The organism is Enterobacter sp. QK-SA4 (assembly GCF_056856775.1).
In genome coordinates this window covers 4,382,651-4,439,103 of the sequence record NZ_JBXFXH010000007.1, presented here as the reverse complement: position 1 = coordinate 4,439,103, position 56,453 = coordinate 4,382,651, and the positions used below count along the sequence as shown (strand labels likewise).

General features: G+C 56.7%; 56 protein-coding genes (2 of these 56 running past the window's edge). 43 read left to right on the top strand and 13 right to left on the bottom strand.

All coding sequences use genetic code 11. The annotated features are described in order from the left end of the window. The 3 genes from rpoH to livJ form a co-directional block, all read left to right on the top strand. On the top strand, positions 1–766 hold the 3' portion of the coding sequence (gene rpoH, locus AC1VYI_RS23000) for an RNA polymerase sigma factor RpoH (protein ID WP_134866911.1). Its footprint begins 92 nt before the window's first position; only the last 766 of its 858 coding nucleotides appear in the window; its start codon lies off the left edge, out of view; it ends in the stop codon at positions 764–766. 136 nt (positions 767–902) lie between these two features. Next, on the top strand, positions 903–2,168 hold the full coding sequence (locus AC1VYI_RS22995; protein WP_045355223.1) for a 4-aminobutyrate--2-oxoglutarate transaminase: 1,266 nt from the start codon (positions 903–905) through the stop codon (positions 2,166–2,168). Between the two features lie 197 nt (positions 2,169–2,365). Continuing rightward, entirely contained in the window at positions 2,366–3,466 is a 1,101-nt protein-coding gene (gene livJ, locus AC1VYI_RS22990) for a branched chain amino acid ABC transporter substrate-binding protein LivJ (protein WP_021242735.1), read from the top strand. A gap of 90 nt (positions 3,467–3,556) precedes the next feature. Here the strand turns inward: livJ and panM are convergent, their stop codons facing one another. Further along, a complete protein-coding gene (gene panM, locus AC1VYI_RS22985; RefSeq protein WP_023310021.1) occupies positions 3,557–3,946 on the bottom strand; it encodes an aspartate 1-decarboxylase autocleavage activator PanM in 390 nt (129 codons plus the stop codon). 424 nt (positions 3,947–4,370) lie between these two features. On the opposite strand from panM, the gene livK reads away from it, so the two are divergent. The 10 genes from livK (at position 4,371) to ugpQ (ending at position 14,534) form a co-directional block, all read left to right on the top strand. Then, positions 4,371–5,480, top strand: a complete 1,110-nt coding sequence (livK, locus tag AC1VYI_RS22980) for a high-affinity branched-chain amino acid ABC transporter substrate-binding protein LivK (protein ID WP_063408489.1) — start codon at positions 4,371–4,373, stop codon at positions 5,478–5,480. A 46-nt stretch (positions 5,481–5,526) separates the two neighbouring features. Beyond that, a complete protein-coding gene (gene livH / locus AC1VYI_RS22975) occupies positions 5,527–6,453 on the top strand; it encodes a high-affinity branched-chain amino acid ABC transporter permease LivH (RefSeq protein WP_008500099.1) in 927 nt (308 codons plus the stop codon). Next, positions 6,450–7,727, top strand: a complete 1,278-nt coding sequence (locus AC1VYI_RS22970; RefSeq protein ID WP_134866910.1) for a high-affinity branched-chain amino acid ABC transporter permease LivM — start codon at positions 6,450–6,452, stop codon at positions 7,725–7,727. The genes livH and AC1VYI_RS22970 overlap by 4 nt, the downstream gene beginning before the upstream one ends. Further along, positions 7,724–8,491 carry a high-affinity branched-chain amino acid ABC transporter ATP-binding protein LivG gene (gene livG, locus AC1VYI_RS22965; protein WP_023310024.1) on the top strand — a complete coding sequence of 256 codons (768 nt, stop codon included), beginning with the start codon at positions 7,724–7,726 and terminating at the stop codon, positions 8,489–8,491. The genes AC1VYI_RS22970 and livG overlap by 4 nt, the downstream gene beginning before the upstream one ends. A 1-nt stretch (position 8,492) precedes the next feature. Then, positions 8,493–9,206, top strand: a complete 714-nt coding sequence (livF, locus tag AC1VYI_RS22960; protein WP_008500102.1) for a high-affinity branched-chain amino acid ABC transporter ATP-binding protein LivF — start codon at positions 8,493–8,495, stop codon at positions 9,204–9,206. A 347-nt stretch (positions 9,207–9,553) separates the two neighbouring features. Further along, the gene (gene ugpB, locus AC1VYI_RS22955; protein WP_226483398.1) at positions 9,554–10,870 is read left to right on the top strand and encodes a sn-glycerol-3-phosphate ABC transporter substrate-binding protein UgpB; all 1,317 of its coding nucleotides are present in this window, start codon (positions 9,554–9,556) and stop codon (positions 10,868–10,870) included. Between the two features lie 119 nt (positions 10,871–10,989). Continuing rightward, positions 10,990–11,877 (top strand): sn-glycerol-3-phosphate ABC transporter permease UgpA, encoded by an 888-nt coding sequence (gene ugpA / locus AC1VYI_RS22950; protein ID WP_134866909.1) that lies wholly within the window; start codon positions 10,990–10,992, stop codon positions 11,875–11,877. Then, positions 11,874–12,719, top strand: a complete 846-nt coding sequence (ugpE, locus tag AC1VYI_RS22945) for a sn-glycerol-3-phosphate ABC transporter permease UgpE (RefSeq protein ID WP_126304273.1) — start codon at positions 11,874–11,876, stop codon at positions 12,717–12,719. The genes ugpA and ugpE overlap by 4 nt, the downstream gene beginning before the upstream one ends. A gap of 1 nt (position 12,720) precedes the next feature. Further along, entirely contained in the window at positions 12,721–13,791 is a 1,071-nt protein-coding gene (locus tag AC1VYI_RS22940; RefSeq protein ID WP_045355230.1) for a sn-glycerol-3-phosphate import ATP-binding protein UgpC, read from the top strand. Continuing rightward, on the top strand, positions 13,788–14,534 hold the full coding sequence (ugpQ, locus tag AC1VYI_RS22935; RefSeq protein ID WP_021242741.1) for a glycerophosphodiester phosphodiesterase: 747 nt from the start codon (positions 13,788–13,790) through the stop codon (positions 14,532–14,534). Before AC1VYI_RS22940 ends, ugpQ begins: the two co-directional genes overlap by 4 nt. Here the strand turns inward: ugpQ and AC1VYI_RS22930 are convergent. Then, positions 14,518–14,895 carry a DUF2756 family protein gene (locus AC1VYI_RS22930; protein WP_045355233.1) on the bottom strand — a complete coding sequence of 126 codons (378 nt, stop codon included), beginning with the start codon at positions 14,893–14,895 and terminating at the stop codon, positions 14,518–14,520. The genes ugpQ and AC1VYI_RS22930 overlap by 17 nt on opposite strands. A 123-nt stretch (positions 14,896–15,018) precedes the next feature. Between AC1VYI_RS22930 and ggt the strand changes: the two genes are divergently transcribed. Beyond that, positions 15,019–16,764, top strand: coding sequence for a gamma-glutamyltransferase (gene ggt, locus AC1VYI_RS22925; RefSeq protein WP_023310031.1), 1,746 nt, complete (start codon positions 15,019–15,021; stop codon positions 16,762–16,764). A gap of 106 nt (positions 16,765–16,870) precedes the next feature. Here the strand turns inward: ggt and yhhY are convergent, their stop codons facing one another. Then, entirely contained in the window at positions 16,871–17,359 is a 489-nt protein-coding gene (gene yhhY / locus AC1VYI_RS22920; protein WP_134866908.1) for an N-acetyltransferase, read from the bottom strand. Positions 17,360–17,615: 256 nt separating this feature from the next. Here yhhY and AC1VYI_RS22915 point away from each other — a divergent pair, with 256 nt between their 5' ends. The 5 genes from AC1VYI_RS22915 (at position 17,616) to gntU (ending at position 22,567) form a co-directional block, all read left to right on the top strand. Continuing rightward, on the top strand, positions 17,616–18,653 hold the full coding sequence (locus AC1VYI_RS22915; RefSeq protein WP_134866907.1) for an oxidoreductase: 1,038 nt from the start codon (positions 17,616–17,618) through the stop codon (positions 18,651–18,653). Between the two features lie 123 nt (positions 18,654–18,776). Continuing rightward, the gene (locus tag AC1VYI_RS22910) at positions 18,777–19,472 is read left to right on the top strand and encodes a pirin family protein (protein WP_003861565.1); all 696 of its coding nucleotides are present in this window, start codon (positions 18,777–18,779) and stop codon (positions 19,470–19,472) included. A gap of 101 nt (positions 19,473–19,573) precedes the next feature. After that, positions 19,574–20,569 carry a gluconate operon transcriptional repressor GntR gene (gene gntR / locus AC1VYI_RS22905; RefSeq protein ID WP_134866906.1) on the top strand — a complete coding sequence of 332 codons (996 nt, stop codon included), beginning with the start codon at positions 19,574–19,576 and terminating at the stop codon, positions 20,567–20,569. A 126-nt stretch (positions 20,570–20,695) separates the two neighbouring features. Next, positions 20,696–21,223, top strand: a complete 528-nt coding sequence (gene gntK, locus AC1VYI_RS22900) for a gluconokinase (RefSeq protein ID WP_008503362.1) — start codon at positions 20,696–20,698, stop codon at positions 21,221–21,223. Positions 21,224–21,226: 3 nt separating this feature from the next. After that, positions 21,227–22,567, top strand: a complete 1,341-nt coding sequence (gene gntU, locus AC1VYI_RS22895; RefSeq protein ID WP_010436459.1) for a gluconate transporter — start codon at positions 21,227–21,229, stop codon at positions 22,565–22,567. A 117-nt stretch (positions 22,568–22,684) separates the two neighbouring features. Here gntU and plsB read toward each other — a convergent pair whose 3' ends face one another. Next, complete coding sequence (gene plsB / locus AC1VYI_RS22890; protein WP_023310037.1) at positions 22,685–25,105, bottom strand: glycerol-3-phosphate 1-O-acyltransferase PlsB; 2,421 nt, start codon at positions 25,103–25,105, stop codon at positions 22,685–22,687. A gap of 154 nt (positions 25,106–25,259) precedes the next feature. Here plsB and AC1VYI_RS22885 point away from each other — a divergent pair, with 154 nt between their 5' ends. The 4 genes from AC1VYI_RS22885 (at position 25,260) to AC1VYI_RS22870 (ending at position 28,076) form a co-directional block, all read left to right on the top strand. Next, entirely contained in the window at positions 25,260–25,628 is a 369-nt protein-coding gene (locus AC1VYI_RS22885) for a diacylglycerol kinase (RefSeq protein WP_023310038.1), read from the top strand. Positions 25,629–25,736: 108 nt separating this feature from the next. After that, positions 25,737–26,345: a transcriptional repressor LexA gene (gene lexA, locus AC1VYI_RS22880; protein ID WP_023310039.1), complete on the top strand. Its 609-nt coding sequence runs from the start codon at positions 25,737–25,739 to the stop codon at positions 26,343–26,345. A gap of 63 nt (positions 26,346–26,408) precedes the next feature. Next, the gene (gene dinF, locus AC1VYI_RS22875) at positions 26,409–27,746 is read left to right on the top strand and encodes an MATE family efflux transporter DinF (RefSeq protein ID WP_134866905.1); all 1,338 of its coding nucleotides are present in this window, start codon (positions 26,409–26,411) and stop codon (positions 27,744–27,746) included. A 120-nt stretch (positions 27,747–27,866) separates the two neighbouring features. Then, entirely contained in the window at positions 27,867–28,076 is a 210-nt protein-coding gene (locus tag AC1VYI_RS22870) for a CsbD family protein (protein ID WP_014830284.1), read from the top strand. A 69-nt stretch (positions 28,077–28,145) separates the two neighbouring features. Here the strand turns inward: AC1VYI_RS22870 and zur are convergent, their stop codons facing one another. Continuing rightward, complete coding sequence (gene zur, locus AC1VYI_RS22865) at positions 28,146–28,658, bottom strand: zinc uptake transcriptional repressor Zur (RefSeq protein ID WP_008503369.1); 513 nt, start codon at positions 28,656–28,658, stop codon at positions 28,146–28,148. 114 nt (positions 28,659–28,772) lie between these two features. Here zur and AC1VYI_RS22860 point away from each other — a divergent pair, with 114 nt between their 5' ends. The 4 genes from AC1VYI_RS22860 to pspG all read left to right on the top strand — a co-directional run bounded on the left by AC1VYI_RS22860 (position 28,773) and on the right by pspG (position 32,201). Next, a complete protein-coding gene (locus AC1VYI_RS22860; RefSeq protein ID WP_023310041.1) occupies positions 28,773–29,261 on the top strand; it encodes a cupin domain-containing protein in 489 nt (162 codons plus the stop codon). Between the two features lie 172 nt (positions 29,262–29,433). Further along, positions 29,434–30,744, top strand: coding sequence for a conjugal transfer protein TraF (locus AC1VYI_RS22855; RefSeq protein WP_134866904.1), 1,311 nt, complete (start codon positions 29,434–29,436; stop codon positions 30,742–30,744). Positions 30,745–30,826: 82 nt separating this feature from the next. Beyond that, on the top strand, positions 30,827–31,822 hold the full coding sequence (gene dusA, locus AC1VYI_RS22850; RefSeq protein ID WP_134866903.1) for a tRNA dihydrouridine(20/20a) synthase DusA: 996 nt from the start codon (positions 30,827–30,829) through the stop codon (positions 31,820–31,822). 136 nt (positions 31,823–31,958) lie between these two features. Continuing rightward, on the top strand, positions 31,959–32,201 hold the full coding sequence (gene pspG / locus AC1VYI_RS22845) for an envelope stress response protein PspG (protein ID WP_023310044.1): 243 nt from the start codon (positions 31,959–31,961) through the stop codon (positions 32,199–32,201). A 183-nt stretch (positions 32,202–32,384) separates the two neighbouring features. Here pspG and AC1VYI_RS22840 read toward each other — a convergent pair whose 3' ends face one another. After that, a complete protein-coding gene (locus AC1VYI_RS22840) occupies positions 32,385–33,368 on the bottom strand; it encodes a quinone oxidoreductase (RefSeq protein ID WP_134866902.1) in 984 nt (327 codons plus the stop codon). Between the two features lie 66 nt (positions 33,369–33,434). Here AC1VYI_RS22840 and dnaB point away from each other — a divergent pair, with 66 nt between their 5' ends. From dnaB to AC1VYI_RS22800, 8 genes are all read left to right on the top strand, one after another. Beyond that, positions 33,435–34,847, top strand: coding sequence for a replicative DNA helicase (dnaB, locus tag AC1VYI_RS22835; RefSeq protein WP_023310046.1), 1,413 nt, complete (start codon positions 33,435–33,437; stop codon positions 34,845–34,847). 16 nt (positions 34,848–34,863) lie between these two features. Beyond that, positions 34,864–35,943, top strand: a complete 1,080-nt coding sequence (gene alr / locus AC1VYI_RS22830) for an alanine racemase (RefSeq protein WP_023310047.1) — start codon at positions 34,864–34,866, stop codon at positions 35,941–35,943. Positions 35,944–35,965: 22 nt separating this feature from the next. Then, positions 35,966–36,523 (top strand): nicotinamide riboside transporter PnuC, encoded by a 558-nt coding sequence (pnuC, locus tag AC1VYI_RS22825; RefSeq protein WP_047743080.1) that lies wholly within the window; start codon positions 35,966–35,968, stop codon positions 36,521–36,523. Continuing rightward, positions 36,520–37,530 carry an AAA family ATPase gene (locus AC1VYI_RS22820; RefSeq protein ID WP_134866901.1) on the top strand — a complete coding sequence of 337 codons (1,011 nt, stop codon included), beginning with the start codon at positions 36,520–36,522 and terminating at the stop codon, positions 37,528–37,530. Before pnuC ends, AC1VYI_RS22820 begins: the two co-directional genes overlap by 4 nt. Positions 37,531–37,605: 75 nt before the next feature. After that, positions 37,606–38,799 carry an aromatic amino acid transaminase gene (gene tyrB / locus AC1VYI_RS22815; RefSeq protein WP_045355258.1) on the top strand — a complete coding sequence of 398 codons (1,194 nt, stop codon included), beginning with the start codon at positions 37,606–37,608 and terminating at the stop codon, positions 38,797–38,799. A 319-nt stretch (positions 38,800–39,118) separates the two neighbouring features. Continuing rightward, positions 39,119–39,832, top strand: coding sequence for an acid phosphatase AphA (gene aphA / locus AC1VYI_RS22810; RefSeq protein WP_045355260.1), 714 nt, complete (start codon positions 39,119–39,121; stop codon positions 39,830–39,832). Between the two features lie 113 nt (positions 39,833–39,945). Next, entirely contained in the window at positions 39,946–40,362 is a 417-nt protein-coding gene (locus AC1VYI_RS22805) for a secondary thiamine-phosphate synthase enzyme YjbQ (protein WP_023310052.1), read from the top strand. 2 nt (positions 40,363–40,364) lie between these two features. Continuing rightward, positions 40,365–40,718, top strand: a complete 354-nt coding sequence (locus tag AC1VYI_RS22800; protein ID WP_023310053.1) for an MmcQ/YjbR family DNA-binding protein — start codon at positions 40,365–40,367, stop codon at positions 40,716–40,718. A gap of 3 nt (positions 40,719–40,721) precedes the next feature. Here AC1VYI_RS22800 and uvrA read toward each other — a convergent pair whose 3' ends face one another. Further along, the gene (uvrA, locus tag AC1VYI_RS22795; RefSeq protein ID WP_045355262.1) at positions 40,722–43,544 is read right to left on the bottom strand and encodes an excinuclease ABC subunit UvrA; all 2,823 of its coding nucleotides are present in this window, start codon (positions 43,542–43,544) and stop codon (positions 40,722–40,724) included. Positions 43,545–43,794: 250 nt separating this feature from the next. Between uvrA and ssb1 the strand changes: the two genes are divergently transcribed. Then, positions 43,795–44,325 (top strand): single-stranded DNA-binding protein SSB1, encoded by a 531-nt coding sequence (gene ssb1 / locus AC1VYI_RS22790; protein ID WP_023310055.1) that lies wholly within the window; start codon positions 43,795–43,797, stop codon positions 44,323–44,325. 62 nt (positions 44,326–44,387) lie between these two features. Here the strand turns inward: ssb1 and AC1VYI_RS22785 are convergent, their stop codons facing one another. Further along, positions 44,388–44,669 carry a YjcB family protein gene (locus AC1VYI_RS22785; protein ID WP_008503385.1) on the bottom strand — a complete coding sequence of 94 codons (282 nt, stop codon included), beginning with the start codon at positions 44,667–44,669 and terminating at the stop codon, positions 44,388–44,390. 646 nt (positions 44,670–45,315) lie between these two features. On the opposite strand from AC1VYI_RS22785, the gene AC1VYI_RS22780 reads away from it, so the two are divergent. Further along, positions 45,316–46,881 carry an EAL domain-containing protein gene (locus AC1VYI_RS22780; RefSeq protein ID WP_032662576.1) on the top strand — a complete coding sequence of 522 codons (1,566 nt, stop codon included), beginning with the start codon at positions 45,316–45,318 and terminating at the stop codon, positions 46,879–46,881. A 6-nt stretch (positions 46,882–46,887) separates the two neighbouring features. Here AC1VYI_RS22780 and soxS read toward each other — a convergent pair whose 3' ends face one another. Continuing rightward, entirely contained in the window at positions 46,888–47,214 is a 327-nt protein-coding gene (gene soxS / locus AC1VYI_RS22775) for a superoxide response transcriptional regulator SoxS (protein ID WP_013095071.1), read from the bottom strand. A gap of 98 nt (positions 47,215–47,312) precedes the next feature. On the opposite strand from soxS, the gene soxR reads away from it, so the two are divergent. From soxR to AC1VYI_RS22755, 4 genes are all read left to right on the top strand, one after another. After that, entirely contained in the window at positions 47,313–47,771 is a 459-nt protein-coding gene (soxR, locus tag AC1VYI_RS22770) for a redox-sensitive transcriptional activator SoxR (protein ID WP_023310057.1), read from the top strand. Between the two features lie 293 nt (positions 47,772–48,064). After that, the gene (locus AC1VYI_RS22765) at positions 48,065–48,736 is read left to right on the top strand and encodes a glutathione S-transferase family protein (RefSeq protein ID WP_033144416.1); all 672 of its coding nucleotides are present in this window, start codon (positions 48,065–48,067) and stop codon (positions 48,734–48,736) included. A gap of 294 nt (positions 48,737–49,030) precedes the next feature. Further along, a complete protein-coding gene (gene ghxP / locus AC1VYI_RS22760) occupies positions 49,031–50,380 on the top strand; it encodes a guanine/hypoxanthine transporter GhxP (RefSeq protein WP_023310059.1) in 1,350 nt (449 codons plus the stop codon). A 150-nt stretch (positions 50,381–50,530) separates the two neighbouring features. After that, positions 50,531–52,177, top strand: a complete 1,647-nt coding sequence (locus AC1VYI_RS22755; protein ID WP_024906728.1) for a Na+/H+ antiporter — start codon at positions 50,531–50,533, stop codon at positions 52,175–52,177. 66 nt (positions 52,178–52,243) lie between these two features. On the opposite strand, the gene AC1VYI_RS22750 is transcribed toward AC1VYI_RS22755, so the two are convergent. Continuing rightward, positions 52,244–53,131, bottom strand: coding sequence for a LysR family transcriptional regulator (locus tag AC1VYI_RS22750; protein ID WP_088544616.1), 888 nt, complete (start codon positions 53,129–53,131; stop codon positions 52,244–52,246). A 102-nt stretch (positions 53,132–53,233) separates the two neighbouring features. Between AC1VYI_RS22750 and AC1VYI_RS22745 the strand changes: the two genes are divergently transcribed. Continuing rightward, entirely contained in the window at positions 53,234–53,644 is a 411-nt protein-coding gene (locus tag AC1VYI_RS22745; protein WP_021242769.1) for a CidA/LrgA family protein, read from the top strand. Continuing rightward, positions 53,637–54,326 (top strand): LrgB family protein, encoded by a 690-nt coding sequence (locus tag AC1VYI_RS22740; RefSeq protein WP_023310063.1) that lies wholly within the window; start codon positions 53,637–53,639, stop codon positions 54,324–54,326. Before AC1VYI_RS22745 ends, AC1VYI_RS22740 begins: the two co-directional genes overlap by 8 nt. A 33-nt stretch (positions 54,327–54,359) precedes the next feature. On the opposite strand, the gene actP is transcribed toward AC1VYI_RS22740, so the two are convergent. The 3 genes from actP to acs all read right to left on the bottom strand — a co-directional run. Continuing rightward, positions 54,360–56,009, bottom strand: coding sequence for a cation/acetate symporter ActP (actP, locus tag AC1VYI_RS22735; protein WP_047653091.1), 1,650 nt, complete (start codon positions 56,007–56,009; stop codon positions 54,360–54,362). Beyond that, a complete protein-coding gene (locus AC1VYI_RS22730; protein WP_023310065.1) occupies positions 56,006–56,320 on the bottom strand; it encodes a DUF485 domain-containing protein in 315 nt (104 codons plus the stop codon). Before AC1VYI_RS22730 ends, actP begins: the two co-directional genes overlap by 4 nt. Before the next feature lie 78 nt (positions 56,321–56,398). Beyond that, positions 56,399–56,453, bottom strand: partial view of an acetate--CoA ligase gene (gene acs / locus AC1VYI_RS22725; protein WP_134866900.1) — the end only. The gene runs 1,904 nt beyond the window's last position; 55 of the gene's 1,959 nt are visible here — the last part of the coding sequence; the start codon falls outside the window, past its right edge; it ends in the stop codon at positions 56,399–56,401.

Sequence of the window (56,453 nt, the reverse complement as noted above, 5' to 3'; positions counted from 1 at the left end):
CGAGGAAGAAAAGGAGCTTGCTGAAAAGCTGCATTACCAGGGCGATCTGGAAGCAGCGAAAAAGCTGATCCTGTCTCACCTGCGCTTTGTTGTTCACATTGCTCGTAACTATGCGGGCTATGGCCTGCCGCAGGCGGACTTGATTCAGGAAGGTAATATCGGCCTGATGAAGGCTGTGCGTCGCTTTAACCCGGAAGTGGGTGTGCGACTCGTCTCCTTCGCTGTGCACTGGATCAAAGCAGAAATTCATGAATACGTGCTGCGCAACTGGCGTATCGTGAAAGTCGCCACGACAAAAGCGCAACGCAAACTGTTCTTCAACCTGCGTAAAGCCAAGCAGCGTCTGGGCTGGTTCAACCAGGATGAAGTGGAAATGGTGGCGCGCGAGCTGGGCGTATCCAGCAAAGACGTGCGTGAGATGGAATCCCGTATGGCTGCGCAGGACATGACCTTTGATATGTCCTCCGACGACGACGCATCTGACAGCCTGCCGATGGCACCGGTTCTGTATCTGCAGGATAAAACCTCTAACTTTGCTGACGGCATCGAAGAGGATAACTGGGAAGATCAGGCCGCGAACAAGCTGACCCATGCGATGGAAGGCCTCGACGAGCGTAGCCAGGATATTATCCGCGCCCGCTGGCTGGACGAAGACAACAAGTCCACGCTGCAGGAGCTGGCCGACCGCTACGGCGTTTCTGCGGAACGTGTCCGTCAGCTTGAAAAGAACGCCATGAAAAAACTTCGCGCCGCTATCGAAGCGTAATTTCCGCGAAGTACACCGAGAACCCCTGGATGAAAGTCTGGGGGTTTTGTTTTTTTAGCGCCCGCTCTGGCGAATTCCCTCCCCCTGGCAAACACTTACTGATGCGCTAAGCAGGCGACTTTCTCAGGGGGACAGGGTGAAAAATAACGAACTGAACGACCGGCGTTTACAGGCGACGCCGCGCGGCATCGGCGTGATGTGTAACTTCTACGCCGATAAAGCTGAAAACGCCACGGTGTGGGACGTGGAAGGTAACGAGTACATCGACTTCGCCGCCGGGATCGCGGTGCTGAATACCGGCCATCGCCATCCAAAAGTCATTTCCGCTATTGAAAAACAGCTCCACGCGTTTACCCATACGGCGTACCAGATTGTGCCGTACGAAGGCTATGTGGCGCTTGCCGAGCGTATCAACCAGCGCGTGCCCGTTGACGGTCCGGCCAAAACCGCGTTCTTCTCCACGGGGGCGGAGGCGGTCGAAAACGCGGTCAAAATTGCCCGGGCTTACACTAGGCGTCCTGGCCTTATCACCTTTGGCGGCGCGTTCCACGGCCGCACCTTTATGACCATGGCGCTGACCGGCAAAGTTGCGCCGTATAAGATCGGCTTTGGCCCGTTCCCCGGTTCGGTGTATCACGCGCAGTATCCGAATGAACTGCACGGCGTCAGCACGGCGGAAGCGTTGAAAAGCCTGGAACGCATCTTTAAAGCGGATATCGCACCCGACCAGGTCGCGGCCATTATTCTCGAACCGGTTCAGGGAGAGGGCGGTTTCAACATTGCGCCAGCTGATTTTATGCAGGCGCTGCGCGCCCTGTGCGACACCCACGGTATTTTGCTGATTGCCGACGAGGTGCAAAGCGGCTTTGCCCGTACCGGCAAGCTGTTCTCGATGGAACACCACTGCGTGAAGCCCGATCTAATCACCATGGCGAAAAGCCTGGCGGGCGGGATGCCGCTTTCGGCGGTTTCTGGCCGTGCGGAAGTGATGGACGCACCCGCGCCTGGCGGGCTGGGCGGTACCTACGCCGGAAACCCGCTGGCGATTGCGGCGGCACATGCCGTGCTCGACGTGATTGATGAAGAGGATCTCTGCACGCGCTCGGCGCATCTTGGCCACCACCTGGTGGAAGTGCTGAATAAGGCGAAGGAACGCTGCCCGTATATCGCTGACATTCGCGCGCAGGGCTCGATGGTGGCGGTGGAGTTTAACGACCCGCAAACGGGTCAGCCTTCGCCGGAATTTACCCGCCAGGTGCAGGATCGCGCGTTGCAGGAAGGGCTGCTGCTGCTGAGCTGCGGCGTCTACGGCAACGTCATTCGTTTCCTGTATCCGCTGACTATTCCTGAAGCGCAATTCCGTAAAGCGCTGGACATTATCTCCGCGTCGCTGACACGTTAAAGCCATATGCCCGGCGAAAATCCCTGCCGGGCTTATCATATATTCATTTCAAATTAGCTATTCCAAAATCATAAAAATCGGGTATGTTTTAGCAGAGTATGCTGAAAAAGCGCGGACAGCACACCTATAACTGACATAAAGCGCTGCACAACAACATCACAACAATCGTAATAACCATAATAATGGGGAATCTCAGGATGAACATGAAGGGTAAAGCGTTACTGGCAGGATGTATCGCGTTGGCATTCAGCACCATGGCACAGGCAGACATCAAGGTGGCTGTGGTTGGCGCAATGTCCGGTCCGGTAGCACAGTACGGCGACCAGGAATTTACCGGCGCTGAACAGGCGGTTGCAGACATTAATGCTAAGGGCGGTATCAAAGGCGAAAAACTGCAGATCGTAAAATATGATGATGCCTGTGACCCGAAACAAGCGGTCGCGGTCGCGAACAAAGTGGTGAACGACGGGATCAAATACGTTATCGGTCACCTGTGCTCTTCCTCTACTCAGCCAGCGTCTGACATCTACGAAGACGAAGGTATTCTGATGATCACCCCGGCGGCGACCGCACCAGAGCTTACCGCGCGTGGCTACAAGCTGACCCTGCGCACCACCGGCCTGGACTCTGACCAGGGCCCAACCGCGGCGAAATACATCGTTGAAAAAGTGAAGCCGAAGCGCATTGCCATCGTTCATGACAAGCAGCAGTACGGTGAAGGTCTGGCGCGTTCAGTGCAGGATAACCTCAAGAAAGCGAATGCCGACGTGGTGTTCTTCGACGGGATCACTGCCGGTGAGAAAGACTTCTCCACCCTGGTAGCGCGTCTGAAGAAAGAGAATATTGATTTCGTTTACTACGGTGGCTACCACCCGGAAATGGGCCAGATCCTGCGCCAGGCGCGCGCTGCGGGCCTGAAAACCCAGTTTATGGGCCCGGAAGGCGTGGCGAACGTTTCCCTGTCTAACATTGCGGGTGAATCAGCCGAAGGCCTGCTGGTAACCAAACCGAAGAACTACGATCAGGTCCCTGCGAACAAACCTATCGTAGATGCCATCAAGGCGAAGAAACAGGATCCAAGCGGCGCGTTCGTATGGACCACCTACGCGGCGCTGCAGTCGCTGCAGGCGGGCCTGAACCAGTCGGCCGATCCGGCTGAGATTGCCACCTGGCTGAAAGCGAATACCGTCGAGACCGTCATGGGACCACTCTCCTGGGACACGAAGGGCGACCTGAAGGGCTTTGAGTTCGGCGTGTTTGACTGGCATGCTAACGGCACGGCGACAGACGCAAAATAAAAGCAAAAAGGCAACGTAAGTTGCCTTTTTTAATGTTTTCTCCCTCTCCCCGTGGGAGAGGGCCGGGGTGAGGGCATCAGGCAGCACAAATCAGCCCTGGCGCTTCTCCCAACCGCTCTCCTGCGCCGTAAACCCTAACGCCTGCATAAACGCCGCCATCACGCCGCGGTCTTCCACGCCCACGTCAGCCATCCACCATGAGGTCACGCTCGGGTTTTCGCGGATCACTTCTTCAATTAAATACTGTCCCACCCCGCGACGACGGGTGACGTCACGCACGCGCAGCGAGTCCAGCGCCCCTTCTGTACCGCTCAGGGTGACGCGAACCGCAGCCAGCAGGCGTTCGTTAAAACGCGCGGCATAAATGCGGTGGGTCTCATCAACGCGCAGCGACGAAGGGGAATATTCCGGCCAGATCTTGCCCAGGTCGATATGATCCTGGTCGCTAAAGGTCACCAGACGCACGATAGTCAGTTTCATTAGCCACTTGTCCAAATCAGATTGAGTAGGGGCAGTGTACTCAATTTATTCACTCAGCGGCTTCCTCTTTTTATTCTCATTAACCAGGTGATTAGTTTTTTGGCAACGCGATGGGCAGTTTGAAAACACATGGATCGAAAAATAAGCAGAATTTTAACCTGAACGGTAGTGATTTATTCGGCGCTTTGTACCGTTATTTTATGCTGCAAACTGCACTTTTATTTGTTTATCTCTGCCTGATTTCAGAATATTATCTTTGCTTAATCGCCTGAAAAATAGAGATTTTAGTCTGGTTTTTGACAAAAACCTGCGCTAAACCATTAAAGGCACTGGTAAAAATAGCGTTGTTCATTAAAAGTACAGAATGCTTTTTAACCATAATAAAACAAAATATAAACACGACATCACGAATGGGGATTCAGAGATGAAAAGGAACGCGAAGACGTTTATCGCGGGGATGGTCGCACTGTCGATCTCGCATGCCGCTATGGCAGACGACATTAAGGTTGCGGTAGTGGGGGCGATGTCCGGCCCTGTTGCCCAGTGGGGTGACATGGAGTTCAACGGCGCGCGCCAGGCCATCAAAGACATCAACGCCAAGGGCGGCATCAAAGGCGACAAGCTGGTGGGCGTGGAATATGACGACGCCTGCGATCCTAAACAGGCCGTCGCGGTCGCCAACAAAATCGTCAACGACGGTATCCAGTATGTGATCGGCCACCTGTGCTCATCCTCCACGCAGCCTGCGTCTGATATCTACGAAGACGAAGGCATACTGATGATCACCCCAGGCGCAACGAACCCGGAGCTGACCCAGCGCGGCTATCAGCACATCATGCGTACCGCCGGTCTGGACTCCTCGCAGGGCCCCACCGCTGCCAAATACATCCTCGAGACCGTTAAGCCACAGCGCATTGCCATTATTCATGACAAACAGCAGTACGGCGAAGGCCTGGCGCGCTCCGTGCAGGACGGCCTGAAAAAAGGCGGCGCGAACATCGTCTTCTTCGACGGCATTACCGCCGGTGAGAAAGACTTCTCCGCGCTGATTGCCCGTCTGCAAAAAGAGAATATCGACTTCGTTTACTACGGCGGCTATTACCCGGAGATGGGGCAGATGCTGCGTCAGGCGCGCGCCACCGGTTTGAAAACCCAGTTTATGGGGCCAGAGGGCGTGGGCAATGCCTCCCTGTCAAATATCGCGGGGGATTCTGCCGAAGGCATGCTGGTGACGATGCCAAAACGCTATGACCAGGATCCGGCCAACAAGGCTATCGTGGATGCGCTCAAGGCGCAGAAGAAAGATCCGAGTGGTCCGTACGTCTGGATCACCTACGCGGCCGTACAGTCTCTGGCCACCGCGCTGGATCGCTCCGGCAGCAAAGAACCGCTGGATCTGGTTAAAGATTTAAAAGCACACGGGGCGAACACCGTGATTGGGCCGCTGAACTGGGATGAGAAAGGCGATCTGAAGGGATTTGAGTTTGGTGTCTTTAAGTGGCACGCCGACGGTTCATCCTCGGCCGCCAAATAATCATCCCACCGCCCGGCATGACGGGCGGGTATAAAAAGGTTTGCATATGTCCGAGCAGTTTCTCTATTTCCTGCAGCAGATGTTTAACGGCGTTACGCTGGGAAGCACCTACGCGCTGATCGCCATCGGCTATACGATGGTTTACGGCATTATCGGCATGATCAACTTCGCCCACGGCGAGGTGTACATGATCGGTAGCTACGTCTCCTTTATGATTATCGCCGCCCTGATGATGATGGGCATCGACAGCAGCTGGCTGCTGGTCGCCGCCGGGTTTGTCGGCGCGATTGTGATTGCCAGCGCCTACGGCTGGAGCATTGAGCGCGTGGCCTACCGGCCGGTGCGCAGCTCCAAGCGCCTGATTGCGCTGATTTCCGCGATCGGGATGTCGATCTTCCTGCAAAACTACGTCAGCCTGACCGAAGGTTCGCGCGACGTGGCGCTGCCAAGCCTGTTTAACGGCCAGTGGATTGTGGGGGCCAGCGAAAACTTCGCGGCCTCTATCACCACCATGCAGCTGGTTATCTGGGTCGTGACCTTTATTGCGATGCTCGCCCTGACGCTGTTCATCCGCTACTCGCGTATGGGACGCGCCTGCCGCGCCTGCGCGGAAGACCTGAAGATGGCGAGTCTCCTCGGCATCAACACCGACCGCGTGATTGCCCTGACCTTCGTGATTGGCGCCGCGATGGCGGCGGTGGCGGGTGTCCTGCTCGGCCAGTTCTACGGCGTGATCAACCCGTACATCGGCTTCATGGCCGGGATGAAAGCCTTCACCGCGGCGGTTCTGGGCGGTATCGGCAGTATTCCGGGCGCGATGATCGGCGGCCTGATCCTGGGCGTGGCGGAAGCGCTCTCCTCGGCGTACCTGAGCACGGAATATAAAGACGTGGTGTCGTTTGCCCTACTGATTCTGGTTCTGCTGGTGATGCCTACCGGTATTCTGGGCCGTCCGGAGGTAGAGAAAGTATGAAACCGATGCATTTTGCAATGGCGCTGCTCTCTGCCGCCATGTTCTTCGTGCTGGCCAGCGTCTTTATGGGCGTCCAGCTTGAGCTGAATGGCACCAAACTGGTTGTCGATACCGCAGCTGACATTCGCTGGCAGTGGGTATTTATCGGTACGGCCGTGGTGTTCCTGTTCCAGCTGCTGCGTCCGCTGTTCCAGAAGACGCTGAAAAACGTCTCCGGTCCGAAATTCGTGCTGCCGGCAATCGACGGTTCTACGGTTAAGCAGAAGCTGTTCCTCGTGGCGCTGCTGGTAGCCGCCGTGGCGTGGCCGTTTGTGGTGTCTCGCGGCACCGTGGATATCGCCACTCTGACCATGATCTACGTGATTCTCGGCCTCGGTCTGAACGTGGTCGTGGGGCTCTCGGGCCTGCTGGTGCTGGGCTACGGCGGCTTCTACGCCATCGGCGCCTATACCTTCGCGCTGCTGAACCACTATTACGGTCTCGGCTTCTGGACCTGCCTGCCGCTGGCGGGGCTGGTCTCTGCCGCTGCTGGCTTCCTGCTTGGCTTCCCGGTGCTGCGCCTGCGCGGTGACTACCTGGCGATTGTGACCTTAGGCTTCGGCGAAATCGTCCGTATCCTGCTGCTCAACAACACCGAAGTGACCGGCGGCCCGAACGGTATCAGCCAGATCCCGAAACCGACCTTCTTCGGCCTGGAGTTCAGCCGTACCGCCCGCGAAGGCGGCTGGGATACCTTCAGCAACTTCTTCGGCGTGAAGTATGACCCGTCCGACCGCGTGATTTGGCTCTATCTGGTGGCGCTGCTGCTGGTGGTGATTACCCTGTTCGTGATCAACCGCCTGCTGCGCATGCCGCTGGGCCGCGCGTGGGAAGCGCTGCGTGAAGATGAGATCGCCTGCCGCTCTCTGGGCCTGAACCCGACCCGCATCAAGCTGACCGCGTTCACCATCAGCGCCGCGTTTGCTGGTTTCGCCGGAACGCTGTTTGCCGCGCGTCAGGGCTTCGTTAGCCCGGAATCGTTCACCTTTGCCGAATCCGCCTTTGTGCTGGCAATTGTGGTGCTCGGCGGGATGGGCTCGCAGTTTGCCGTTATCCTCGCGGCCATCCTGCTGGTGGTCTCACGCGAGCTGATGCGCGACTTTAACGAATACAGCATGCTGATGCTGGGTGGTTTGATGGTGCTGATGATGGTCTGGCGTCCGCAGGGTCTGCTGCCGATGACCCGTCCACAGCTGAAGCTGAAGAACGGGCAAGCGAAAGGAGAGCAGGCATGAGTCAGCCATTATTATCCGTTAACGGCCTGATGATGCGTTTTGGCGGCCTGCTGGCGGTCAACAACGTGAATCTGGATCTGCACAAGAAAGAGATTGTCTCCCTGATTGGTCCGAACGGCGCGGGGAAAACCACGGTCTTTAACTGCCTGACCGGCTTCTACAAGCCAACGGGCGGCACCATCATGCTGCGCGATCAGCACCTGGAAGGGCTGCCTGGCCAGCAGATCGCCCGCATGGGCGTGGTGCGTACCTTCCAGCACGTGCGTCTGTTCCGCGAGATGACGGTGATTGAGAACCTGCTGGTGGCACAGCATCAGCAGCTAAAAACCGGGCTGTTCTCCGGCCTGCTGAAAACCCCGGCCTTCCGCCGCGCGCAGGATGAAGCGCTTGATCGCGCCGCCACCTGGCTCGACCGCATTGGCCTGCTGCAGCATGCCAACCGTCAGGCGAGCAACCTGGCCTACGGTGACCAGCGTCGTCTGGAGATTGTGCGCTGCATGGTGACGCAGCCGGAAATCCTGATGCTCGACGAACCGGCGGCAGGGCTCAACCCGAAAGAGACCAAAGAGCTGGACGAGCTGATTGCCGAGCTGCGCGACAGTCACGACACCACCATCCTGCTGATTGAGCACGACATGAAGCTGGTGATGGGCATTTCGGACCGTATCTACGTGGTAAACCAGGGCACGCCGCTGGCAAACGGCACGCCGGAAGAGATCCGCAACAACCCGGACGTGATCCGCGCATACCTTGGTGAGGCATAAGATGGAAAAAGCGATGTTAACGTTCGACAAGGTCAACGCGCACTACGGCAAGATCCAGGCGCTGCACGACGTCAGCCTGCATATCAATCAGGGTGAAATCGTGACCCTGATTGGCGCCAACGGCGCGGGCAAAACTACGCTGCTCGGCACCCTGTGCGGCGACCCGCGCGCCACCAGCGGGCGGATTGTGTTCGATGGTAAAGACATTACCGACTGGCAGACTGCCAGAATCATGCGCGAGGCGGTGGCGATTGTTCCGGAAGGGCGCCGCGTATTCTCGCGTATGACGGTGGAAGAGAACCTGGCGATGGGCGGTTTCTTCGCTCACCGCGATGAATACCAGACCCGCATCAAGTGGGTATACGAACTCTTCCCGCGCCTGTGGGAGCGCCGCATCCAGCGTGCGGGCACCATGTCCGGCGGTGAGCAGCAGATGCTGGCGATTGGCCGCGCGCTGATGAGCCAACCGCGCCTGCTGCTGCTGGACGAACCGTCGCTCGGTCTGGCGCCGATCATCATCCAGCAGATTTTTGACACCATTGAGCAGCTGCGCAAAGAGGGGATGACTATCTTCCTCGTCGAGCAGAACGCCAACCAGGCGCTGAAGCTCGCCGACCGTGGCTACGTGCTGGAGAACGGCCGCGTGGTGCTGGAGGATACCGGCGACGCGCTGCTGGCGAACGAGGCGGTGCGGAGCGCGTATCTGGGCGGATAGGTAAAAACAAAAAGGCAACGCAAGTTGCCTTTTTTAATGTTTTCTCCCTCTCCCCGTGGGAGAGGGCTGGGGTGAGAGCACCAGACCGCACGAGGTAAAAGCAAAAAGGAAACGCAAGTTGCCTTTTTTAGTGTTTGCTCCCTCTCCCCGTGGGAGAGGGTCGGGGTGAGGGCTCCAGACCGCACCTAACCCCCCCATCCCCCTTCACACAACCATCATCCCCCTGACGCCTGACTGTCACTTATCTGTAAACAAACAGTTATTTTTCTGTAATTCGAGCATGTCATGTTACCTCGCGAGCATAAAACGCGTGATATCGCGCATCCGGCACAATAAGAGAGATGACAATGACATCGTTACGACACACAGCTTTGGGTCTGGCACTGGGTCTGGCTTTTGCGGCGAACGCAATGGCTGTGACCACCATTCCGTTCTGGCATTCCATGGAAGGGGAGTTGGGTAAAGAAGTTGACTCCCTGGCGCAGCGTTTCAACGACGCCCATCCGGATTACAAAATTGTGCCGGTGTACAAAGGCAACTACGAGCAGAGCCTGAGCGCGGGCATCGCCGCCTTCCGTACCGGCAACGCGCCGGCGCTGTTGCAGGTTTATGAAGTGGGTACCGCCACCATGATGGCCTCCAAAGCCATCAAGCCGGTCTATGAAGTGTTCAAAGAAGCGGGCATCAACTTCGATGAATCCCAGTTCGTGCCGACCGTAGCGGGTTACTACACCGATTCCAAAACCGGCCATCTGCTGTCTCAGCCGTTTAACAGCTCCACGCCGGTGCTGTACTACAACAAAGACGCCTTCAAAAAAGCCGGTTTAGACCCGGAGCAGCCGCCAAAAACCTGGCAGGACCTGGCGGAGTACACCGCGAAGCTGAAAGCGGCGGGGATGAAGTGCGGCTACGCCAGCGGCTGGCAGGGCTGGATCCAGATTGAAAACTTCAGCGCCTGGCACGGCCTGCCGGTGGCGACCAAAAACAACGGCTTCGACGGCACCGATGCGGTACTGGAGTTCAACAAGCCGGAGCAGGTGAAGCACATCGCGCTGCTTGCCGATCTGAACAAGAAGGGCGACTTCAGCTACTTCGGGCGTAAAGACGAATCCACCGAGAAGTTCTACAGCGGCGACTGCGCCATTACCACCGCCTCTTCCGGCTCGCTGGCGGATATCCGCCACTACGCCAAATTCAACTACGGCGTGGGCATGATGCCGTACGACGCTGACGTGAAGGGCGCGCCGCAGAACGCCATCATCGGCGGAGCGAGCCTGTGGGTGATGCAGGGTAAAGACAAGGGCACCTACAAAGGGGTGGCCGAGTTCCTCGACTTCCTGGCCAAGCCTGAAAACGCCGCCGAATGGCATCAGAAGACCGGCTACCTGCCGATCACCAAAGCCGCGTACGACCTGACCCGCGAGCAGGGCTTCTACAGCAAGAACCCAGGGGCGGACATCGCGACGCGTCAGATGCTGAACAAGCCGCCGTTGCCGTTCACCAAAGGCCTGCGTCTGGGCAACATGCCGCAGATCCGCACCATCGTGGATGAAGAGCTGGAAAGCGTGTGGACCGGGAAGAAAACGCCACAGCAGGCGCTGGATTCTGCGGTAGAGCGCGGGAATCAGCTGCTGCGCCGCTTTGAGCAGTCGACGAAATCGTAAAAAAATGCCCGGTGACGCGCAGCGTTCCGGGCCTACGGATTAATGCGGCCTGATGCCTCACCCCAACCCTCTCCCCCAGGGAGAGGGAGAAAACAGAAATCGCCAGGAACCAAATCTCAATGTCATCATCCCGTCCGGTGTTCCGTTCCCGCTGGCTTCCGTACCTGTTGGTCGCGCCGCAGCTGGTCATCACCGTTATCTTCTTTATCTGGCCTGCGGGCGAAGCGCTGTGGTACTCGGTACAAAGCGTCGATCCGTTCGGGCTTTCCAGCCAGTTTGTTGGCCTGGACAACTTTACCGCGCTGTTCCATGACAGCTACTACCTGGACTCCTTCTGGACGACGATGAAGTTCAGCGCGCTGGTGACCGTCAGCGGTCTGGTTGCCTCGCTGTTTTTCGCCGCGCTGGTGGACTATGTAGTGCGCGGCAGCCGTATTTATCAAACCCTGATGCTGCTGCCTTACGCCGTGGCTCCCGCCGTCGCCGCCGTGCTGTGGGTCTTCCTGTTTAACCCCGGGCGCGGGTTGATTACCCACTTCCTGGCCGAACTGGGCTACGACTGGAACCACGCCCAGAACAGCGGCCAGGCGATGTTTCTGGTGGTGTTCGCCTCGGTGTGGAAGCAGATCAGCTACAACTTCCTGTTCTTCTTTGCCGCGCTGCAGTCCATCCCGCGCTCGCTGGTGGAAGCCGCTGCCATCGACGGCGCAGGACCCATTCGTCGCTTCTTCAGGCTGTCGCTGCCGCTGATCGCCCCGGTGAGTTTCTTCCTGCTGGTGGTTAACCTCGTGTACGCCTTCTTCGACACCTTCCCGGTGATCGACGCGGCGACCGCAGGCGGTCCGGTACAGGCGACCACGACGCTGATTTACAAAATCTACCGCGAAGGCTTTGCGGGGCTGGATCTCTCCGCCTCTGCCGCGCAGTCGGTCGTACTGATGTTCCTCGTCATCATCCTCACGGTGGTGCAGTTCCGCTATGTCGAAAGTAAGGTGCGCTACCAATGATTGAGAACCGTCGCGGGCTGACGATTTTCAGCCATACCATGCTGATTTTAGGGATCATCGTTATCCTCTTCCCGCTGTACGTGGCGTTTGTCGCCGCCACGCTGGACACCAGAGCGGTGTTCGACACGCCGATGACGCTGATCCCCGGCGGGCATCTGTTCGAGAACATGAAGACCATCTGGACCCGGGGCGTGGGCGCCAACAGTGCGCCGTTCTGGCTGATGATGCTCAACAGCTTCATCATGGCGTTTGGCATTACGGTCGGCAAAATTACGGTGTCGATGCTTTCGGCCTTCGCCATCGTCTGGTTCCGCTTTCCGCTGCGTAACCTCTTCTTCTGGATGATCTTCATTACGCTGATGCTGCCGGTAGAGGTGCGTATCTTCCCGACGGTGGAGGTGATCGCCAACCTGAAGATGCTCGACAGCTACGCGGGCTTAACCCTGCCGCTGATGGCCTCGGCGACCGCCACCTTCCTGTTCCGCCAGTTCTTTATGACCCTGCCGGACGAGCTGATTGAAGCGGCACGCATCGACGGCGCGTCGCCGATGCGCTTCTTCCGCGACATCGTGCTGCCGCTGTCGAAAACCAACCTTGCGGCGCTGTTTGTGATCACCTTTATCTACGGCTGGAACCAGTACCTGTGGCCGCTGCTGATTATTCAGGACGTCAACCTCGGCACCGCCGTGGCGGGCATCAAAGGCATGATCGCCACCGGCGAAGGCACCACCCTCTGGAACCAGGTGATGGCGGCGATGCTGCTCACCCTTATCCCACCCGTAGTCATTGTTTTAGCCATGCAGCGCGCGTTTGTCCGCGGCCTGGTCGATAGCGAGAAATAAGATGGCAGGTTTAAAACTTCAGGCAGTAACCAAAAGCTGGGATGGTAAAACCCAGGTGATTCAGCCGCTGACGCTCGACGTGGCGGACGGAGAATTCATCGTGATGGTCGGCCCGTCCGGCTGCGGCAAATCCACCCTGCTGCGCATGGTGGCGGGGCTGGAGCGCGTAACCTCCGGGGATATCTGGATTGATCGTCAGCGCGTCACCGAAATGGAGCCAAAAGACAGGGGCATCGCGATGGTGTTCCAGAACTACGCCCTCTATCCGCACATGAGCGTGGAAGAGAACATGGCCTGGGGGCTGAAAATCCGCGGCATGGGCAAAGGCCTTATCGACGAGCGGGTGAAAGAGGCGGCGCGTATTCTCGAGCTGGACGGCCTGCTGAAGCGCCGCCCGCGCGAGCTCTCCGGCGGCCAGCGCCAGCGCGTGGCAATGGGGCGCGCCATCGTGCGCGATCCGGCGGTATTTCTGTTCGATGAGCCGCTGTCTAACCTCGACGCCAGGCTGCGCGTGCAGATGCGTCTTGAGCTGCAGCAGCTGCACCGTCGTCTGAAAACCACCTCTCTGTACGTCACCCACGATCAGGTTGAAGCCATGACCCTCGCCCAGCGCGTGATGGTGATGAACAAAGGCGTTGCCGAGCAGATTGGTACCCCGGTGGAGGTCTACGAGAAACCGGCCACCCGTTTCGTGGCGAGCTTTATCGGCAGCCCGGCGATGAATCTGCTGGAAGGGCGTATCAGCAATGCGGGCACGCACTTTGAGCTGGAAAGCGGGATGGCATTGCCGATCAACTGGTACTATCGTGGCCACGCCGGGCGTAAGATGACGCTTGGTATCCGCCCGGAACATATTGGTTTAACCTCTCAGGCGGAAGGCGGCGTGCCGCTGGTGATGGACACGCTGGAGATGTTGGGTGCAGATAACCTGGCGCACGGGCGCTGGGGCGAGCAAAAAATGGTGGTGCGGCTGGCACATCAGGAGCGCCCTAAAGCAGGCAGTACGCTGTGGCTGCACCTGCCGGAAAACCATCTGCACCTGTTTGACGGTGAAACAGGACAACGAGTATGAGCAACTGGCCTTATCCCCACGTCGTCGCCCACCGCGGCGGCGGTAAGCTGGCGCCGGAAAATACGCTGGCGGCGATTGACGTTGGCGCACGCTACGGTCACACGATGATCGAGTTCGACGCCAAGCTGTCGAAAGACGGCGAGATTTTCCTGCTGCATGACGATAACCTCGAACGCACCAGCAACGGATGGGGCGTGGCTGGCGAGCTGCCGTGGCGCGATCTGCTGAAGGTCGACGCCGGAAGCTGGTACAGCGGCGAATTCAAAGGCGAGCCGCTGCCGCTGCTGGCGGAAGTGGCCGATCGCTGTCGCCAGCACGGCATGATGGCCAATATCGAAATCAAACCGACCACCGGCACCGGGCCGCTGACGGGCAAAGTCATTGCCCTGGCCGCGCGCGAGCTGTGGGAAGGGATGACCGCGCCGCTGCTGTCATCATTTGAAATCGATGCGCTGGAGGCCGCACAGGCGGCCGTGCCGGAGCTGCCGCGCGGGCTGCTGCTTGACGAGTGGCGCGAGGACTGGCGCGAGCTGACGACACGCTTAGCGTGCGTTTCTATCCATCTCAACCACAAGCTGCTGGATGAGGCGCGGGTGAAGATGCTGAAGGACGCGGGTCTGCATATTCTGGTCTACACGGTTAACAAACCCCAGCGCGCAGCCGAACTGCTGCGCTGGGGCGTGGACAGCATCTGTACCGATGCAATCGACCTGATCGGCCCGGACTTTAGTTCTGCGGATTAAGCATACTGCCATTCGACTGCGGCGGCAGCATGTGCTGCTGTCCGCTGCCTGACGACGTCACCCCCCCTAACATTCCGCCGTTTTTGTTCGGCAGCGGCTGCTCGCGCACCTGACCCTGCTGTACGCGCTGGGTGTTGGCATTCATCTGATTTTGCAGGCTTTGCTGCTGCATCTGGGTCTGCGTTCTCAGTTGCTGATTGAGCATTCCTTTTTGCTGCTGCTGTTGGCTCATCATCTCCGTCTGCATACGCTGCTGGCTCGGGATAACATAGCCCTGCTGGTTCGGGTTGTTCATGGTGTTGAGTGGCTGTGCGAGCGCGGCAAACGGGATCAGCGCCGCAAGAATCATCAAGCGTTTCATTGTCATTTCCTCCTTTTGAGGTCTCTCTTAAGTTTACCCTGATTTCACCATGACGATGATTTTTTAGGAGTTGTGAACCAGGCTTAAGCGGGGAATATGGATCCCTTCACCTGGAGAACAATAATGATGAAACCAACGTTTTTGCGCTGGGTCGCCATTGCCGCGCTGATGGCAGGCGGTACATTTAGCGTGGCGGCCAACCCGCCCGCGGCGCCTCCGGTCTCTTACGGCGTGGAGGAAGATGTCTTTCATCCCGTGAGGGCAACCCACGGGATGGTGGCGTCAGTGGATGCACTGGCGACCCGCGTGGGCGTCGACATTCTCAGGCAGGGCGGTAACGCGGTGGATGCAGCGGTCGCCGTCGGCTATGCGCTGGCGGTGACGCATCCGCAGGCGGGGAACCTGGGCGGCGGCGGCTTTATGATGCTGCGCACCAAAGACGGCAAAACCACCGCTATCGATTTCCGCGAAATGGCCCCTTCTCAGGCGTCCCGCGATATGTTCCTCGACGATCAGGGTAACCCTGACAGCAAAAAATCCCTGACTTCGCACCTCGCCACCGGCACGCCGGGCACCGTTGCGGGATTCTCGCTGGCGCTGGAAAAATACGGCACGATGCCGCTGAACAAGGTGGTGCAGCCTGCCATCAAGCTGGCGCGCGACGGCTTTGTGGTAAACGATGCGCTGGCGGACGATCTCAAGACCTACGGCAGCGAAGTCATTCCGAATCACGAAAACAGCAAGGCCATCTTCTGGAAAGACGGTGAGCCGCTGAAGAAGGGCGACAGGCTGGTGCAGAAGAACCTCGCCAAAAGCCTGGAGCTGATTGCGGAGCACGGCCCGGACGCCTTCTACAAAGGGGCGATTGCCGACCAGATTGCCGAAGAGATGCAGAAGAACGGCGGGCTCATCACCAAAGCGGATCTGGCGGAATACAAGGCGGTGGAGCGCGAGCCGATTAGCGGCACCTATCGCGGATACGAGGTCTTCTCCATGCCGCCGCCGTCCTCCGGTGGGATCCACATCGTGCAGATCCTCAATATTCTCGAAAACTTCGATATGCACAAGTTCGGCTTCGGCAGCGCGGACGCCATGCAGGTGATGGCGGAAGCGGAAAAACGCGCCTACGCCGACCGGTCGGAATATCTCGGCGATCCGGATTTCGTGAAGGTGCCGTGGCAGGCGCTGACCAACAAGGCGTATGCCAAATCCATTGCCGATCAGATCGACATCAACAAGGCCAAACCGTCGAGCGAGATCCGCCCCGGCAAGCTGGCGCCGTACGAAAGCAACCAGACCACCCACTTCTCGGTGGTGGATAAAGACGGTAACGCGGTGGCGGTGACCTATACGCTCAATACCACCTTCGGCACCGGGATTGTGGCGGGCAACAGCGGCATTTTGCTGAACAACGAGATGGATGATTTCTCCGCCAAGCCGGGCGTGCCGAACGTCTACGGGCTGGTGGGCGGCGATGCAAACGCCGTCGGGCCGAAGAAGCGTCCGCTGTCGTCCATGTCGCCCACCATTGTCGTGAAAGACGGGAAAACCTGGCTGGTAACCGGCAGCCCTGGCGGCAGCCGTATTATCACCACCGTGCTGCAGATGGTGGTGAACAGCATCGACTTTGGGATGAACGTCGCCGAAGCGACCAACGCACCGCGTTTCCATCACCAGTGGCTGCCGGACGAGCTGCGCGTGGAGAAGGGCTTTAGCCCGGACACCATCAAGCTGCTTGAACAGCGCGGGCAGAAGGTGGCGGTGAAGGAGGCGATGGGCAGCACCCAGAGCATTATGGTCGGGCCGGACGGGGCGCTGTTTGGCGCGTCGGATCCACGGTCGGTGGATGATTTGTCGGCGGGGTATTAACGATTCCCCTCACCCTAACCCTCTCCCCGCAGGGGAGAGGGGATTGCACGGTGCGGTCTTTTCTCCCTCGCCCCTGTGGGGAGAGGGCCGGGGTGAGGGGAGTGTGTCACTTCATTCTCGCCATATAATACGCATCCACATACTCACCGTTGCGCAGGGCAAATTTCCTGCCGGTTCCTTCGATTTCAAAACCAAAATTTTTATAGAGCGCAACTGCCGCGGGGTTATCGGCAAAGACCGTCAGTTCGATTCGTTCGATGCGCAGCCAGTTGTCGCACAGATTAACCATTTCGCTCATGAGCCTGCGGCCTACGCCGCGTCCCTGCATATCCGCAGCCACGCTGATGCCGAATGTGGCAACGTGGCTGCGACGCGGGTTTTCCATCACGTCCAGCGCCATATGTCCAATAACGCGCTGTTCCAGACAGGCAACAAGATGGCGTCGGCCTGGTTTTGTCGCAACGCGTTCGTGCCACATTTCCATTGAGGGATGAGGGAGCTGTAGCGTGTCGTGATACACATCAGGATGCGACATGATGTCGCGCAAAGCTTCTGCATCGCTGGGTTCGATGTGGCGTATCACTATCTCACTCATTCCTTATTCCTCAGTCAGTTAAACGTCCCTTCCAACATCAATGACTTTAAAACTTGAGTCAACCGCTATTTTTTGCAAAAAGTATTGGACAAGTGCGAATGAGAATGATTATTATTGCTCTGCATTCAGGAAGACCGCTACGGGAACCTGAAAGCACGACATTGCTCACATTGCTTCCAGTATTACTTTAGCCAGCTTTTAGCTGGCTTTTTTTTTGTTATGGTTAGACTCAGTAACCTTCCAAAAGGACTGAGCCATGACACTACATTGCGCATTTATTGGATTTGGTAAAAGTACGACCCGCTACCACCTGCCGTATGTTCTCAACCGTAAAGACAGCTGGCACGTGACCCATATCTACCGCCGCCGCGCGAAGCCGGAAGAGCAATCCCCGCAGTATTCTCATGTCCATTTCACCAGCGATCTTGATGAAGTTCTTAACGACCCGCAGGTCAAACTGGTTGTCGTCTGCACCCACGCCGACAGCCATTTTGACTACGCGAAACGCGCGCTGGAAGCGGGCAAAAACGTGCTGGTAGAAAAACCGTTCACCCCGACCATCGCCGAAGCAAAAGAGCTGTTCGCGCTGGCGAAAAGTAAAGGCCTGACCGTTACGCCGTATCAGAACCGTCGCTTTGACAGCTGCTTCCTGACGGCAAAAAAGGCGATTGAAAGCGGCAAGCTGGGCGGCATTGTGGAAATCGAAAGCCACTTCGATTACTACCGTCCGGTGGCGGAGACCCAACCCGGCCTGCCGCAGGACGGCTCGTTCTATGGTCTGGGCGTGCATACGATGGACCAGATCATCTCCCTGTTTGGCCGACCGGACCACGTGGCGTATGACATCCGCAGCCTGCGTAATAAAGCCAACCCGGACGACACCTTTGAAGCGCAGCTGTTCTACGGCGACCTGAAAGCCATCGTCAAAACCAGTCATCTGGTGAAAATCGACTATCCGAAATTTATCGTTCACGGAACCCGAGGCTCGTTCATCAAGTACGGCATCGACCAGCAGGAGACCAGCCTGAAGGCTAACATCATGCCGGGTGAGCCGGGCTTTGCGGCGGATGATTCCGTGGGCATTCTGGAATACGTAAACGATGAGGGCGTGACGGTCAGGGAAGAGATGAAACCGGAAATTGGCGACTATGGCCGCGTCTACGATGCGCTGTATGAAACTCTCACAACCGGCGCGCCGAATTACGTCAAGGAATCTGACGTTCTGACCAACCTGGAAATCCTCGAGCGGGCCTTCGAGCAGGCTTCTCCTGCCACGGTAACCCTCGCGAAATAAGCAAAAACGGCTCCTCTGCGCTTATTCATAATTTTTGAACAGAGGAGTCAATTTTCACCCTCTATGATCCCAGGCGGTTTGCGTCCACACTTATTCCATCGAAACGAACTGAGGGTGAAAACAATGATCTACTTACGCAAAGCAAACGAACGTGGTCACGCGAATCATGGCTGGCTGGACTCATGGCATTCATTCTCGTTTGCCGACTACTACGACCCGAACTTCATGGGCTTCTCCGCACTGCGCGTGATTAACGACGACGTGATTGATGCAGGCCAGGGCTTCGGTACCCACCCGCACAAAGACATGGAAATCCTGACCTATGTGCTGGAAGGGGCGGTTGAGCACCAGGACAGCATGGGCAACAAAGAGCAGGTTCCGGCGGGCGAGTTCCAGATTATGAGCGCGGGTACCGGGGTGCGTCACTCCGAGTACAACCCGAGCAAAACGGAAAAACTGCACCTGTATCAAATCTGGATCATTCCAGAAGAGACCGGCATCACGCCGCGCTACGAGCAGCGCCGCTTCGACGCGAAACAGGGCAAACAGCTGGTGCTGTCCCCGGATGCGCGTGAAGGTTCTCTGAAGGTTCATCAGGATATGGAGCTGTACCGCTGGGCGCTGGCGAAAGACGAACAGTCTGTGCACCAGATTGCCGCCAACCGCCGCGTCTGGATCCAGGTGGTGAAAGGTGAAGTGTCCATCAACGGCACCAAAGCGACAACCGCCGATGGCCTGGCCGTCTGGGATGAGCAGGCGCTCTCCGTGCATGCCGACAGCGAAAGTGAAATTCTGCTGTTTGACCTGCCGCCGGTGTAATAAATCATAAATAAATGCCCATCCTTCCCTTTGACAGGGGAAGGATGGGCTTTGTCCGTGATAAACTGAGCAAATCTTTCACTTCAAGATTTCTCAGGACGATGAAAAAGAAACGCCCCGTACTTCAGGATGTCGCCGATCGCGTCGGTGTGACCAAAATGACGGTCAGCCGTTTTTTACGTAACCCGGAGCAGGTTTCCGTGGCGTTACGTGGCAAGATTGCCGCTGCCCTTGATGAACTGGGTTATATCCCCAACCGCGCGCCCGATATTCTCTCCAATGCGACCAGCCGTGCGGTGGGCGTTCTGCTTCCTTCCCTGACCAACCAGGTTTTCGCCGAAGTTTTGCGCGGCATTGAAAGCGTCACCGATGCTTTTGGCTATCAGACCATGCTCGCCCACTACGGGTACAAGCCGGAGCTGGAAGAAGAACGTCTTGAATCGATGCTTTCCTGGAACATCGACGGCCTGATTTTAACGGAACGTACCCACACTGCCCGCACGCTCAAAATGATCGAAGTGGCCGGTATCCCGGTGGTGGAGCTGATGGACAGCCAGTCGCCGTGCCTCGATATCGCCGTGGGGTTCGATAACTTCGAAGCGGCGCGCCAGATGACGGCGGCCATCATCGCCCGTGGGCATCGTCATATCGCCTATCTGGGTGCGCGTCTTGATGAACGTACTATCATCAAACAGAAGGGATACGAGCAGGCGATGCTCGACGCGAACTTAACCCCCTACAGCGTGATGGTGGAGCAGTCCTCTTCCTATACGTCGGGTATTGAACTGATTCGTCAGGCACGACGCGAGTATCCGCAACTGGACGGTATTTTCTGCACCAACGATGACCTTGCGGTCGGCGCGGCGTTTGAGTGTCAGCGTCTGGGGCTCAAGATCCCTGATGATATGGCAATTGCCGGTTTCCACGGCCACGACATCGGCCAGGTGATGGAGCCGCGTCTGGCGAGCGTCCTCACCCCGCGTGAACGTATGGGCCGCATTGGCGCAGAACGCCTGCTGGCGCGCATTCGTGGCGAGACGGTTACCCCAAAAATGTTAGATTTAGGTTTCACCTTGTCACCGGGTGGATCTATTTGAACTGACAAATTTGAAGTAGCTCACACTTATTCACTTCGCGCACGTTTGGATATTGCTTCTCTTTTGCCCCGGCAGGACAATGTTACCGATAACTGTTACCCGTAACAATTGACTGAGGGACACCCTTTGAGCACGACTAATCACGATCACCACGTCTACGTCCTGATGGGCGTTTCCGGTAGCGGGAAATCAGCCGTAGCCAGCGAAGTGGCGCATCAACTCCAGGCTGCGTTTCTTGATGGCGACTTCCTCCATCCGCGCAGCAACATCATGAAAATGGCCTCCGGCGAGCCGCTGAACGACGACGACCGCAAACCGTGGTTGCAGGCGCTGAATGACGCCGCGTTCGCTATGCAGCGTACCAACAAAGTCTCCCTGATTGTTTGCTCCGCGCTGAAAAAAACCTACCGCGACCTGCTGCGCGACGGCAACCCGAACCTCTCTTTCATCTACCTGAAAGGGGATTTCGAGGTGATTGAAAGCCGCCTGAAGGCGCGTAAAGGTCACTTCTTCAAAACCCAGATGCTGGTGACGCAGTTCGAAGCGCTGCAGGAGCCGGGTGAAGATGAGAAAGACGTCTTAGTGGTTGATATCGATCAGTCACTGGAGGGTGTTGTTGCTAGCACCATCGAGGTCATTAATAAAAGGCAGTAAGTTTTGAGTACATTAACGCTAGTTTTGACAGCAGTGGGTTCCGTGTTGCTGCTGCTGTTTTTAGTGATGAAGGCGCGTATGCACGCTTTTGTCGCTTTGATGGTGGTTTCTATAGGTGCAGGTCTCTTTTCCGGTATGCCGCTCGACAAGATCGCCGCGACGATGGAAAAAGGGATGGGAGGCACGCTGGGCTTCCTGGCGATTGTGGTCGCCCTTGGCGCGATGTTTGGCAAGATTTTGCACGAGACGGGCGCGGTCGACCAGATTGCCGTCAAGATGCTGAAATCCTTCGGCCACAGCCGCGCGCACTACGCGATTGGTCTGGCGGGCCTGATTTGCGCGCTGCCGCTGTTCTTCGAAGTGGCCGTTGTGCTGCTGATAAGCGTCGCGTTCTCCATGGCGCGCCATACCGGCACTAACCTCGTGAAGCTGGTTATTCCGCTGTTTGCGGGCGTGGCGGCGGCTGCAGCGTTTCTGCTGCCGGGGCCTGCGCCGATGCTGCTGGCGTCCCAGATGCACGCCGACTTTGGCTGGATGATCCTGATTGGCCTGTGCGCGGCAATTCCAGGGATGATTATTGCCGGTCCGCTGTGGGGCAACTTCATCAGCCGTTACGTTGAGCTGCATATTCCGGACGACATCACCGAGCCGCACCTGGGCGAGGGCAAAATGCCGTCCTTCGGCTTCAGCCTGTCGCTGATCCTGCTGCCGCTGGTTCTCGTGGGTCTGAAAACCATCGCCGCGCGCTTTGTGCCGGTGGGTTCCAGCGCCTATGAATGGTTCGAGTTCATCGGTCACCCGTTCACGGCGATCCTGGTGGCCTGTCTGGTGGCGATTTACGGCCTGGCGATGCGTCAGGGAATGCCGAAAGACCGGGTGATGGAGATCTGCGGTGCCGCGCTGCAGCCGGCGGGTATTATCCTGCTGGTGATCGGTGCCGGCGGCGTGTTCAAGCAGGTGCTGGTGGATTCTGGCGTGGGTCCGGCTCTGGGCGAAGCGCTGACCGGGATGGGCCTGCCGATTGCGGTAACCTGCTTCGTGCTGGCGGCGGCGGTGCGTATCATTCAGGGTTCCGCAACCGTGGCGTGCTTAACCGCCGTGGGTCTGGTGATGCCGGTGATTGAACAGCTGAACTACTCGGGTGCGCAGATGGCGGCGCTGTCTATCTGTATTGCGGGCGGTTCGATTGTAGTCTCTCACGTTAACGACGCGGGCTTCTGGCTGTTCGGGAAATTTACCGGCGCTACCGAAGCGCAAACCCTGAAAACCTGGACGCTGATGGAAACCATCCTCGGCACGACGGGTGCGATTGTCGGGATGATTGCTTTCACATTGCTGAGCTGAATGCGGTGATTTAACAAGGCTCAAAAATAAGGCCCGGTAGCGTTAACGCTTACCGGGCCTTTATATTATGCAGAACGCCAGGCCGGGTCAGGTGAAACCCCACCCGGCTTTTTTACATCACTCGCCCTGCGTCGCGCTCTCAATCGTCAAACGCACATCCGAGGTGATCAGTTCTGCCAGCATCTGATACACCTTCAGCGTCTCTTCCGGCTCGGCATCGCCCGTATCGCTGATGTAGCCTTCGTCGCGCAGCGTCAGAACCAGGGTGCTGAAGACTGCTTTATCGAAGAATTCAGGGGCGTTAATGCCGTGCAGCACGGACAGGCGCTGGGCCAGCGTCCGGCTCTCTTTCTCCAGCGTACCGCGGTTGATAGACGGGTTCGCACTCAGCAGCCAGAACGTAATGGCGTAGCGCTGCAGCGTTTCGCGCGCGCCGGCCGCCAGCAGTTGCAGGGTACGGGAACGCGACGGATTGATGTGGAGTTCGTCGTTTGAAACGGCGATCAGCCCCTGACGACGCAGCTCTTCCGTCAGTTTGTCCAGTTCGCCCGCCAGCTCATCCTTACTCCAGCGCAGGAACAGTTCCGCTTTCAGCATCGGATAGAGCGTCTCAACGTGACGCAATAGCTCCTGACGCGAAATACTGCGGTGCTGGGTGATGATAGCCGCCATGAGCGACGGCAGCATCAGCATATGGGTGATGTTGTTGCGGTAGTAGGTCATCAGCACTGCCTGTTCGCGCGGCAGAATGATGATGTCGCCGATCGTGTCCTTTTCGACTTCAAACTTGTTCATCTGCAAAGCGTGATCGATAAGCTCACTGGCGGTAGCAGAAGGCACGGTTGAATCAACGGAATACGGCACGTTGCGCATCATGTCCAGATAGCAATCCAGCTGCTCCGTGAGCTGCTCGCGGGTCAGCGAGCGCTGACGCGAAGCCAGAAGCGCCGTACAGCACAGGTTCATGGCGTTAGCCGCACCGGCGTTGTTAATGCGCACCATCAGCTCGGACGCGATGCCGTTGACCGTTGGCGTCAGCCAGGCTGGACGAATCGCTTCGATTGGATCGATGGATTCACGCCACTCGGGAACGTGATGGTTCAGGTACGTCATCAGCGGCATCGGCTCGCCGAAGTTCACGTAGCCCTGACCGAGATTACGTAGCTTGCTCAAGCCGCGCAGCATCTGCGGCAGGCTCTCTTTCTCTTTGGTCGCACCGCGCAGCTCTTTCGCGTACGTGCCCACTTCCATTACGTGCTCATAGCCAATGTAGATTGGCACCAGCGTGATTGGACGGGTTCCTCCGCGCAGCATCGCCTGAATGGTCATCGACAGCGTGCCGGTCTTCGGATCGAGCAGACGTCCGGTACGGGAACGACCGCCCTCCACGAAGTACTCAACGGAATAGCCGCGGCTGAACAGCTCGCCCAGATATTCGCGGAACACGGTGGAGTAGAGCTTGTTGCCCTTGAAGGTACGACGGATAAAGAACGCGCCCAGGCGGCGGAAAATCGGACCTGCTGGCCAGAAATTCAGGTTGATACCGGCAGCAATATGCGGCGGTACCAGTCCCTGGTGATAGAGCACGTAGGAAAGAAGCAGGTAGTCCATGTGGCTGCGGTGGCAGGGAACATAGACAATCTCATGGCCATCATGCGCCAGCTGGCGTACGCGCTCGGCGTTATGAACGTTGATGCCCTGATACAGGCGGTTCCAGGTAAAGCCGAGAATACGATCGGACAGGCGAATCATCTCGTAAGAGAAGTTCGCTGCAATCTCTTCCATCAGCGCAATGGCGTTCTGCTGGGCTTTCTCATGCGATATTTTCTTGCTGCGCGCTTCGTCTTCAACGGCGCGAGCAATCGCTTTGGAGGCCAGCAGCTTGTTGAACAGATCCTGACGCGCCGGGAGACGCGGCCCTACGGCAGCCAGGCGCTGTCGGGCGAAGTGCATACGCGCCACGCGCGCCAGTTTTTGCGCGATGATCTTGTCGGTACCGTGCTCGTCCGCCATTCGACGCAGCGAAACGGAAGGGGAGAAACGCACAAAGCTGTCGCGTCCCAGCCAGGAGACCGCGAAGAACTTCTGGATGCCATTAAGCATGCGCAGCGGCGGGTTCTCTTCACCTTTTTCACGGCCCGGACGACGACCAAACATCACCGATACCGGCACCATCTGCACATCCAGATCGGGGTTGCTGCGGTGCAGGTCAAGATAGTCGTGGAACAGCTTGATGGACTCTTCTTTTGGCGTGTAATAGGTAAACACGCGCGGTCCACCGTGAATGAACACGTAGCGCGGCAGCAGCGTACCGTCAACTTCAAGCGGTTCAAGCGGGTCAGGTAAGTCATGCGCCAGACACTGGGCGCGAAGCGTCAGTAAGTCTGCCTTCGAGTTATAAGGCAAAACGTACATAATAGGACGCGACGTATCGAGCCCCAATTCCAGCGCGGGTTCTGCTGGGATAGACTTGCTTTTTACCAGGATGCTTAATGGTAAATTAAGTAATTTGTAGTAAATTCGTGGCCAGCCGGACATAAACGATGTAAAGCCTCTGGTTAATAATGCAATTGCGGCGCAAGGATAACAGAAAGCGCGCAAAATTTCTGTTGTTACCCGTCATACTTCAGGCTGTAGCGAAACGCGCTACAGTTCCTGTTACTGACGCTTTTTTTCATAAAAGGTTCTTTTAATGGCCAATAATACCACTGGGTTAACGCGTATCATCAAAGCCGCCGGCTATTCATGGAAAGGTTTCCGTGCCGCGTGGATCAACGAAGCTGCCTTTCGCCAGGAGGGCGTCGCCGCTATCATCGCGGTGATCGTCGCCTGTTTCCTTGATATTGATGCTATTACCCGCGTACTTCTAATCGGTTCCGTGCTTCTGGTGATGATAGTGGAAATTCTTAATAGCGCTATTGAGGCCGTTGTTGATCGCATAGGTTCAGATTTCCATGAGCTTTCTGGCCGCGCAAAAGACATGGGCTCTGCTGCCGTGCTGCTGGCGATTATCACTGCTGTTATCACCTGGGTCACGCTGCTTTGGTCACATTTCCGATGAGCCTCGAGGAATAATTAAGTCCCTGGTTTTTTGTGCAGTTTTTGGTTCCAAAATCGCCTTTGACTGTATATACTCACAGCATAACTGTATATACACCCAGGGGGCGGAATGAAAGCGTTAACGACCAGGCAGCAAGAGGTGTTTGATCTCATCCGGGATCATATCGGCCAGACGGGTATGCCACCCACGCGTGCGGAAATCGCGCAGCGTCTGGGCTTCCGTTCTCCGAATGCTGCTGAAGAACACCTGAAAGCGCTGGCGCGTAAAGGCGTGATTGAGATTGTTTCAGGCGCGTCACGCGGTATCCGCCTGCTGGTGGAAGAAGAGACGGGCATTCCGCTGATAGGCCGTGTTGCTGCCGGTGAGCCTTTACTGGCACAGCAGCATATTGAAGGCCACTACCAGGTCGATCCTGGCATGTTCAAACCAAGCGCTGATTTCCTGCTGCGCGTCAGCGGTATGTCGATGAAAGACATCGGTATTCTTGACGGCGATCTGCTTGCGGTGCACAAAACGCAGGATGTGCGTAACGGCCAGGTGGTTGTCGCGCGCATAGATGATGAAGTCACCGTCAAGCGTCTGAAAAAACAGGGGAACACCGTTCAGCTACTGCCTGAAAACAACGAGTTCTCCCCGATTGTGGTCGATCTCCGCGAACACAACTTCTCTATCGAAGGACTGGCGGTTGGGGTCATTCGCAACGGCGAATGGCTGTAACCTCTTCCTGACAGGCTATGGCGCCGCTGTAGCCTGCTCCATTCTCGACTCCCGGTATTTTTCATGTCACTGCTGACGGCATCCGATAAGGCATTGTGGCGTCTTGCTCTGCCGATGATTTTCTCCAATATTACCGTTCCCTTGCTGGGTCTGGTCGATACTGCCGTTATTGGCCACCTTGATTCGCCTGTTTATCTTGGCGGCGTGGCGATTGGCGCGACGGCAACCAGCTTCCTGTTTATGCTGCTGCTCTTTTTGCGCATGAGCACCACCGGGCTCACGGCCCAGGCTTATGGTGCAAAAGATCCGCTGCGTCTGGCGCGCGCGCTGGTCCAGCCGCTGATCCTTGCGCTCGGTGCAGGGGCGTTAATCGTTTTATTTCGTGCGCCTCTTATCGACCTTGCGCTCCATGTTGTCGGCGGCAGCGAGGCGGTACTTGCTCAGGCGCGACGTTTCCTTGAAATCCGCTGGCTCAGCGCGCCCGCCTCGCTGGCAAACCTGGTTCTGCTGGGGTGGCTCCTGGGCGTTCAGTACGCCCGTGCACCAGTGATTTTGCTGGTGGTAGGCAACCTTCTCAACATTGTGCTGGATGTCTGGCTGGTAATGGGCCTGCATATGAACGTGCGGGGCGCGGCGCTGGCGACGGCAATTGCCGAATACGGAACCTTTATTATTGGTCTGTGGATGGTCTGGCGCGTGCTGGCGATGCGCGGCATCTCCCTGGCGCAGCTCAAAACTGCATGGCGCGGCAATATCCGTAGGCTGCTGGCGCTTAATCGTGACATCATGCTGCGCTCGCTGCTGCTTCAGCTCTGCTTCGGCGCGCTGACGGTTTTCGGGGCGCGACTGGGGCCAGAAATCGTTGCGGTCAACGCGGTATTGATGACGCTACTGACCTTTACCGCCTACGCGCTGGACGGTTTTGCCTATGCGGTAGAAGCGTATTCCGGGCAGGCTTACGGCGCGCGCGAAAGCGGGCAGCTGCGGGACGTCTGGCGGGCAGCCTGCCGCCAGTCGGGACTGGTGGCGCTGGCGTTCGGCCTGGTTTATGCCTGCCTTGGTGAGCAAATCGTCGCGTTGCTTACGTCTATCCCTGCGCTGCGCGAGCTGGCGAGTCACTATCTCATCTGGCAAGTCATCTTACCGGTGGTCGGCGTCTGGTGTTATCTGCTGGACGGCATGTTTATTGGTGCGACGCGCGGAGCGGAAATGCGCAACAGCATGGCGGTCGCGGCGGCAGGGTTTGGCCTGACGCTGCTGACGCTTCCCTGGCTGGGTAATCACGGTTTGTGGCTGGCCCTGGCCGTTTTCCTCTCGCTGAGAGGGATATCGCTGGCTTTTATCTGGCATCGCCACTGGCAAAACGATACCTGGTTCCCTACACGTCACGATATATCGTGACGGTTAAAGATTCCGAATATGAAATCAACTGCCGAATCCTTAACTACAATAATTATCACGTCCAGCAGAAAAGAACGTAACGGACGTTACGACCCGACGCTTAACTAAGAGGACACGATGATGAATAAAGACGAAATCGGCGGCAACTGGAAGCAGTTCAAAGGTAAAGCGAAAGAACAGTGGGGTAAGCTGACTGATGACGATATGACCGTCATTGAAGGTAAACGCGATCAGCTTGTCGGTAAAATTCAGGAACGTTACGGCTACGCGAAAGACCAGGCGGAAAAAGAAGTGGGCGACTGGGAAAAACGCAACGACTACCGCTGGTAACCGGGCTTTACCCGCAAGTACAAGGAAGTACACCCTGAGGGCGGCCATGAGCCGCCTTTTCTTTTGCCGTTAACGCGGTTTTTTCTTCACAAGAATAGAGTGGTCGTGCTGACACGCGTCCTGATGACGACAGGCTTCCACTTCCACGCAGGCAGAGCACAGTCCGTGCGCTTCAATCACGTTATGACGCAGGGCAAAACCCATTTTCGCTGCCAGCGTATGCATAATATCTTCCACGCCTTCCGCAGCCTCTTCTTTCACCACGCCGCATCGGTCACAGATAAACATCGCCGATGTGTGGGTAGGCTGATCGAACAGATGGCACAACACATAGCTGTTTGTGGACTCAACTTTATGCACGAATCCTTGTTCCAGCAGGAAATCCAGCGCGCGATACACCGTCGGTGGCTTCGCCTGCGGCTCGCTTTCGCGGAGCAGGTCGAGGAGATCGTAGGCGCTGATAGCACCCTGCTGCAGGCTCATCAGACGTAAGACTTCAAGGCGCTGCGGAGTCAGGCGCACATTGCGTTGCGCACATAGCTTTTCGGCCTGCGCTAACAGCTCTTTTGTGGACTTATCCATTTAGCACCCCGGATGTTATAGGACGGAAACCCCCACTTTATCATGTTCTGGTAAAAACGCCGAGATCCGCCAGTCTGTGCTATACCTGACCCATTACAAACCGGGAAATAAACAATGAAAAAACCTGACTGTATTCGGCACTGGCGCGACGTTGAAGGCGCGGATGATTCGACCTACCCAGATAGCGATGAGCGTTTTTCTATCGGCGCCCCGTTGGCTCGCAAGCTTGGGCTCGGGCGCATTGGTATCCATCATGAGCGTTTACCGCCCGGGCGCAGGACGTCCTATCCGCATGCGGAAAGCGATGAAGAAGAGTTCGTTTATGTGCTCGAAGGTCATCCAGAAGCGTGGATTAATGGCTATTTATGGAAACTTGAACCGGGCGACAGCGTGGGGTTTCCTGCCGGAACGGGTATTTGCCATACCTTTATCAACAACACGGACGAAGAGGTGCGGTTACTGGTCGTTGGCGAGGCCAACAAGAAACACAATCGCATCTACTATCCGCTTAACCCCGTTTATGCCGCTACCCGTGAGGATCGCTGGGTAGACCACCCGCCCCAGTTTTTTGGACCGCATGATGGAAAACCTGGGAAAAAATAATTTCCTCTTCTATAAATATTGAGGGCCGTCACAAAATACAACAGGCCGTAAGGAAGTTTTACTTAGGGATAGAAATAGCGGGTCTTTTACTACTTATTCACAGCAATAGTTCGTTCCTGTTTGGGTGATAACAGACAGGGGTTATTTCATAACAGACTATAACGGGCATACTGTGAAAAAAAATTTTAAATTTTCGGTGGTTAGTATCGCTGTTTCCTTGTTTATGGCAAATCAGGCGGGAGCAGCCAATACCTGGACAGAATCACGGAGTGACGCAATGGGTGGCACTGGCGTTGCCTCCGGGAGCTATGGTAGCGGGGCGTTAATCAACCCCGCGTTGCTGGCAAAGGCAAAACCGGACGATGATGTGACGGTCATTTTGCCGGCCGTTGGCGTTCAGGTGACGGATGAGGACAATCTTCAGGATGAGATTGATACCATCAACGACAAAATTAATCACTATAAGGATGTGGTTGATAACCTTACGCCAATTCAGGTCATCACCAATCCGTTAGGTTCCATTAATCAATTCCAGGGCGCGGCCAAAGATCTGGCCGATGAGCTGGACTATCTCAAGGGCAAAACCGCACGCGCGACGGCAGGCGCAGGGCTTGCCGTGAGTATTCCTAACGATGTGCTTTCCGTGGCCTTTATGGCGAAAGGGTACGCCCATGGCCGGGTGAGTTCGTCTATCGATCAGCAAGATATTGATTATCTGCGCGGTATTCAACGAAGCAATGTGGTGGCTGCCGGTGTTGCCCTGGACGCTGCGCTGAACGGTACGGATCAGATCACTAAAAATCTCAACTCAACGGCGTCTGGCCGGGCAGCGATTGTGTCCGACTATGGTGTTGCCGTTGCCCGTCAGTTTGACCTCGGCGGCGTCCCGGTTTCCGTAGGGGTTACGCCAAAACTGCAAAAAACCTGGGTCTATAACTACACCACGTCAATCTACGATTATGACAGTAACAAGTGGAACGACAGCCGCTACCGCACGGACGACACGGGCTTTAACGTCGATGCCGGTATTGCGGCTGATTTCGGCGAACACTGGACCGTTGGCGTGAGCGGCCAAAACCTGATGTCGCGCGATATCGACACCAAAGATATCCGTATCCGCAACGGCCGGACGGGAGAAGTGGTGAGCTATAAAGACACCTACCAGATCCGTCCGCTGGTGACCGCCGGTGCCGCCTGGCACAACGACCTGGTGACGCTGACCGCCGATGGCGATCTGACGGAAACCAAAGGCTTCAAGAGCGAAGATACGTCGCAGTACGTGGGGGTCGGTGCCGAGGTTACGCCGCTCAGCTGGCTGGCGGTGCGTGCGGGTTATCGCGCGGACGTGAAGGGTAACGACAGCAATGTCTTTACCGGCGGTGTCGGTTTCGCGCCGTTCAGTACCGTTCATGTTGACCTGATGGGTCTGTACGGCGAGGACGAAACCTGGGGTGCCGGGGCTCAGCTGAGCATGACGTTCTAAAGTCCACCGGAGGCGCTGCGCCTCCGGCTTTTCTTTGTGCTATAGTAGCGCCCCTTTTCAACCAGATGCTTAAAACTTCGCCATGTCGTCAGAATTACAGACCGCTTTCCCTGCACACCGTTTCTCCATTGCGCCGATGCTCGACTGGACGGACAGACACTGCCGCTATTTCCTGCGCCAGCTCTCCCGCCATACGCTGCTGTACACCGAAATGGTGACCACGGGCGCAATCATTCACGGGAAGGGCGACTATCTGGCCTATAGCGAAGAAGAGCATCCGGTTGCCCTGCAGCTGGGCGGCAGCGATCCGGCCGCGCTGGCGCAGTGCGCGAAGCTGGCGGAAGAACGCGGCTACGACGAGATCAACCTGAACGTTGGCTGCCCGTCCGACCGCGTGCAAAACGGCATGTTTGGCGCCTGTCTGATGGGGAATGCACAGCTGGTAGCGGACTGTATCAAGGCGATGCGCGATGTGGTCTCCATTCCGGTCACGGTCAAAACCCGTATCGGCATTGACGACCAGGACAGCTACGAATTCCTGTGCGACTTCATCAACACGGTATCCGGGAAAGGCGAGTGCGAGATGTTCATCATTCACGCGCGAAAAGCCTGGCTCTCCGGCCTCAGCCCGAAAGAGAACCGTGAGATCCCGCCGCTGGACTATCCGCGCGTGTATCAACTGAAGCGTGACTTCCCGCACCTGACGATGTCCATCAACGGTGGCATCAAGTCGCTGGAAGAGGCCAAAGCGCATCTGGGGCATATGGATGGCGTGATGGTCGGGCGCGAGGCGTATCAAAACCCGGGTATTCTGACGACGGTCGATCGCGAAATCTTTGGTATCGAAGGCGCGGACACCGATCCGGTTGCGGTCGTGCGTGCGATGTACCCTTACATTGAGCGCGAGTTGAGCAATGGTACCTATCTCGGCCATATCACCCGCCATATGCTTGGTCTGTTCCAGGGGATTCCGGGCGCGCGTCAGTGGCGCCGCTACCTGAGCGAGAATGCGCATAAAGCCGGTGCCGATATTGAGGTGCTGGAACATGCGCTGCGACTGGTGGCAGACAAGCGATAACTTTCGCTAAAAGTTCGTCAAATTCACCACGCCCTGCGAACGCTCGCGGGGCTTTTTGCTTTAATAACAACAGCTTAATGCTGGCATGATTCTTGTAATGCTGACTGCATTACTCGGGAACTCGTGGGAGAACACCATGCTGGAACTACTTTTTGTGATTGGCTTTTTTGTCATGCTGTTAGCGACAGGCGTTTCGCTGCTCGGCATTCTGGCGGCTATCGTGGTGGCGACGGTGGTCATGTTTATTGGCGGACTGTTTGCGCTGACGATCAAACTGTTGCCGTGGCTACTGCTGGCCATTGCGGTCGTGTGGGTGATTCGGGCGATTAAAGCGCCAAAAGTGCCCAGTTATCAGCGCAATAACCGCTTCCGTTACTAAGGTATTGAGGGGTTCGTCACATACTTGTAACTTTTCCGGCGGCATGGCTTAGAACAGAATAGGATTTAGTTATCGAATCTGTCACTATGACTGCCGTTAAAGAATTCATCGAGCTGTACCCTACATACAGCCGAACTAAAAAAAGAAAGGGCTTCCCACGGGAAGCCCAATTTCTTTTGGGACTCAGGGAATCAACAAGCTCGATCCCTGCGTCGCCCGGCTCTCCAGCACCTCATGCGCGCGCCGCGCATCGGTCAGCGCGAATTTTTGCGCATCTGACACCTCCACTTTGATGACGCCGCTGGCGATCAGCGAGAACAGCTCGTTGCTGGCTTCCTCAAGTTCTTCCCGGTTGGTGATGTATCCTTGCAGGGAAGGGCGAGTCACATACAGCGAACCTTTCTGATTCAGAATACCGAGGTTAACGCCGGTTACCGCGCCTGACGAATTGCCGAAGCTGACCATCAGACCACGGCGCTGCAGACAGTCCAGCGACGCTTCCCACGTGTCTTTCCCCACCGAGTCATACACCACGCGCACTTTTTTGCCGCTGGTGATCTCCTTCAGCCGCTCAACAATGCTCTCTTCACGATAGTTAATCACCTGCCAGGCGCCCGCCTGCAGCGCGCGCTGCGCTTTTTGTGCATTTCCGACGGTGCCGATAAGCTTCGCGCCCAGTGCCTTTGCCCACTGACAGGCGATGAGCCCGACGCCACCCGCTGCGGCATGGAACAGGAACTGCTCGTCGGGTTTAATTTCATAGGTTTTGCGCAGCAGGTAGTAAACCGTCAGGCCTTTCAGAAACGAGGCCGCCGCCTGCTCAAAGGAGATGGCGTTAGGCAGCAGGGCGGCTTTATCCGCCGGAACGTTGTGGACGGAGCTGTAAGCGCCCAGCGCAGACTGCGCGTATACCACGCGATCGCCCTCTTTAATATGCTTAACCGCGCTGCCCACTTTAACGACGACACCGGCCGCCTCGGTGCCCAGGCCGCTCGGCATTGACGGCGGCGGGTAGAGACCGCCGCGAATATAGGTGTCGATGTAGTTAATGCCGATGGCTTTGTTTTCAACCTGCACTTCGTTTTCGCCAGGCGCGGCAGGTGTGAACTCCACCGCTTTCAGTACGTCTGGCCCACCGTGTTTCTGGAATTCAATGCGCGTTGCCATGCTCCCTCCGTAAGAAAAATATGGTAATCTTTCGACCCACTCTTTATCTCGGTAACTCCATTCACTATGGCAGGAAACAAACCCTTCAACAAACAGACTGAACCTCGCGAGCGTGATTTCCAGGTCGCAGGGTTAAAGGTCCCGCCGCACTCGATTGAAGCGGAACAGTCGGTGTTGGGCGGTTTAATGCTGGATAACGAGCGCTGGGACGACGTCGCCGAGCGCGTCGTGGCGGAAGATTTCTACACCCGCCCGCACCGCCACATCTTTACTGAAATGGCGCGCCTGCAGGAATCGGGCAGCCCGATCGACCTGATCACGCTCGCGGAATCGCTGGAGCGTCTTGGTCAGCTCGACAGCTGCGGCGGGTTTGCCTATCTGGCGGAACTGTCAAAAAACACGCCTAGTGCGGCGAACATCAGCGCTTATGCCGATATCGTGCGCGAACGTGCCGTCGTCCGCGAGATGATCTCGGTGGCGAATGAGATCGCCGAGGCCGGTTTTGATCCGCAGGGGCGCACCAGCGAAGACCTGCTCGACCTGGCTGAATCCCGCGTCTTTAAAATCGCCGAAAGCCGCGCCAATAAAGACGAAGGCCCAAAAAACATCGCCGATGTCCTCGACGCCACCGTTGCCCGTATTGAACAGCTGTTCCAGCAGCCGCACGACGGTGTGACCGGGGTAAACACCGGCTATGACGATTTGAACAAGAAAACCGCCGGCCTGCAGCCGTCGGATTTGATTATCGTCGCCGCGCGTCCGTCGATGGGTAAAACTACCTTTGCGATGAACCTCGTCGAAAACGCGGCGATGTTGCAGGATAAGCCGGTGCTGATCTTCAGCCTTGAGATGCCCTCCGAGCAGATTATGATGCGTTCTCTGGCGTCGCTGTCGCGCGTAGATCAGACCCGCATTCGTACCGGCCAGCTTGATGATGAAGACTGGGCGCGCATCTCCGGCACCATGGGCATTCTGCTGGAAAAACGTAACATCTATATCGATGACTCGTCCGGCCTGACGCCGACGGAAGTGCGCTCCCGCGCGCGCCGTATCGCCCGTGAACACGGTGGCATCGGCCTCATCATGATCGACTACCTTCAGCTGATGCGCGTCCCGTCGCTTTCCGACAACCGTACGCTTGAAATTGCGGAGATTTCCCGCTCGCTCAAGGCGTTAGCCAAAGAGCTGCACGTACCGGTAGTCGCGCTGTCGCAGCTGAACCGCTCTCTGGAACAACGTGCCGACAAGCGCCCGGTCAACTCTGACCTGCGTGAGTCCGGCTCCATCGAGCAGGATGCCGACTTAATTATGTTTATCTACCGTGATGAGGTTTATCACGAGAACAGTGACCTGAAAGGGATCGCCGAAATTATTATTGGTAAACAACGTAACGGCCCAATCGGGACGGTGCGTCTGACCTTTAACGGACAGTGGTCGCGTTTCGACAACTATGCCGGTCCTCAATATGATGATGAGTAATTTCTAAGGAATTCAAATGCAAGCGGCAACTGTTGTTATTAACCGCCGCGCTCTGCGACACAACCTGCAACGTCTGCGTGAACTGGCGCCTGCCAGCAAGCTCGTTGCAGTCGTGAAAGCGAACGCTTACGGACACGGTCTTCTTGAGACCGCGCGAACGCTCCCCGATGCAGACGCCTTTGGCGTCGCCCGTCTTGAAGAAGCCCTCCGCCTGCGCGCGGGCGGCATTACTCAACCCATACTGCTCCTCGAAGGCTTTTTCGAAGCCAGCGATCTGCCGACCATTGCTGACCAGCATCTGCACACGGCGGTACATAACGAAGAACAGCTAACCGCACTCGAAACCGCCGAACTGAGCGAGCCGGTGAACGTCTGGATGAAGCTCGACACGGGCATGCACCGTCTTGGCGTGCGTCCGGAAAGCGCGGAAGCGTTTTATCAGCGTTTATGCCGGTGCAAAAACGTGCGTCAGCCGGTGAATATCGTCAGCCACTTCGCCCGTGCCGATGAGCCCGAGTGCGGTGCGACCGAGCGGCAGCTGGATATCTTTAACACCTTCTGCGAAGGCAAGCCGGGGATGCGCTCGATTGCGGCATCCGGCGGGATTCTGCTGTGGCCGCAGTCGCATTTCGACTGGGCGCGACCAGGCATTATTCTCTACGGCGTGTCGCCGCTGGAGAACAAACCCTGGGGGCCGGACTTTGGCTTCCAGCCGGTCATGTCGCTGGTCTCTAACCTGATTGCCGTGCGTGACCATAAAGCGGGTGAGCCTGTGGGCTACGGCGGTACCTGGACCAGCGAGCGTGATACCCGTCTCGGCGTGGTGGCGATGGGTTATGGTGACGGCTATCCGCGCGCCGCGCCTTCGGGCACGCCAGTTCTGGTCAACGGTCGCGAGGTGAAGATTGTTGGCCGCGTGGCGATGGACATGATTTGTGTCGATCTGGGGCCTGAAGCCCAGGATAAGCCCGGCGACGATGTCGTGATGTGGGGCGAGGGGCTGCCCGTCGAACGCATTGCTGAAATTACGAAAGTGAGTGCTTACGAACTTATCACGCGCCTGACGTCAAGGGTGGCGATGAAGTACATCGACTAACATTTTATTCCAGGGAAGGATAATGTCCCCTTCAGAAATCGCTGCTTGTCTGGCCTATGCGCTCTCCGTCTGGCTGGCCGCCAGAAATAACATCCATACGTGGTGGATTGGCATCATAGGCTGCGGACTTTACGCGTGGGTCTTTTATTCAGTACAGCTTTATGCTGACGTTACGCTTCAATTCTTCTTCATTGTTACGAGCATAACCGGCTGGTTGCACTGGCTTAAAGGCAACCATGGAGAGGTATTGCCTGTTCGTCGTACCAAACCGGGGCATTTCTTGATGCTCCTGGCCTGTGCCGTGAGCGTGGCGGCGGTGTATGGACTGATATTGCATCTCTATACGAATGCCTGGGCTCCCTGGCTGGATTCCATCATTTTGACATTCAGCGTTCTTGCTCAGTTTATGCTGATGGGACGACGTCTGGAAAACTGGTACGTCTGGATTGCCGTTAACACGCTGGCGGTACCGCTGTATGCGATGAGGGACCTGCATCTGACCGCCGGGTTATATTTGCTATTTTGGTTTAATGCATGGCATGGACTGTATCAGTGGCGTAAGGAGATCCGCGCGCAATGAAGCGTTATGCCAGCGGCCTGGTTGTGGGCAAATTTGCACCTTTGCATTCAGGGCATGAAGCGCTTATCAATGCGGCTCTTGAGCAGTGCGAGACGGTCTGTATCATCAGCTATTCGTCGCCGGAAATACGCGGTTACGAACCTGAAAAGCGGCTTAACTGGTTAACAACGCGCTTCCCGCAATGTCGCCACCTCGTGCTTTCGCCGCAAGTGTTGGCTTCATATGGCCTTGCGCCACATCCACCGAATGATGCTGATGACGATCTTCACCGGCATTATGTTGCAACGCTATGTGAGGACATTTTGCATTGTCAGCCAGAGGCGGTATTTACTGCCGAAGACTATGGAGACGGGTTTGCTAGTGTGTTGAGCCAACGTTTCGGACGACCGGTTGCGCACGTTCGTCTCCAGCGTCCACTGGGACCTGATGACCCTTCGGGAACGCGCATACGTTCTGATGTTCATCGTTATCGTAAGATGATGTCCCCAGAGGTGTACCGAAGCTTTGTTTTTCGTATCTGCTTATTAGGTGGAGAATCGACGGGCAAAAGCACGCTAGCAAAGGCACTGGCGCAGACGCTAAACGTTCCGTACGTTGCAGAGTATGGTCGTGAACACTGGGAAGCGAAGAACGGCATCCTGGAGCTGGAGGATTTGCTGCATATTGCCCGCGAGCAAGTGCGCCGGGAAGCATTAGCCTGCACGGCGCCTTATCTGGTCTGTGATACGTCACCTTTAACGACCCTGTTTTACACACTCGATCAGTTTGGCAGCGCGCCGCAGGCGTTAAAGGAGTTAGCTGAACGAGACTATGCACTGGTCGTACTTTGCGGAGATGAATTTCCGTTTGTACAGGATGGCACCCGGCAGGGCGAGGCGTTTCGCCACAGACAGCAGGTATGGTATGAAGCAGAGCTATCGGCACGAAATATTCCTTTTCTGCGCGTGCAGGGCTCACTGCCTGAGCGAATCGATCAAATTTGCCGATATATCCAGGGGCTGGCCTGATATCGCTCTCGACCTTCTCCTACTTCCGGTTTATTGTTGAAATCCCTGCCTCATCGAATTCCGGAGAACCATCGCGTGTTTCAGAAAGTTGACGCCTATGCCGGCGACCCTATCCTCTCCTTAATGGAGCGTTTCAAAGAAGATCCTCGCAGCGACAAAGTGAACCTCAGCATCGGTCTGTATTACAACGAGGATGGTATCATTCCTCAGTTAAAAGCCGTTGCCGAAGCCGAAGCGCGTCTGAACGCTGTTCCACACGGTGCTTCTCTTTATCTGCCGATGGAAGGGTTAAACGCCTACCGCAACACCATCGCTCCGCTGTTATTCGGTGCCGATCACGCGGTGCTCGCGCAAAAACGCGTGGCGACCATCCAGACGCTGGGCGGCTCGGGTGCGCTGAAAGTGGGTGCAGACTTCCTGAAAAAATACTTCCCGGATTCAGGCGTGTGGGTCAGTGACCCGACGTGGGAAAACCACGTTGCGATCTTCGAGGGCGCAGGTTTCAGCGTGGCGACCTATCCGTGGTTCGACAGCGAAACGAACGGCGTGCGCGTCGAAGCACTGCTGGAAAAACTGAACACCCTGCCGGCGCGCAGCATTGTGCTGCTGCATCCATGCTGCCATAACCCGACCGGGGCGGATCTCACCAACGCCCAGTGGGATGCGGTGATTGAGGTACTGAAGGCCCGCGACCTGATTCCGTTCCTCGACATTGCCTACCAGGGCTTTGGTGCGGGCATGGAAGAAGATGCTTACGCCATCCGCGCCGTGGCCAGCGCAGGTCTGCCAGCGCTGGTAAGTAACTCCTTCTCTAAAATCTTCTCCCTGTACGGTGAACGCGTTGGCGGTCTGTCCGTGGTCTGTGAAGACGCCGAAGCGGCGGGTCGCGTGCTCGGCCAACTGAAGGCGACGGTGCGCCGTATTTACTCCAGCCCGCCAAACTTTGGTGCGCAGGTGGTGGCGACGGTTCTCGGCGACGAACAGCTGAAAGCGTCCTGGCTTGCCGAAGTGGAAGCGATGCGTAAGCGCATCCTGTCCATGCGTCAGGAGCTGGTTAACGTGCTGAAAGAGGCCGTGCCGGGACATAACTTCGACTATCTGCTCAAGCAGCGCGGGATGTTCAGCTATACCGGACTGAGCGCGGCGCAGGTCGATCGCCTGCGCGAAGAGTTCGGCGTTTACCTGATCGCCAGCGGCCGTATGTGCGTGGCGGGGCTGAATGCCAGCAACGTTCATCGCGTGGCGCAGGCCTTTGCTGCTGTAATGTAAGTACTTACTATTCGCTTCCCCCTCTCCCTGTAGGAGAGGGGCGGGGTGAGGGCATCTGGCCGCACAAAACCTTGCCCGGTGGCGCTTCGCTTACCGGGCCTGCGGGCTGGGTGTTCTCCCTCTCCCTATGGGAGAGGGCTGGGGTGAGGGCATCTGGTCGCACAAAAACCTTGCCCGGCGCTTTGTGATCGTCTTCTTTTTATTCAGCTTCATAAGCAAAAACTCCTTCCCTTCACCTCCCGCTGGGGTTATGGTCGGATAGTTTTTTGACCATCTACTCAAATTAAAACGATAACAAACTGAATATTCAGGGGAAAATATGCGCAAGATCACACTGGCGCTCAGCGCCGCCTGCTTATTGTTCTCGCTTAATAGCGCCGTCGTCGCGCGAGCTTCTGCCCCGACGCCGCTTTACACCGGCACCACCGCCGCCATTCTCGCCGAGCAGGCGCCCATTCACTGGGTTTCCGTGGCCCAAATCGAAAACAGCCTGATCGGCCGCCCGCCAATGGCCGTGGGTTTTGACATTGACGATACAGTGCTGTTCTCAAGCCCCGGCTTCTGGCGCGGGAAGAAAACGTATTCACCCGACAGCGAAGCGTATCTGAAGAACCCGGAATTCTGGGAAAAAATGAATAACGGCTGGGACGAATTCAGCATCCCGAAAGAGGTTGCCCGTGCGCTTATTGCTATGCACGTGAAGCGCGGTGACAGCATCTACTTTGTTACCGGCCGCAGTCAGACCAAAACCGAAACCGTCTCTAAAACGCTGCAGGATGATTTCCAGATCCCGGCAACCAGCATGAATCCGGTCATTTTTGCCGGTGACAAAGAAGGGCAAAACACCAAAACCCAGTGGCTGGAAAAGAAAAATATCAAAGTATTCTACGGCGATTCGGATAACGACATCACCGCCGCGCATGACGTGGGAGCCAGAGGGATCAGGGTGTTGCGCGCCTCTAACTCGACCTATCGACCGCTGCCGATGGCCGGAAAGTTTGGCGAAGAGGTGATCGTCAATTCGGAGTATTAAGTACATGGCAGCGGGTTTGACTCTTTTTTAATCAAATCTCGCTGCTGCGGGTTTTACCTTTCGTCTTCTTGCTGCACACTTAGAAAGATTCATCTTTCATCACGGAGCAGCACATGTGGTATCAACAGACCCTGACCTTAAGCGCTAAACCACGCGGATTTCACCTGGTGACGGATGAAGTCATCGGGCAACTCCGCGACCTGTCGCGGGTGAAAACGGGTTTGCTGCATCTGCTGCTTCAGCACACGTCCGCCTCTCTCACGCTTAATGAAAATTGCGATCCCACCGTCCGGTCCGACATGGAGCACCATTTTCTGAAGAGCGTCCCGGACAACGCGCCTTACGAGCATGACTATGAGGGGGCGGACGATATGCCTTCGCATATTAAATCCTCCCTGCTGGGCGTATCGTTGATGCTGCCGGTTCACAACGGGCGGTTGCTGTTGGGAACGTGGCAGGGGATCTGGCTGGGAGAGCATCGCATTCACGGTGGTTCGCGTAAAATTATCGCCACGCTACAAGGGGAATAAAGATGACAATTTCGGAGATACTTCAGTACTGCATGAGCAAGCCCGGCGCGGAGCAGAGCGTTCATAGCGACTGGAAAGCCACGCAGATTAAAGTGGGAGATGTCCTGTTTGCGATGGTGAAAGAGGTGGAAGGCCGTCCGGCGGCGTCGCTGAAAACCAGCCCTGAACTGGCGGATTTGCTACGTCAACAGCATGATGACGTGAGGCCGAGCAAGCACCTCAATAAGGCGCACTGGAGCACCGTCTATCTGGATGGATCGATTCCAGGCTCACAGATCTACTACCTGGTGGATGCGTCCTATCAGCAGGCGGTTGAGCTGCTGCCGGAAACCACCCGACAGCAACTCTCCGTGTGACAATTACAGCAACGGTTTAAGGAAGCGCGCGGTGTGCGAGGCTTCGCACTCTGCAACGGTCTCTGGCGTACCGGAGACGAGAATTTCACCGCCGCCGCTGCCGCCTTCCGGGCCGAGATCGACAATCCAGTCCGCGGTTTTAATCACGTCCAGGTTATGTTCGATGACCACGATAGTGTTGCCCTGATCGCGCAGCTGATGCAGAACCTCGAGCAGCTGCTGGATGTCGGCAAAGTGCAGGCCCGTAGTCGGCTCGTCCAGAATGTAGAGCGTCTGACCTGTGCCGCGTTTTGACAGCTCACGCGCCAGCTTCACGCGCTGCGCTTCACCGCCGGACAGCGTGGTTGCCGACTGCCCCAGACGAATGTAGGTCAGGCCTACGTCCATCAGCGTCTGCAGCTTACGCGCCAGCGCAGGGACGGCGTCAAAGAACTCGCGCGCCTCTTCGATGGTCATGTCCAGCACTTCGTGGATGGTCTTGCCTTTGTACTTAATCTCCAGCGTTTCGCGGTTATAGCGTTTGCCTTTGCACTGATCGCACGGCACGTAGATATCCGGCAGGAAGTGCATCTCAACCTTGATCACGCCGTCGCCCTGGCACGCTTCGCAGCGGCCACCGCGCACGTTAAAGCTGAAACGTCCTGGCGTATAGCCGCGGGAGCGCGCTTCCGGCACGCCGGCAAACAGTTCACGTACGGGCGTGAAGACGCCAGTATAGGTTGCCGGGTTAGAGCGCGGGGTACGGCCAATCGGGCTCTGGTCAATGTCGATAACTTTATCGAAATGCTCCAGCCCCTGGATGTCGCGGTACGGTGCAGGCTCGGCCAGCGTCGCGCCGTTCAGCGCCGTCTGCGCAATCGGGAACAGCGTATCGTTGATCAGCGTCGATTTACCGGAACCGGACACGCCGGTGATACAGGTAAACAGGCCAACCGGCAGCGTCAGGGTGACGTCTTTCAGGTTGTTGCCGCGCGCGCCGGTCAGCTTAAGCACTTTTTCCGGATCTGCCGCTACGCGCTGTTTCGGCACTTCAATCTTGCGCTTGCCGCTCATGAACTGGCCGGTCAGCGATTCGGGTACCGCCATAATGTCCTTCAGCGTCCCTTCCGCGACTACCTGACCGCCGTGCACGCCAGCGCCTGGGCCAATGTCGATGACGTGGTCAGCCGCGCGGATCGCATCTTCATCGTGCTCGACCACAATTACCGTGTTGCCGAGGTTGCGCAGGTGAACCAGCGTCCCGAGCAGGCGCTCGTTGTCGCGCTGGTGCAGGCCGATGGACGGCTCATCCAGCACGTACATCACGCCGACTAAGCCCGCGCCAATCTGGCTGGCCAGACGGATACGCTGGGCTTCACCGCCGGAGAGCGTTTCTGCCGAGCGGGAAAGCGTCAGGTAGTTCAGGCCGACGTTCACCAGGAACTTCAGGCGATCGCCGATCTCTTTCAGCACTTTTTCGGCAATTTTCGCGCGCTGGCCGGAGAGCTTCAGGTTGTTGAAGAAGTCCATCGCATGGCCGATGCTCATGTCTGAGATGGTCGGCAGCGCGGTGTTTTCCACAAACACGTGGCGCGCTTCGCGACGCAGACGCGTGCCCTCACAGGTGGCGCAGGAGCGGTTGCTGATGAACTTTGCCAGCTCCTCGCGCACCGCGCTGGATTCGGTCTCTTTGTAGCGGCGCTCCATGTTGTGCAGCACCCCTTCGAACGGGTGGCGACGCACGGAGGTATCGCCGCGATCGTTCATATACTTGAACTCGATGTTCTCTTTGCCGGAACCGAACAGGATCACTTTGTGCACGTTCGGGGTCAGGCTCGCCCACGGGGCTTCGACGTCGAACTTATAGTGCTCTGCCAGCGATTTCAGCATCTGGAAGTAGTAGAAGTTACGCTTGTCCCAGCCGCGAATGGCGCCGCCCGCCAGCGACAGTTCCGGGTTCTGAATCACGCGGTCCGGGTCGAAATATTGCTGGACGCCCAGGCCGTCACAGGTCGGGCACGCGCCCGCCGGGTTGTTGAATGAGAACAGGCGCGGTTCCAGCTCGCGCATGCTGTAGCCGCAAATCGGGCAGGCGAAGTTGGCGGAGAAGAGCAGCTCTTCCGCTTTTGGGTCGTCCATGTCGGAGACCACGGCCGTGCCGCCAGAAAGTTCCAGCGCCGTTTCAAAGGATTCCGCCAGGCGCGTGGCGAGATCGTCGCGCACCTTAAAGCGGTCAATCACCACCTCGATGGTGTGCTTCTTCTGCAGCTCCAGCTTTGGCGGATCGGACAGGTCGCACACTTCGCCGTCGATACGGGCGCGGATATAGCCCTGGCTTGCCAGGTTTTCCAGCGTTTTGGTGTGTTCGCCTTTTCGCTCTTTAATGATCGGCGCCAGCAGCATCAGGCGTTTGCCTTCCGGCTGCGACAGCACGTTATCCACCATCTGGCTGACGGTCTGGGCCGCCAGCGGGACGTCGTGGTCCGGGCAGCGCGGCTCGCCCACGCGGGCATACAGCAGACGCAGGTAGTCATGAATTTCGGTAATGGTACCGACCGTTGAACGCGGGTTATGCGAGGTGGACTTCTGCTCAATAGAGATAGCAGGGGACAACCCTTCAATGTGGTCGACATCCGGTTTTTCCATCAGCGACAGGAACTGACGCGCGTACGCAGAGAGCGATTCAACGTAACGACGCTGTCCTTCGGCATACAAAGTGTCGAAAGCCAGTGAGGATTTGCCAGACCCCGAAAGTCCGGTCACGACAATGAGTTTGTCGCGAGGGATTATGAGGTTGATATTCTTGAGATTGTGGGTGCGGGCGCCCCGAACTTCGATCTTATCCATTCACCTTTCCCGGTTGGAACACGGATTGCCTGATTTGTTTGAAGGACAAACGGCTGTCAGAAACGGCTAATTATGACACAATTTGACCTGTTTGAATATACAGTGTTGGAATGCATTTTCTGATTGGCTGTGTAACAATGTGGAGTTGCGAGAGAACTCTGGAACGTGCTACGCAACTATCAAAGTGCAGCATGGAAATGGTACACTCGCGCGTTTACACTATTAAGAAACGTATTCAGGAGACACGAACATGGCCAGCAGAGGCGTAAACAAGGTGATTCTCGTCGGTAATCTGGGCCAGGACCCGGAAGTACGCTACATGCCGAGTGGTGGCGCAGTTGCCAACATTACGCTGGCTACTTCCGAATCCTGGCGTGATAAAGCGACCGGTGAGATGAAAGAGCAGACCGAATGGCACCGCGTTGTGCTGTTTGGCAAACTGGCCGAAGTGGCCGGTGAGTATCTGCGTAAAGGTTCTCAGGTCTATATCGAAGGCCAGCTGCGTACCCGCAAATGGACCGATCAGTCCGGTGCTGAGAAGTACACCACGGAAGTCGTGGTCAACGTGGGCGGTACCATGCAGATGCTGGGTGGCCGTCAGGGCGGTGGCGCACCGGCTGGCGGCGGTCAGAGCCAGCAGCAGGGCGGTTGGGGTCAGCCTCAGCAGCCGCAGGGCGGCAACCAGTTCAGCGGCGGCGCGCAGTCTCGTCCGCAGCAGCAGTCTGCTCCGGCGCCGTCTAACGAACCGCCAATGGATTTCGACGACGACATTCCGTTCTGATTTCCGCGTGCTGAAAACAAAAAACCCAGACTATCGTCTGGGTTTTTTTATTCCGTCAGGGATCAGGTAATCACCATCGGCCAGTCTGGCGGCGTGTGGCTCATCGCCTCAACCATCACCACTTTAATATTTTCCCAGACGGCGGCGATATCCAGCAGGGTAATGCCAAGCAGGCCCGTTGCAAACCAGCAGGCCGCACCCAGCCCCAGCAGGGTGCTGATAACAGCAAGACCCGCATAGTCAGATTTACGAAACTGAATATTCAGCGTGCTGGCTAAAAACATCAGCACCGCACTCAACAAAGGCCAGCGCAGGAGAACCATGCTGGTAGTAATGGTTGCCATAAAACCCATCCTCTACAAAACAGACGAACTGAATGAAACGGTGTTTCTCGTTACAAAATATGTGTGAACTATATCACATTTGTTGATTTATTCGCCAGTATCTGAGCGATCAAAAAAGAGGATTTTATTCTTCAGAAAAGGCGATTGCGCGGGTTGGTTCGGCCTTCGGCGCACGAGGAGGTGGGCACACAGCGTGCCGGAAACGCACATCGGGCAGGTGGTGATACCGCAAATTCAGTTTTTATAAGAGGGACGTTATTCTCACCCAATCCTGAAAATATTGTGGTGAAGGTTGACTATTTATAAATCAACGAACACAATGCCTCCGGGCAAATAGCATAAAACGTCCCGATGAACTTGTACTTTTTTCATGCTGTCAAACGTTTGGCTTAATCAACGATCGTCTGTTGTGTTATCTTCCCGTCAGCCCTAACGGGCTGGATAATTATTTTCCTTAATTGAAACGGAACGAATACTTACAGTTTAACTTACGGGAAAATATTATCGGCATAACGAAATTTAAGATTTTTAATACTAAAAGTCAGTTGCTAACTTCGCATGATTCATGCAACGTAATCACCTGTTTAACAAAGCATCCGGCCTTCATTACTACAGGCGTACAACATGCAGGGATATAGGGCGGGAAATGAATCGTAGCGCGCGGCGCAAAATGCTCAGGGTGGTAGGGATCATCATGGTAGTTATGCTGCCGGTGATGCTTGCGCTATGGTTTGCCCAGCTACGAGCCGTTTCTGAAACAAGCGCCCAGCTACGCACATTTGCTGAACTGGCTTTAGACAAAACAGAGCTGGTTATTCAACAGGTTGAGCTGGCCAGGGACGAGGCGGTAAAATATCAGGGCGAGCTTTGCACGCCGGGACACCGTCAATATATGCTGAACGTTGTTCGTGGCCGCCTGTTTGTCGCCGATTTAATTTACGCTGAAGGTCAGAATTTTCTTTGTTCGACCGTTTTTACACCGGATCACCCCTACGCCATTCCTGTCGCTAATTACACGCGTAAACCTGACGTCGCTATCTATTATTATCGCGACACCCCATTTTATACTGGCTATAAAATGACATATATGCAGCGCGGAAATTATGTGGTTGTCGTCAACCCGCTTTCATACAGCGAAGTCATGTCCGCGGATCATTCTCTCTCCTGGGGTGTGTACGACACGGTAACCAATGCTTTCTTTTCCGTCAGCCAGAAAGCCAATGTTTCTTTATTAAATTCGATGATTCGGGATAAGGAATCGGTATTTCAAAAAGATAACCGCTTTTATACGATCGTAACATCTCCCAAAAGACCGATTGCGGCCATTGTCTCGACATCGAATAAACGCTTTTATGAAACGCTTTATCACCAGGCGACGTTGACGCTGCCGCTGGGCATGATCTGCAGCATTATTATTTTGCTGGTATGGTCCCGTACCCATCGTGAGCTTAATTCGCCGGGGCGCTTACTGCACCGCGCGCTGAACAAACGACAGCTTTGCGTCCACTATCAACCGATTATTGATATTAAGAATAACCAGTGTGTGGGCGCGGAGGCGCTGTTACGCTGGCCTGGCTTTAACGGGCAGGTGATGAGCCCGGCTGAGTTTATCCCGCTGGCGGAAAGTGAGGGAATGAGCGAGCGGATTACGGACTATGTCGTTGAGGAGGTGTTCAACGATCTGGGTCATTTCCTGGCCGAGCATCCGCATCTCTATATTTCGATTAACCTGTCGGCCACGGACTTCCACTCCTCGCGGCTGATCGCCATGATTTCCGACAAGGCCCGCCACTACGCCGTCCGTGCGCAGCAAATCAAAATAGAAGTGACGGAGCGCGGTTTTATCGATGTGCCAAAAACCACGCCGGTGATTCAGGCTTTCCGTCAGGCGGGTTACGAAGTCGCGATCGATGATTTCGGTACCGGCTACTCGAACCTGCACAACCTCTACTCGCTGAACGTGGATATTCTGAAAATCGATAAATCGTTTATCGATACCTTAACGACCAACAGTACCAGCCACCTGATCGCCGAGCATATTATCGAGATGGCGCAAAGCCTGCGGCTGAAAACCATTGCGGAAGGGGTAGAGACGGCAGAGCAGGTGAGCTGGCTGTTGAAGCGCGGCGTCCAGTTTTGTCAGGGATGGCACTTCGCGAAAGCGATGCCGCCCCAGGAATTTATGACCTGGCAGCAGCAGCCTTTGCACTGAGGGTGATTAATTCAACTGGTGGCGATAGTCGCTCGGCGTGCGGTCAAACTCGCGGCGAAACACGCGGGAAAAGGTTTGTTGCGACACATAGCCAAGGTCCATCGCGATATCAAAAATGGGCCGCTGCGTGGAGCGTAGCGCCTGTGCCGCCAGCAGCAGTCTGCGCTGGCGAATGTACTCGCCCAGCGTCTGATGCATGACCGTGCGGAACATTCTCTGTAAATACCATTTCGAATAGCCCGACTTTTTAGCGACCACATCAATGTTCAACGGTTGGTCGATATGTTCATCAATCCATTCAATAAGCGTCTGAATAATCTGCTGATGCGACATAAGGTTGCCCCTCTGTAGATACAACTATCTCGGTTAATTCGTCGTTTTCTCTGCGGGCGAGTATAATTCCTCAAGTTAACTTGAGGTAAAGAGGTTTTATGGAAAAGAGATTGCCGCGAATTAAAGCGCTTTTAACCCCCGGTGAAGTGGCGAAGCGAAGCGGCGTTGCGGTATCGGCGCTCCACTTCTATGAAAGCAAAGGGTTAATTAAAAGCATCCGCAACGGCGGCAACCAGCGCCGCTATACCCGCGACGTGCTCCGCTACGTGGCGATTATCAAAATTGCGCAACGAATCGGAATCCCCCTGGCCACCATCGGCGAGGCGTTTGGCGTGCTGCCTGAAGGGCATACGCTGAGCCCGAAAGAGTGGAAAGAGCTGTCTTCCCAGTGGCGTGAAGAGCTGGACCGGCGTATTCATACGCTGGTCGTCCTGCGTGATGAGCTGGACGGTTGTATCGGCTGCGGCTGCCTGTCGCGTAGCGATTGTCCGTTGCGTAACCCTGGCGACAGGCTGGGTGAGCAGGGGACGGGGGCGCGGCTGCTGGAAGAGGATTGAGTTTGTGCGGCCGGCAAAAAGCATAATAAAGAACTAAAGCGCCACATAAGGGCGCTTTAGTTTTTCCCGGTCTTTGTCTTTCACTCTATCCCGCTGGTTCACGGGAGGGTTTCCCCCGACATCAGCACCCCTCAGTGTCGAGCTGGTTGGGGAGGTTCCGGATTGTGCTGACACTTTAATTCTATGCAAGACCCGTTTTTTCGCCAGCCTCACCGACCGTTTTTTAGACGAATTTTTTTCGCGGTGTTGTTCAATTTTCTATAGTTAAAAAGTATGAATAACAGGAGAAAGCCATGCTCACGGTACACCACCTTAACCAGTCGCGCTCGCACCGCGCGATCTGGGCGCTGGAAGAACTCGGCCTGCCTTATGAGATCGTCCACTACCAGCGCGAAAAGAACATGCTGGCGCCGGAGGCTCTTAAAAAGGTGCATCCGTTGGGCAAATCGCCGGTCATCGAAGATAACGGACTGATTCTTGCGGAGTCTGGCGCAATTCTGGAATATCTGCAGGAAACGTACGATGCCGAGTCTCGGCTTAAGCCTTTGGATCCCGCGCATAAGGTGCAATACCGCTTCTGGCTGCATTACGCCGAAGGATCGCTGATGCCGCTGCTGTTAATGAAGCTGGTCTTCAACAGCCTCGGCAAGCCGCCGGTGCCGTTTGGTATCAGAACCCTGGGCAAAGCGCTGGGGCAAGGGGTGCAGAAAGCGTATCTCAACCGTCAGCTGGAGACCCATGCGCGCTTTATTGAGTCACATCTTGCCGAAAACAGCTGGTTTGCCGGGGATTCGCTCAGCATGGCCGATATCCAGATGAGCTTTCCGATCTTTGCGCTGCTGGCGCGCGGCGGTATCGCTAATCTGCCGCATATTCAGGCATGGAAGACAAAAGTTGAGAACACCCCAGGCTGGCAAAGAACCCTGGAACAGGGTGGACCGTTATCTATTCCCGGTGAGGACTGAAATGTAAACAAATTGCGCATAGACGATAACGTTTGCGCATCCTCTGTTTATTTCTTCAGCGTCATAAGTGAATTTTAGCGAAAAACGAGAAAGTTCAGTTGAAAAGGGCGGGGATTACGCTAGATAATCGTTTGCCTTAATTTGACCACCCGTTTGTAAGCGCGGAGCTAAACGTTTGCTTTTTTTGTGACGCCCTTTCGTCACAAACGCAACACAAGGATTTGACGTTCAGCTGGCAGTGGCGTCTCCACCTCGCTTACGGACTTCCTAAAAAACTCTCAGGGGATGTTTTCTATGTCTACGCCATCTGCGCGTACTGGCGGTTCACTTGACGCCATGTTTAAAATTTCGGCCCGCGGCAGCACCGTGCGCCAGGAAATTGTTGCCGGTTTGACAACGTTTCTGGCGATGGTTTATTCCGTCATCGTTGTGCCGGGCATGCTGGGCAAAGCAGGCTTCCCGCCAGCGGCCGTCTTTGTGGCGACCTGCCTCGTGGCCGGCGTGGGCTCCATCGTGATGGGCCTGTGGGCGAACCTGCCGTTGGCGATTGGTTGCGCCATCTCTCTGACCGCGTTTACCGCGTTCAGCCTGGTGCTGGGACAGCACATCAGCGTACCGGTTGCGCTGGGTGCCGTGTTCCTGATGGGTGTGCTGTTTACCGTGATTTCGGCGACCGGCATCCGTAGCTGGATTTTGCGCAACCTGCCGCAGGGCGTGGCGCACGGTACCGGCATCGGTATCGGCCTGTTCCTGTTGCTGATCGCCGCCAATGGCGTCGGTCTGGTCATCAAGAACCCGCTGGACGGTCTGCCGGTGGCGCTGGGCCACTTCGCCAGCTTCCCGGTGATTATGTCGCTGATCGGCCTGGCGGTGATTATCGGTCTGGAAAAACTGAAAGTCCCGGGCGGCATTCTGCTGACCATTATCGGTGTATCCATCGTCGGCCTGATTTTCGATCCAACCGTACACTTCTCCGGTATCTTCGCCATGCCGTCGCTGAGCGATGACAAGGGCAACTCCCTGATTGGCAGCCTGGATATCGTTGGCGCGCTGAACCCGGTGATCCTGCCAAGCGTGCTGGCGCTGGTCATGACCGCCGTGTTTGACGCGACCGGTACCATTCGTGCGGTGGCCGGTCAGGCGAACCTGCTGGATAAAGACGGTCAGATTATTGACGGCGGCAAAGCGCTGACCACTGACTCCCTGAGCAGCGTCTTCTCTGGTCTGGTGGGCGCGGCGCCTGCGGCGGTGTACATCGAGTCCGCAGCGGGTACGGCGGCAGGCGGTAAAACCGGCCTGACGGCGATCACCGTCGGCGTGCTGTTCATGCTGATCCTGTTCCTCTCTCCGCTCTCCTATCTGGTTCCGGCGTATGCGACCGCGCCAGCGCTGATGTACGTTGGCCTGCTGATGCTGAGCAACGTGGCGAAAATCGACTTTGCGGATTTCGTGGACGCCATGTCTGGCCTGATCACCGCGGTCTTCATCGTCCTGACCTGTAACATCGTGACCGGCATTATGATTGGCTTCGCGTCGCTGGTGATTGGTCGTCTGGTTTCCGGTGAATGGCGCAAGCTGAACGTTGGCACCGTGATTATCGCCGTTGCGCTGGTGGCGTTCTACGCGGGCGGCTGGGCAATCTAAGTTGTCCATTGATGCGAAAACGGGTGGCTCAGGCCGCCCGTTTTTATTTTCAGGACTCATCCTGTTGCCTTTTGCGTTACTCTGGGGAAGATAGAATAAAAGGCACGACGCCTTCCGGAGTAAATAAGCAACACAGCAAACAGGGAACGCATGGAAATCTTCTTCACAATACTCATCATGACCCTTGTGGTCTCGCTATCCGGGGTGGTTACACGCGTACTGCCCTTTCAGGTCCCCCTGCCATTAATGCAAATTGCCATCGGCGCGCTGCTGGCGTGGCCGACGTTTGGCCTTCACGTGGAATTTGACCCCGAACTGTTCCTCGTGCTGTTTATCCCGCCGCTGCTGTTTGCCGATGGCTGGAAAACGCCCACGCGCGAATTCCTTGAGCACGGGCGCGAGATCTTCGGCCTGGCGCTGGCGCTGGTGGTGGTCACCGTCGTCGGGATTGGTTTTCTGATCTACTGGGCGGTACCGGGTATTCCATTAATACCGGCTTTTGCGCTGGCCGCCGTGCTGTCGCCAACCGATGCCGTGGCGCTGTCCGGCATTGTGGGTGAAGGACGTATTCCGAAGAAAATCATGGGGATTTTACAGGGTGAGGCGCTGATGAACGACGCCTCCGGCCTGGTTGCCCTGAAGTTTGCCGTGGCCGTTGCGATGGGCACGATGGTCTTTACCGTCGGCGGCGCGACGCTGGAATTCTTCAAGGTGGCGATTGGCGGTATTCTCGCAGGCTTCGTGGTGAGCTGGCTGTATGGCCGCTCATTGCGCTTCCTCAGCCGCTGGGGCGGCGATGAGCCCGCTACGCAGATCGTACTGCTGTTCCTGCTGCCGTTTGCCTCTTATCTGATTGCCGAACATATCGGCGTGTCGGGCATTCTGGCAGCGGTTGCGGCGGGGATGACCATTACCCGTTCCGGCGTAATGCGCCGTGCGCCGCTGGCCATGCGTCTGCGTGCCAACAGCACCTGGGCCATGCTGGAATTTGTCTTTAACGGCATGGTGTTCCTGCTGTTGGGCCTGCAGCTGCCGGGCATTATGGAATCCTCGCTGGTGGCGGCCGAAGCCGATCCGAACGTTGAGGTCTGGATGCTGTTTACCGACATCGTGCTGATCTACCTGGCGCTGATGCTGGTGCGTTTCGGCTGGCTGTGGACGATGAAAAACTTCAGCGTACGTTTCCTGAAGAAAAAGCCGATGGAGTTTGGTTCGTGGACAACGCGTGAACTGCTGATCGCCTCTTTTGCGGGCGTACGCGGGGCGATCACCCTTGCCGGTGTACTCTCCATTCCGCTGCTGCTGCCCACGGGCGATGTCTTCCCGGCGCGCTACGAGCTGGTCTTCCTGGCGGCGGGCGTGATTCTGTTCTCCCTGTTTGTCGGCGTGATTATGCTGCCGATTTTACTCCAGCATATTGATGCCGGTGATTCGACCCAGCAGCATAAAGAGGAGCGTATTGCCCGGGCAGCCACCGCCGAAGTGGCAATTGTCGCGATTCAGAAGATGGAAGAGCGTCTGGCCGCGGATGCGGAAGAGAACATCGACAATCAGCTGCTGACGGAGGTCAGTTCCCGCGTGATTGGTAACCTGCGCCGCCGCGCGGACGGGCGTAACGATGTGGAAAGCTCGCTGCAGGAGGAAAACCTGGAGCGCCGGTTCCGCCTGGCGGCGCTGCGCTCAGAGCGCGCCGAGCTGTACCATCTGCGCGCCACGCGGCAGATCAGCAACGAAACGCTGCAAAAGCTGCTGCACGATCTGGACCTGCTGGAAGCGCTGTTGATAGAGAATCAGTAGCGCTGTTTTTGCCCCTCACCCTAGCCCTCTCCCCACAGGGGAGAGGGAACCGATCGAGCCCAGGGGTTAGGGTGACCGCACCCAAAACCCCTCACAACACTGCAGCCACGCCTGCGCGCTCTGCGATAAATACACCCCTTCACGCCAGATCATCCCCAGCTGCCAGTGCAGATCGCTCTCCAGCGGGATCCAGCGCAGCGTGTTTTTATCAAGCCGCTCGCAAATCGGCTGCGGCAGAATGGCAATCCCCACGCCGGCCTGCACCATCGCCGCCAGGAAATCCCACTGTCCGCTGCGCACCGCTATGCGCGGCTTGACGTTATGCTGGTTAAACAGCGTCATCAGCTGGCGGCTGAGAGCGAAGTCTTCGTTGTAGATCAGCAGAGGGTGCTCGCCGAGCAGTTCAGGTTTCACCGAGTCTAACTTCAGCCAGTCGCCGGAGCGGGGAACCAGCACGCACAGCGGGTGGCTAAAGAGCGGAAGCGTCGCCAGACCGCTCTCTTCCTCAACGGGAAGGGCGGTCATTGCCACGTCGAGCTCGCCGTTGGTGACGGCCTGCTGGACGGTTAACCCACCAAACTCCGAAATCTTCAGCTCAACGCCGGGATAACGCTGGCGAAACAGGCTAATCGGCCCGGCCATCATCATCCCCACCATTGGCGGAATGCCGAGGCGAAGGACACCTTTCTTCAGATGATTGATATCGCCCAGCTCCGCTTCCAGCTGGCGAAACTCCGCCAGAATCGCCAGCCCGCGTTCGAACACCACGCGTCCGGTGTCGGTCAGCAGCAGCTTGCGCCCGTCGCGGATCAGCAGGGTACAGTTCAGTTCATCTTCGAGGTTTTTCAGCATCTTGCTGATGGTGGGCTGGGTAACAAACAACTTCTCCGCTGCGCGGGTAAAACTTTGCTGACGAACCACTTCGACAAAATAGCGCAGCGTTCTTATGTCCATGATTATTCCTCGAAACTATACCTTTGATGATTTTAATTCATTTCAGTCCATACCGTGCGCTCTCTATACTGGCGCCTCGTCTCATTTTTGAGGAAAACCCCCATGGCCGTGGCGTTAAGCCGTGTTACGCCTGCCGTTGTGCAACGACTCCAGGTCCCGGTGCAGGTACTGCTCTACGCGGGACTGTTTGTTTTCGCGGAATATCTTGTCGGCTGGCTGCATCTGCCGCTGCCCGCCAATCTTGTCGGGATGCTGCTGATGCTGACGCTTATTCTGTGCCGCGTGATCCCCCTTAACTGGGTGCGCGCCGGGGCGCGCTGGCTGCTGGCGGAGATGCTGCTGTTCTTTGTTCCGGCGGTGGTGGCGGTGGTGAACTATGCGCAGCTGCTGATGGTGGACGGCTGGCGAATCTTTGCGGTTATCGCGCTGAGTACGCTGATGGTGCTGGGGGCGACCGCCTGGGTGGTGGATAAAGTGTATCGCTTTGAAATCAGCAGGCATAAACATGACTAACTTTCAGATCAGCGTCTTGTGCCTGATTGCGACGCTGGCGATCTACTTCGCCAACAAGCGGCTCTATCGCCGCTTTCATGCCCTGCCGCTGATGCCGCTGGTCTTCACGCCGATCCTGCTGGTGCTGATGCTGGTCTTCGGCCACATCTCCTGGCAGAACTACATTGGCGAATCCCACTGGCTGCTGTGGCTGCTCGGCCCGGCGACCATCGCTTTTGCCGTCCCCGTTTACGACAACCTCGCCATTATCAAACGCCACTGGATGTCGCTCAGCGCGGGTGTAATCACCGCCACGGTGGTGGCGGTGTGTAGCTCCGTCTGGCTGGCGCGGCTGTTTACGCTGCCCGATGAAATTCAGCGCAGCCTGGCGGTGCGTTCGGTAACCACGCCGTTTGCGCTGGCGGCCGCTAAACCGCTCGGCGGGCAGCCGGATTTGGTGGCGCTGTTTGTTGTCGTGACGGGTGTGTTCGGTATGGCGGTCGGCGATATGTTGTTCCTGCGCTTGTCGATCCGTGAAGGGATGGCGAAAGGCGCGGGGTTTGGCGCGGCGTCGCACGGGGCGGGCACGGCACGTTCGTATGAGCTGGGGCAGCAGGAGGGCGTTGTCGCAAGCCTGGTGATGATGCTCTCAGGCGTAGTGATGGTGCTGATTGCGCCGCTGGTGGCGTGGGTGATGTTCTAAGCTCCCCGGCCAGAACGACCGGGGAGGAAAGGCTTAATGCGCGCGGCCCTGCTCAACGCCGAGACCGGTTTGTGAACGGATAAACTGGGCGCGGAATTTCTCACGCTCCAGGTTACCCTCCGGCGAATTGTCGGTGGCCGAGAAGAACCAGATGCCGATAAACGCCACGGCGATCGAGAACAGCGCCGGGTATTCGTACGGGAAGATAGCGCTTGCGTGACCGAGGATCTGCACCCAGATGGTCGGGCCCAGAATCATCAGGATCACCGCCGTCAGCAGCCCCAGCCAGCCGCCAATCATCGCGCCACGGGTGGTCAGCTTCGACCAGTACATGGAGAGCAGGATGATCGGGAAGTTGCAGCTTGCCGCAATCGAAAAGGCCAGCCCCACCATAAAGGCGATGTTCTGCTTCTCAAACAGAATGCCTAACAGAATCGCCACGACGCCCAGCACCAGCACGGTGATTTTCGAGACCTTCAGCTCGTCGCGCTCGCTCGCGCCTTTGCGGAAGACGTTGGCGTAGAGGTCATGCGATACCGCAGACGCGCCTGCCAGCGTCAGCCCTGCAACCACCGCAAGAATGGTGGCGAAGGCCACGGCGGAGATAAAGCCGAGGAACAGGTTACCGCCCACCGCGTCCGCCAGGTGCACCGCCGCCATGTTGTTACCGCCAATCAGCGCGCCCGCCGCGTCTTTAAACGCCGGGTTCGCCCCCACCAGCATGATCGCGCCAAAGCCGATGATAAAGGTGAGGATATAGAAGTAACCCATGAAACCGGTGGCGTAAAAGACGCTCTTACGCGCTTCACGCGCATCGCTCACGGTGAAGAAACGCATCAGGATATGCGGCAGGCCCGCGGTACCGAACATCAGGCCGAGACCGAGCGAGAGCGCGGATATCGGGTCTTTCACCAGCCCGCCCGGGCTCATGATCGCTTCCCCTTTCGGGTGGACCGCCATCGCTTCGGTGAACAGGTTATTGAAGCTGAACCCGACGTGCTTCATCACCATAAAGGCCATAAAGCTGGCGCCGAACAGCAGCAATACCGCTTTGATGATCTGCACCCAGGTGGTTGCCAGCATGCCGCCGAACAGGACGTACATCACCATCAGCACGCCAACCAGCACCACCGCGACGTGGTAGTTCAGGCCGAACAGCAGTTCGATCAATTTACCCGCGCCCACCATCTGCGCAATCAGGTACAGCGCCACCACCACCAGCGAACCGCAGGCGGAGAGGGTGCGAATCGGACCCTGCTTCAGGCGATACGAGGCCACGTCTGCGAAGGTATAACGGCCCAGGTTGCGCAGGCGCTCGGCGATCAGGAACAGAATGATCGGCCAGCCGACGAGGAAGCCGAGGGAGTAAATCAGGCCGTCATAGCCGGAGGTGTACACCAGCGCGGAGATCCCGAGGAACGAGGCGGCGGACATAAAGTCACCCGCGATTGCCAGCCCGTTCTGGAAGCCGGTAATGTTGCCGCCAGCGGTGTAGTAATCGTTACGGGAGCGCACGCGTTTCGACGCCCAGTAGGTGATGTACAGCGTCAGCAGGACGAAAATCAGGAACATCACAATGGCCTGCCAGTTGGTTGGCTGGCGCTGGACCTCGCCGGTAATGGCATCCGCCGCGTGGGCGGCAAAGGGAAGCGTGGCGGCGAGCGCCGTCAGAACTCTCTTCATGATGCTTTTACCTCTTGCAGTACCGCTTTATTAAGTCGATCGAATTCACCGTTCGCGCGCCAGACGTAGACGCCTGTCAGCAAGAATGAAATCACAATCACGCCAATGCCAATCGGAATACCGCGCGTCACGCTGGTCCCTTCGTGCAGCGGGGTGCCCAGCCAGTGCGGGGCAAAGGCGATCAGCAGAATAAAGCCGACGTAGATAACCAGCATGATGATGGAAAGGATGAAGGCAAACCGTTGCCGCTTATCGACGAGCTCCCTGTAGTGCGCACTATTCTCTATCTGCTGACAAATATCGTTATTCATCACAGAGTCTCCAGAAGTATTTGTAGGGGAGGTTTTATTGTTCCCTCTCCCTTGAGGGAGAGGGTTAGGGTGAGGGGGTTACGATGGCATCGCGATGGCCTGCTTCTCTTCGAGCAGTTTTTCCACCACGCCA

Coding starts and splice junctions, on each gene's coding strand:
- AC1VYI_RS22800 (WP_023310053.1), top strand. CDS start 40,365: ATGACAATTTCGGAGATACTTCAGTACTGCATGAGCAAGCCCGGCGCG.
- livG (WP_023310024.1), top strand. CDS start 7,724: ATGAGTCAGCCATTATTATCCGTTAACGGCCTGATGATGCGTTTTGGC.
- ssb1 (WP_023310055.1), top strand. CDS start 43,795: ATGGCCAGCAGAGGCGTAAACAAGGTGATTCTCGTCGGTAATCTGGGC.
- plsB (WP_023310037.1), bottom strand. CDS start 25,105: ATGTCCGGCTGGCCACGAATTTACTACAAATTACTTAATTTACCATTA.
- livJ (WP_021242735.1), top strand. CDS start 2,366: ATGAACATGAAGGGTAAAGCGTTACTGGCAGGATGTATCGCGTTGGCA.
- lexA (WP_023310039.1), top strand. CDS start 25,737: ATGAAAGCGTTAACGACCAGGCAGCAAGAGGTGTTTGATCTCATCCGG.
- yhhY (WP_134866908.1), bottom strand. CDS start 17,359: ATGAGTGAGATAGTGATACGCCACATCGAACCCAGCGATGCAGAAGCT.
- AC1VYI_RS22750 (WP_088544616.1), bottom strand. CDS start 53,131: ATGGACATAAGAACGCTGCGCTATTTTGTCGAAGTGGTTCGTCAGCAA.
- AC1VYI_RS22910 (WP_003861565.1), top strand. CDS start 18,777: ATGATCTACTTACGCAAAGCAAACGAACGTGGTCACGCGAATCATGGC.
- AC1VYI_RS22870 (WP_014830284.1), top strand. CDS start 27,867: ATGAATAAAGACGAAATCGGCGGCAACTGGAAGCAGTTCAAAGGTAAA.
- ugpA (WP_134866909.1), top strand. CDS start 10,990: ATGTCATCATCCCGTCCGGTGTTCCGTTCCCGCTGGCTTCCGTACCTG.
- AC1VYI_RS22820 (WP_134866901.1), top strand. CDS start 36,520: ATGAAGCGTTATGCCAGCGGCCTGGTTGTGGGCAAATTTGCACCTTTG.
- AC1VYI_RS22885 (WP_023310038.1), top strand. CDS start 25,260: ATGGCCAATAATACCACTGGGTTAACGCGTATCATCAAAGCCGCCGGC.
- uvrA (WP_045355262.1), bottom strand. CDS start 43,544: ATGGATAAGATCGAAGTTCGGGGCGCCCGCACCCACAATCTCAAGAAT.
- AC1VYI_RS22730 (WP_023310065.1), bottom strand. CDS start 56,320: ATGAATAACGATATTTGTCAGCAGATAGAGAATAGTGCGCACTACAGG.
- AC1VYI_RS22780 (WP_032662576.1), top strand. CDS start 45,316: ATGAATCGTAGCGCGCGGCGCAAAATGCTCAGGGTGGTAGGGATCATC.
- AC1VYI_RS22785 (WP_008503385.1), bottom strand. CDS start 44,669: ATGGCAACCATTACTACCAGCATGGTTCTCCTGCGCTGGCCTTTGTTG.
- AC1VYI_RS22930 (WP_045355233.1), bottom strand. CDS start 14,895: ATGAAACGCTTGATGATTCTTGCGGCGCTGATCCCGTTTGCCGCGCTC.
- gntR (WP_134866906.1), top strand. CDS start 19,574: ATGAAAAAGAAACGCCCCGTACTTCAGGATGTCGCCGATCGCGTCGGT.
- AC1VYI_RS22915 (WP_134866907.1), top strand. CDS start 17,616: ATGACACTACATTGCGCATTTATTGGATTTGGTAAAAGTACGACCCGC.
- soxR (WP_023310057.1), top strand. CDS start 47,313: ATGGAAAAGAGATTGCCGCGAATTAAAGCGCTTTTAACCCCCGGTGAA.
- dnaB (WP_023310046.1), top strand. CDS start 33,435: ATGGCAGGAAACAAACCCTTCAACAAACAGACTGAACCTCGCGAGCGT.
- actP (WP_047653091.1), bottom strand. CDS start 56,009: ATGAAGAGAGTTCTGACGGCGCTCGCCGCCACGCTTCCCTTTGCCGCC.
- pnuC (WP_047743080.1), top strand. CDS start 35,966: ATGTCCCCTTCAGAAATCGCTGCTTGTCTGGCCTATGCGCTCTCCGTC.
- AC1VYI_RS22755 (WP_024906728.1), top strand. CDS start 50,531: ATGGAAATCTTCTTCACAATACTCATCATGACCCTTGTGGTCTCGCTA.
- ugpQ (WP_021242741.1), top strand. CDS start 13,788: ATGAGCAACTGGCCTTATCCCCACGTCGTCGCCCACCGCGGCGGCGGT.
- zur (WP_008503369.1), bottom strand. CDS start 28,658: ATGGATAAGTCCACAAAAGAGCTGTTAGCGCAGGCCGAAAAGCTATGT.
- AC1VYI_RS22970 (WP_134866910.1), top strand. CDS start 6,450: ATGAAACCGATGCATTTTGCAATGGCGCTGCTCTCTGCCGCCATGTTC.
- AC1VYI_RS22940 (WP_045355230.1), top strand. CDS start 12,721: ATGGCAGGTTTAAAACTTCAGGCAGTAACCAAAAGCTGGGATGGTAAA.
- AC1VYI_RS22860 (WP_023310041.1), top strand. CDS start 28,773: ATGAAAAAACCTGACTGTATTCGGCACTGGCGCGACGTTGAAGGCGCG.
- livF (WP_008500102.1), top strand. CDS start 8,493: ATGGAAAAAGCGATGTTAACGTTCGACAAGGTCAACGCGCACTACGGC.
- ggt (WP_023310031.1), top strand. CDS start 15,019: ATGATGAAACCAACGTTTTTGCGCTGGGTCGCCATTGCCGCGCTGATG.
- ugpE (WP_126304273.1), top strand. CDS start 11,874: ATGATTGAGAACCGTCGCGGGCTGACGATTTTCAGCCATACCATGCTG.
- AC1VYI_RS22840 (WP_134866902.1), bottom strand. CDS start 33,368: ATGGCAACGCGCATTGAATTCCAGAAACACGGTGGGCCAGACGTACTG.
- alr (WP_023310047.1), top strand. CDS start 34,864: ATGCAAGCGGCAACTGTTGTTATTAACCGCCGCGCTCTGCGACACAAC.
- panM (WP_023310021.1), bottom strand. CDS start 3,946: ATGAAACTGACTATCGTGCGTCTGGTGACCTTTAGCGACCAGGATCAT.
- AC1VYI_RS22745 (WP_021242769.1), top strand. CDS start 53,234: ATGGCCGTGGCGTTAAGCCGTGTTACGCCTGCCGTTGTGCAACGACTC.
- AC1VYI_RS22805 (WP_023310052.1), top strand. CDS start 39,946: ATGTGGTATCAACAGACCCTGACCTTAAGCGCTAAACCACGCGGATTT.
- soxS (WP_013095071.1), bottom strand. CDS start 47,214: ATGTCGCATCAGCAGATTATTCAGACGCTTATTGAATGGATTGATGAA.
- dinF (WP_134866905.1), top strand. CDS start 26,409: ATGTCACTGCTGACGGCATCCGATAAGGCATTGTGGCGTCTTGCTCTG.
- AC1VYI_RS22740 (WP_023310063.1), top strand. CDS start 53,637: ATGACTAACTTTCAGATCAGCGTCTTGTGCCTGATTGCGACGCTGGCG.
- dusA (WP_134866903.1), top strand. CDS start 30,827: ATGTCGTCAGAATTACAGACCGCTTTCCCTGCACACCGTTTCTCCATT.
- aphA (WP_045355260.1), top strand. CDS start 39,119: ATGCGCAAGATCACACTGGCGCTCAGCGCCGCCTGCTTATTGTTCTCG.
- livH (WP_008500099.1), top strand. CDS start 5,527: ATGTCCGAGCAGTTTCTCTATTTCCTGCAGCAGATGTTTAACGGCGTT.
- ghxP (WP_023310059.1), top strand. CDS start 49,031: ATGTCTACGCCATCTGCGCGTACTGGCGGTTCACTTGACGCCATGTTT.
- livK (WP_063408489.1), top strand. CDS start 4,371: ATGAAAAGGAACGCGAAGACGTTTATCGCGGGGATGGTCGCACTGTCG.
- ugpB (WP_226483398.1), top strand. CDS start 9,554: ATGACATCGTTACGACACACAGCTTTGGGTCTGGCACTGGGTCTGGCT.
- AC1VYI_RS22765 (WP_033144416.1), top strand. CDS start 48,065: ATGCTCACGGTACACCACCTTAACCAGTCGCGCTCGCACCGCGCGATC.
- pspG (WP_023310044.1), top strand. CDS start 31,959: ATGCTGGAACTACTTTTTGTGATTGGCTTTTTTGTCATGCTGTTAGCG.